This is a genomic window from Undibacterium sp. CY21W, assembly GCF_014284265.1.
In the GTDB taxonomy this organism is placed as follows: Bacteria; Pseudomonadota; Gammaproteobacteria; order Burkholderiales; family Burkholderiaceae_D; genus Undibacterium; species Undibacterium aquatile.
Window position 1 is genome coordinate 115,344 of record NZ_JACOGE010000008.1, and the last position, 41,277, is coordinate 156,620.

The window sequence follows — 41,277 nt, forward strand, 5'->3', positions numbered from 1 at the left end:
TTATTCTACAGTTGCGTGAATCTACGCCGCCGAAAGAAACGGCGCAATCCTGGTATCAGGTGCGTAAGAAGATAGGTGATATCAAAGCCACCTTGCCGCCGGGTGTGCTCGGTCCTTTCTTTAACGATGAATTTGGTGATACTTACGGCTCTATCTTTGCGTTGTCGGGTGACGGCTTCACCTATGAAGAAGTAAAGGAATATGCCGATTTCGTTCGTCAACAGTTTTTGCGCATCCCTTCGGTGTCGAAGGTGGAATTGTTCGGCGTGCAGGATGAAAAACTGAATATCGAATTCTCTCAAAAGAAATTTTCCCAACTGGGTATTTCTTTCGACGCGATTGTTTCTCAGATTGGCTCGCAAAATGGCATCGAAAGTACCGGCGTACTGACAACATCTACGGATAACCTGCAAGTCCGGGTTTCCGGCGCCTTAATGAAGGTGAAGGATCTGGAAAATCTGCAATTGCGGGCAAACGGCACCACTTTCCGCCTTGGAGATTTTGCGACAGTAAAACGTGAGTATAAAAATCCACCGCAAGACAAAATGCGCTTTAACGGCAAGGAAGTGATCGGCCTTGGTATTTCTATGGAAAAAGGCGGCAATATCATTGAGCTGGGCAAGCATTTACAAGCGGATGTCCGTACGATCAAGGCAAAACTTCCGGTGGGCATACAACTGGAGCAGGTGACAAATCAGCCTGACGCGGTGAAAGAATCTGTCGGTGAGTTTTTACATACGTTGATTGAGGCGGTCGTCATTGTGCTGGCAGTCAGTTTTCTGTCGCTTGGCTTGCATACCAAACCTTTCCGTCTCGACATCTGGCCGGGTCTTGTTGTTGGCCTGACGATTCCTCTGGTGTTGGCGATTACCTTCTTATTCATGCGTATCTTTGACATCGATTTGCATAAAATTTCACTTGGCGCTTTGATTATTGCGCTCGGTCTGCTGGTCGATGATGCGATTATTGCGGTAGAAATGATGGTGCGTAAAATGGAGGAGGGCTTCTCTCGCTTTGACGCCGCCACCTTTGCCTATACATCAACGGCGATGCCGATGTTGACCGGAACTTTGATTACGGCCGCAGGCTTTTTGCCTATCGGCCTGGCTAAATCGGCAGCGGGCGAATACACGTTTTCGATGTTCTCCGTGAATGCGCTGGCACTGATTATTTCGTGGCTGGCAGCTGTGTTGTTTACGCCTTATCTTGGTTATCTGCTGTTAAAGGTAAAGCCGCATAACGTCAATGATAACCACCATCATGAGCTGTTTGATTCGCCGTTTTACAACCGTTTCCGCGCGCTGGTGAATTGGTGTGTCGAGTGGCGCAAGCTGACGATAGCCATTACCCTGGGTGTGTTTGGCCTTGGAGTATTTGGCTTTAAATTTATTGAGCAACAGTTTTTCCCGGATTCAAATCGTCCTGAATTGATGGTCGAATTGTGGTTGCCGGAAGGCTCGTCATTTGCGGCAACAGAAGCGCAGACCAAGAAATTTGAAAACTTTGTGCGGCAGCAGGAGGGCGTTTCCAGTGTGACGAGTTATGTGGGAACCGGTAGTCCACGTTTCTATCTGCCGCTGGATCAGATTTTTCCGCAGACAAATGTGGCTCAACTGGTTGTTTTGCCTAAAGATTTAAAATCAAGAGAGGCGCTGCGCTTGAAAATTGTCGATATTTTCAAGAAGGATTTTCCTGAGGTACGCGGTCGCGTGAAATTGCTGCCGAACGGACCACCGGTGCCTTATCCTGTGCAATTCCGCGTGACCGGGCTGGAAGTGGCGAAGGTGCGAGAGATTGCTGATCAGGTAAAGCAGGTCATGATGGCGAATCCGAATGCGATTGGTGTGAACGACAACTGGAATGAGTCGGTGAAAGTGGTGCGTATCGACCTGGATCAGGACAAGTTGCGGGTATTGGGTGTGACCTCGCAAAACGTTATGCGCGCGGCGAATACGATTCTGAGCGGTACAACCGTCGGGCAATTCCGCGATGGCAATAAGTTGATCGACATGGTGGTGCGTCAGCCAGTTGATGAGCGTTCAACCGTGAACGCATTGAACAATGCGAATATCCCTACTGCGAGCGGAAAATCGGTTCCTTTGTCGCAGATCGCGACGATCAAACTGGTCTGGGAGCCAGGCGTGGTCTGGCGCGAGGGGAGGGAGTGGGCTGTTACCGTACAGTCTGACGTGGTTGATGGCATTCAGGGGCCGACCGTATCAAGCCAGATCGCACCGCAGTTGAAGGGTATTCAGGCCGCCTTGCCTCCGGGTTATGCAGTGGAGTTAGCTGGTGCCGCAGCGGATAGCGGCAAGGCGCAAGAATCGATTGCTGCCAATGTACCGTTAGTCGTGTTTATCATTTTTACGCTGCTCATGTTGCAACTGCATAGTTTTTCCCGCGTCATTCTGGTTTTCCTGACCGGGCCGCTGGGATTGGCGGGAGCTGCCCTGGCATTGCTTGTGCTGCAGAGACCGTTTGGTTTTGTTGCGCAACTGGGCGTCATTGCTTTGTTCGGTATGATTATACGTAATTCAGTCATTCTGATTGATCAGATTGAGCAGGATATCCAGGAAGGCTCAGATGTCTGGACTGCGATCGTTGAATCAGCTGTCCGTCGGTTCCGTCCTATCATTCTGACGGCGGCGGCGGCGGTGCTGGCGATGATTCCTTTGTCGCGCTCGGTATTCTGGGGGCCGATGGCCGTCGCAATTATGGGTGGTTTAATCATCGCAACCGGTCTGACTTTGCTGTTTTTACCGGCATTGTATGCGGCATGGTTCCGTGTTAAAAAGCCGACGTAAGCAAAAGGAGAGGGATGTTTCAGGTAAGCGACGCAGAGTTGCCTGAAATGTTTTTTTTGAAGCATTAAAAAAATAAGGCACGGGCTTACAAAATCCAGTAGAATTACGGGTTGGAGTTGTAATGCCACTATTTAATAGTTTTGGGCGACGCTTGATGTTCGGGTCGCCCTTTGCTTTTGTGCCGGACGCGTCGGATGTGCCGGTAAGTAACATAACTCATCCCGCGAGGATGGCGAAATTGGTAGACGCACCAGGTTTAGGTCCTGACGCCAGCAATGGTGTGGGGGTTCGAGTCCCCCTCCTCGCACCACAGAATTTTTACTATTTGGACGATTTTCATGGCAACTGCAGTCGAAACTTTAGATAAATTGGAACGCCGCCTTACAATTTCCTTCCCGATCGCTGATGTGCAATCAGAAGTTGAAAAACGTTTGAAGGTGCGCGCACGCACAGCAAAAGCACCTGGCTTCCGTCCAGGCAAAGTGCCTATGAAGATGGTTGCCGCACAATACGGTTACCAGGTTGAAACAGAAGTGCTGAACGATAAAGTTGGTCAGTCTTTTGCTGCGGCCGTTGGTGAAAGCAATCTGCGTGTTGCTGGTTACCCAAACATTGAGCCAAAAACAGGTGAAGGCGTTGCTGAAGGCACTCTGGCTTTCACTGCGACTTTCGAAGTCTATCCTGAAGTGGTTGTTGGCGATTTGTCTGCTGCTGAAGTTGAGCAGGTTAAATCCGATGTGACTGATGCAGAGATCGATAAAACGATTGATATCCTGCGCAAGCAACGCGTGCATTTCCACGTTAAAGGCGAACAGGGCGCGCATGGTGATGGTGGTGCAGATCAGTCTGCACAAAACGGCGACCGTGTCACCGTTGATTTCGTTGGTAAAATTGACGGCGTAGAATTTGCGGGTGGCAAGGCCGAAGGTTTCACTTTCGTGTTAGGTGAAGGCCGCATGTTGCCAGAGTTTGAGACAGCCACTGTTGGCTTGAAAGTTGGCGAATCTAAAACGTTCCCGCTGGCGTTCCCAGAAGATTATCATGGCAAAGATGTTGCCGGTAAAACTGCAGAATTTACCATCACTTTGACAAAGCTGGAGTGGGCGCATTTGCCTGAAGTTGATGCTGAATTTGCTAAGATGCTTGGCGTTGAAGATGGCGATCTGGTAAAAATGCGCACTGACATCAAAGAAAACCTCGAGCGCGAAGTTAAAGGCCGTGTTAAAGCGAAAACAAAAGAAAGCGTGATGGACGCTTTGGTTAAGGCGGTGACATTTGATGTTCCGACTTCTTTGGTTGCGCAAGACAGTGAGCGTCTGGCTGAAATGACTCGTCAGGATATGGCACAACGTGGCATGAACGTGAAAGACGTTCCATTCCCGATTGAGATGTTCAATGCGCAAGCAGAGCGCCGTGTCCGTCTGGGTCTGATTTTGGCTGAATTGGTCAAGGCTAATAACTTGCAGGCAACTGCAGAGCAGATCAAAGCTCAGGTTGAAGATTTCGCGCAAAGCTACGAAGATCCGCAACAAGTAGTGAAGTACTACTACAGTGATCGTAATCGCCTTGCAGAAGTTGAGGCCCTTGTATTAGAAGAAAACGTCGTTAACTATGTTCTCGGTAAGTCGAAAGTGACTGAAAAAACACTGCCTTTCGATGAGTTGATGGGCAATAACGCACAAGCATAAGTTTTAAAAGGAAAATCACATGACAGGCGTCATCCGTAATTCGGCGTTGGATACAAATATGCTGGGCATGGTGCCTATGGTGGTAGAGCAAAGTGGGCGCGGTGAACGTTCCTATGACATCTATTCCCGCTTATTGAAAGAGCGTGTGATTTTTCTGGTTGGTCCGGTGAATGATCAGACGGCAAATCTGGTCGTCGCGCAGCTGTTGTTTTTGGAGAGTGAAAATCCAGATAAGGATATTTCTTTCTACATTAATTCTCCGGGCGGCTCCGTTTCTGCCGGGATGGCGATCTACGACACCATGCAGTTCATTAAGCCAGATGTGTCGACATTGTGTACCGGTCTGGCTGCATCGATGGGGGCTTTTTTGCTGGCGGCAGGTGCTAAAGGTAAGCGATTCTCTTTACCGAATTCCCGCATTATGATTCATCAACCCTTGGGTGGTGCACAGGGGCAGGCTTCAGATATTGAGATTCAGGCGCGTGAAATTTTGTACTTGCGCGAACGTCTGAATGGCATTCTGGCGGAAAACACAGGCCGCAGCTTAGATCAGATTGCCAAAGACACTGATCGTGATAATTTTATGTCGGCTGATGCCGCTGTCGAATACGGGTTAATTGATAAAGTTTTGACTCATCGCGCTTAAGCTGCTTGAATTAGATAAACGCCCGTTCCCATAAAGGTTCGGGCGTTTTTTATTTATTTTCTAAATTATTCGATTTCTCAGGTACTTCCGGATCTTGTGCATGCAATGACGAAAACTGTTTTTGCAGGTAATATGCTCTTCGTTCCGATTTATATTTATTTTGTTTTTCTCATATTCGTACCATGCCCGATAAAAAATCCTCCAGCGGTGAAAAACTGCTCTACTGCTCATTCTGCGGAAAGAGTCAACATGAGGTTAAGAAGCTGATTGCAGGGCCTTCGGTCTTTATTTGCGATGAGTGCATAGACTTGTGCAATGACATTATTCGCGATGAAGTATCTGAAATTGACAATATAGCGAGCGCGAAAACTGAGCTGCCAACTCCCCAGGAAATTACCGATTTATTGGACCAGTATGTGATTGGTCAGCCAAACGCGAAGCGTATTCTGGCGGTCGCTGTCTACAATCATTACAAGCGTCTGAAGCATCTGGGTAAAAAGGATGATGTAGAGCTCGCCAAGAGTAATATTTTGCTGGTTGGCCCTACCGGGTCAGGTAAAACGTTGCTGGCGCAGACGCTTGCTCGCATGTTGAATGTACCGTTTGTGATCGCAGACGCAACGACCTTGACCGAGGCTGGTTATGTTGGTGAGGACGTTGAAAATATCATTCAAAAATTGCTGCAGAACTGTAATTATGAAGTCGAACGTGCTCAGAAGGGCATCGTCTATATCGATGAGATTGATAAGATTTCCCGTAAATCTGACAATCCCTCGATCACACGTGATGTGTCTGGTGAAGGCGTGCAGCAGGCTCTGCTGAAGCTGATCGAGGGCACGATGGCATCGGTGCCGCCACAAGGTGGTCGCAAGCATCCAAATCAGGACTTCATTCAGATCGATACCACGAATATCATGTTTATTTGTGGCGGTGCTTTTGATGGCCTGGCAAAGATTATTTCAGACAGATCAGAGCGTAGCAGTATTGGTTTTTCAGCCAGCGTTAAAAGTCAGACGGAAAAAAGCGCAAGTCAGATGATGCAGGATGCGGAGCCGCAGGATTTGATTAAGTTCGGTTTGATTCCTGAATTGGTTGGTCGTTTGCCTGTGATTGCAACGCTCAACGAACTCGATGAAGCGGCATTGATTCAGATCCTGGTTGAGCCAAAAAATGCGCTGATTAAGCAATATGCAAAACTGCTGGAAATGGAAGGCACTGAGCTTGAAATACGCCCGGCTGCTTTGCAGGCAATTGCAAAAAAAGCGATTGCCCGTAAAACTGGTGCGCGTGGTTTGAGATCGATACTGGAGCATGCATTGTTGGATATTATGTACGATCTGCCTAGCCATCAAAATGTTGAAAAAGTGGTGATTGATGAGGGGACTATCACTAACGGTGCTAAGCCTTTGCTTATTTATCACGAGCAAGCCAAAGTGTCCGGAGCTTGAGTTTTTGCAAAAAAGGGGAGATATCCCCTTTTTTTTATGGTTATTCACCGCATTTTTTTTAATCGAAGTAGAATGAAGTAGGAAGAAACATGGCTTCAGCCGTAAAGCTACCCGGAGGAGCTCTCTGCGTAGCTTTTTTATTGTTTTTTCTGATAATGGGCTTGTGTTTTAGCCTTGTGCGCCAACATTACCAACTAGTATTTATGAAAGGTGCGCCATGACAACTACTTCAATTACCGAGCAAATTCAACTGCCGCTGCTGCCATTACGTGACGTGGTTGTATTTCCCCATATGGTTATTCCACTGTTTGTGGGGCGCCCAAAGTCCATTAAGGCTTTGGAGGCTGCAATGGAGCAGGGTAAAAGCATTATGCTTGCTGCTCAAAAAGCCGCTGCGAAGGACGAGCCTTCGGCTGACGATATTTATGAAATTGGTTGTATAGCCAATATTTTGCAAATGTTGAAGTTGCCTGATGGCACAGTAAAAGTATTGGTTGAAGGGGCGCAGCGTGCCCGCATTCACCAGATTCATGATTCTGAGTCACACTTCAGTGCTGAAGTGACGCCGGTTGCAGCAGTTGAGGAAGATGATTCCGAAGTTGAAGCGATGCGTCGTGCAATTGTTCAACAGTTTGATCAATACGTAAAACTGAACAAAAAAATCCCGCCTGAAATTCTTGCCTCTCTTTCTGGCATTGACGACGCCGGTCGTCTTGCAGATACCATCGCGGCACACTTGCCTCTGAAATTGGAGCAAAAGCAAGTGATCCTGGAAATTTTCAGTGTAGCCAAAAGGCTTGAGCATCTGCTTGGGCAACTTGAAGGCGAGCTCGATATCTTGCAGGTGGAAAAACGTATCCGTGGTCGCGTTAAGCGTCAGATGGAGAAATCGCAGCGTGAGTACTATCTGAACGAACAAGTGAAAGCGATTCAGAAAGAGCTGGGCGAAGGTGAAGAGGGTGCAGATATCGATGAACTTGAGAAAAAAATCATTGCCGCCAAAATGCCGAAAGAAGCTCGCGACAAGGCTCTTAATGAGTTGAAAAAACTCAAAATGATGTCACCGATGTCTGCAGAGGCAACAGTTGTCAGAAATTATATTGATACTATTGTTGGTTTGCCTTGGAAGAAAAAATCCAAAGTAAATAATGATCTGACGAATGCTGAGAAGGTTCTGGAGGATGAGCATTACGGTTTAGATAAGGTTAAAGAGCGCATTCTTGAGTATCTTGCTGTTCAGCAACGTGTGGATAAGTTAAAAGCTCCGATTCTGTGTCTGGTCGGCCCTCCGGGTGTCGGTAAAACGTCTCTCGGTCAGTCGATTGCCCGGGCAACAAATCGCAAGTTCGTTCGCATGGCGCTTGGTGGTGTGCGTGACGAGGCAGAGATTCGTGGACATCGTCGCACTTACATTGGCTCCATGCCTGGTAAAATTTTGCAGAGCCTGGCCAAGGTCGGTGTTCGCAACCCTCTTTTTTTGTTGGATGAAGTCGATAAAATGGGGGCGGATTTCCGTGGCGATCCTTCGTCCGCATTGCTGGAGGTGCTTGATCCTGAACAAAATCATACGTTTTCGGATCACTACATTGAAGTCGATTTTGATTTGTCTGACGTGATGTTTGTCGCGACGTCTAACTCGTACAATATTCCTCCTGCATTGTTGGACAGGATGGAAGTGATTCGTCTTTCTGGTTACACAGAGGATGAAAAAACCAGCATTGCTCAGCGCTATTTGTTGCAAAAGCAAATTAAAAATAACGGCCTGAAAGAAACGGAAATCACTGTCGCAGAAAGTGCGATCAGAGATATTATCCGCTATTACACAAGGGAGGCTGGTGTTCGTTCGCTGGAGCGCGAAATTTCCAAAATATGTCGTAAAGTCGTCAAAATGCTTTTGCTGAAGAAGAGTGAGAAAAAAGCGACGATTACCTCCAAAAATCTGGATAAATATTTGGGTGTACGCCGATACGATTTTGGCGTTGCGGTCAAGGATAATCAAATTGGTCAGGTAGTTGGTCTGGCATGGACGGAAGTTGGTGGCGATCTCTTGACTATCGAGGCTGTTTCTATGCCCGGTAAAGGTGGCGTTATCCGCACTGGAACCTTAGGTGATGTCATGAAGGAGTCGATCGAAGCTGCCCGCACAGTTGTGCGTAGCCGGGCTCAGCGCTTGGGCATTAAGGCTGATGTCTTTGAGAAGAGTGATATTCACATTCACGTACCTGAAGGGGCGACACCTAAAGACGGTCCTTCTGCTGGTATCGCAATGACGACCGCATTGGTATCTGTGTTCACCGGGATTCCTGTGCGGGCGGACGTTGCGATGACAGGTGAGATCACTTTGCGTGGCGAGGTGTTGCCAATTGGTGGTTTGAAAGAGAAATTACTGGCAGCGCATCGCGGCGGAATTAAAACTGTTTTAATTCCGGAGGAGAACGCAAAGGATCTGGCTGAAATCCCGGACAATGTAAAAAACAAACTGGAAATTATCCCGGTGCGTTGGATAGACAAGGTGTTGGAAATTGCTTTGGAGCGTCAGCCGCAGCCTTTGGTTGACGCGGAAATTCCCGTTGCTGCTGGATCAAGTGAGCCTTCTGCTGATCTTGCTGTTGTGAAGCATTAATGTTGTATGGATAAAAAAACGCCCGAATTTTCGGGCGTTTTTTTTATTTAGATTTTATCTAAGCGTCATTGATAGCAATATATTTTCGTTTGATTTTCTTAGTATCAGATCCAATTTCGCATCAGCCCGACAGCCAGTCCTTCCAGTGAGAAATTTTCCTCGTTTTCATTTACTTTGATAATTGAGTAGTCAGGATTCTCAGGAATTAATTCAACAGAATTTCCGGTTTTTTTATAGCGCTTGACAGTCACATCATCGCCAAGCCTGGCAACAATAATTTGCCCATTTCTTGCAGTATCAGTCTTCTTTACTGCTAACAGATCGCCATCGAGTATGCCTGCGTCACGCATAGACATGCCGCGAACCTTGAGAAGAAAATCTGGCTTGGCAGAAAACAGTGCAGGGTCTACTTGGTAGCTGGTTTCAATGTGTTCTGATGCGAGTATTGGCGATCCGGCCGCAACCCGCCCGATCAGTGGCAGGTTTATCTGAGAAAAAACAGATTGCGATGACGCCAGTTGTTGACCTGTGATATGACTTGATAATTCTGACTCCAGCAGGCGTATGCCGCGCGATGTTCCGGGCGCTATTTCAATCACGCCCTTTCTTGCGAGTGCCTGCAGGTGCTCTTCCGCTGCATTGGTGGAGCGAAAGCCCAGCTCAGCCGCTATTTCAGCGCGGGTCGGCGGGAAGCCTGTATTTTGAATGGCATCTTTGATTAAATTCAGGATCTGCTCTTGTCGGGCTGTCAGCTTAAGCATTTTGTGTGAACGTAGATCATTACGCTGTATATAAAAACAGTCTGTATTTTTATACAGTGCGCTGTGAAGTGCAAGGAAATTTTGTGGCTATGTGCAATCTAGTACCATCGGATTAGCTCTGTACTGAATTGATTGAATAAAACGGAAAAGTGCGTTATGATCGTCGGCTTTCCTCTTCCTGCACTCGTCTTGACGCCGAGGCAGGCTATTTTTATTGTCCACAAGGAGAATATATGCGTCATTATGAAATCGTATTTATTGTACATCCCGATCAAAGCGAGCAAGTTCCTGCAATGATCGAACGTTACAAAGCTAGCGTTGTTGCACGTGGTGGTCAGGTTCACCGCGTTGAAGACTGGGGCCGTCGTCAATTGGCTTACATGATTCAAAAATTGGCTAAAGCACATTATGTTTGCATGAACATTGAGTGCGATGCAGAAACATTGCTTGAGCTGGAAACAGCATTCAAATTCAATGATGCCGTTCTGCGTCACCTGACAGTCAAAATGAAAAAAGCTGAAACAGCACCATCTCCAATGATGAAAGCTGTTCAAAAAGAAGACGCGGCTAAAGCACAGCGCGTTGAAGCACCAGCTGCTTAATTCATTTGATTTGAAAAAGGTCGTATAAAAAACAGTGAATCAACTGACAGTGATGGCTCGTATCATAGAGAAATCAGCGATACGTTACACGCCAGCTGGGATACCAATAGTATCAGCAATATTGATGCACAGTTCGCAGCAGGTGGAAGCCGGAACAGGGCGATTGGTTGAATTTGAAATTTCCGCACAAGCTGCAGGTGAAATTTCAGGAAAATTCTCCGAACTGCCTTTAGATGTTGAGATTGCATTCACGGGTTTTTTAGCACGCAAAAATCGCAACAGCAAAAGTCTGGTATTTCATATCAATGGAATACGGGCAAATTTACTAGATTAGGAGCCACAAATGGCATTCGGTAAAAAATTTGATAAAAGCAAATTGAAGCAAAAGCGTCAACAACAAAACCCTTTGTTCAAACGCAAAAAATTCTGCCGCTTCACAGCAGCACATGTAGAAAAAGTTGATTACAAAGATATCGACACATTGAAAGATTTCGTGCAAGAAAACGGCAAAATTATGCCTGCACGTCTGACTGGTACTAAAGCGCTGTACCAACGTCAAGTTGATACAGCGATCAAGCGCGCACGCTACTTAGCGTTGTTGCCTTACACTGATCTGCACACAGCGTAATTGACGACAGGTATTAGGAGAAAAATATGCAAGTTATTCTGATGGATAAAGTCGTTAATCTCGGCAATCTTGGTGATGTAGTTCGTGTTAAAGATGGTTATGCACGTAACTTTTTGATTCCACAACGCATGGCTCGCCGTGCGACTGCAGCAGCAATCGCTGAATTTGAAGCGAAACGTGCTGAGCTGGAAAAAGCAGCAGCAGCAAAATTGGCTGTAGCTCAGGCTCAAGGCGAGAAGCTGGAAGGTTCTACAGTTCAGATTTCACAAAAATCTGGTGTTGATGGTCGTTTGTTCGGCTCAGTAACTAATTTTGACATCGCTGAAGCGTTGGCTAAAGTTGGTTTCACTGTTGAAAAAGCACAAGTTCGCTTGCCGCAAGGTCCGTTGAAAACGGCAGGTGATCACGCTGTTTCCGTTGCACTGCATACTGACGTTGTAGTTAACGTGAATGTATCAGTTGTTGGCGAGCACGCATAATTAGCTGTTAGCTAGATATAAAAAAAGCCGGGGTTTCCCCGGCTTTTTTTATGGTAAGCGTAAAATTATATAAACAATTTTGTTTATTGATGTTTATTGTTCACACCGTACTTTGTCGCCTTCAGTCGTTATTTGTAATTTGATTTAGCAGGTATAATGCGCGCCATGAAAGCCGCTACTGATCCACAACTTGATGCGATTCGCGTCCCCCCCCATTCCATTGAGGCAGAGCAGTCTGTCCTTGGTGGCCTTTTACTCGATAATGCTGCATGGGATCGTATTGCTGATTTTATCGGTGAGGAAGATTTTTATCGTTATGACCACAGAATTATTTTTCAGTGCATTGTAAAACTGATTAATTCTTCAAGGCCAGCAGACGTCATTACTGTTTACGAGGCCTTGAATGGCATGGGCAAGGCCGAAGACGCAGGTGGTTTGACTTACCTGAATGCGCTGGCACAAAACACGCCTTCGGCTGCAAATATTCGCCGCTACGCTGAAATTGTCCGCGATCGTGGTGTGTTGCGCAAACTGATCACTGTTTCAGATGAAATTGCTGGTAATGCTTTCAATCCTCAGGGTAAAGAAGTCAAGCAAATGCTGGATGAGGCCGAGTCCAAAATCTTTGCGATTGCTGAAGAGGGTGCGCGTGGAGCGCAGGGTTTTCAGGCAATTCAACCTTTGTTGACGCAGGTTGTAGAGCGTATCGATGAGTTATACAACCGTGATAACCAGAACGATATCACCGGTGTTCCAACTGGATTCGTTGATCTGGATAAGATGACTTCTGGTTTGCAGCCGGGTGATCTGATTATCGTTGCTGGTCGTCCATCTATGGGTAAAACGGCGTTTTCACTCAATATCGGCGAAAACGTCGCAATTGACAGCGGCCTGCCGGTGGCGGTGTTTTCAATGGAGATGGGCGGCGCACAGTTAGCGATGCGTATGCTTGGTTCTGTTGGGCGGCTGGATCAGAGCCGTTTGCGCGTGGGTAAGTTGAGCGACGAAGACTGGCCTCGGTTGACGCATGCCATTCAAAAAATGAATGACGCGCAGTTATACATAGATGAAACTCCGGCTCTGAGTTCTATCGAATTGCGTGCGCGTTCGCGACGTTTGGCTCGTCAGTGCGGCAAGCTTGGTTTGATTATCGTCGATTACCTGCAGTTGATGTCGGCGAATTCTGCGGGTGAAAACAGGGCAACCGAAATTTCAGAGATTTCACGAAATCTTAAAGGCCTCGCAAAAGAGTTAAATTGCCCGGTCATTGCACTTTCTCAGTTAAATCGTTCGCTGGAGCAGCGCCCGAATAAGCGGCCTGTGATGTCAGATTTGCGTGAGTCGGGAGCGATTGAACAGGATGCCGACGTGATTATGTTTATTTACCGGGATCAGGTTTACAACCCTGACTCTCCCGATAAAGGCACTGCCGAAATTATTATCGGTAAGCAGCGTAATGGTCCAATTGGCAGCGTGCGACTGACTTTCCTTGGTGAATATACCAAGTTTGATAATTACGTCGGTTCGTTGTCGGTGTATGGCGATAATGAGTAATGCAGAATAATTTTTACCCAGTGAGTACATTTCACTAAATGTCTTTCTTCAGTTTGTTAGGTGTAATCAACTTGTGCCCTGACAAAAATATTCCAATTTGTTTCAAATTTCAGTGAGAAAAAAATGTTTGGACGCCTGATGCCTACGGAAGGCAAATTCTTTGAATTATTTAATCAGCATGCAGATCTGTGTGTTAAAGGATCAAAAGAAATGCTTGCCTTGATGACCAATTTTGATGATCTTGAAAGCAGGGTGCATGCGATCGAGAGCATCGAAAAGCAAGCAGATACAGTGACTCACAATACAATAGAGTTGCTGCATAAAACGTTTATTACGCCACTTGATCGCGATGATATTCATAAGCTGATTACGCGTATGGATGACATACTTGATTTGCAGGAAGACGCTGCGCAGACCATCTCGCTCTACGACATCCGTGAAATTACACCTGAAGCAAAGCGACTGGCTGAGTTGTGCCTGGCCTGTGCGGAAAAGGTTAAAGCGGCCGTTGCCTTGTTACATAACATGAATAATTCACGCGAGATTCTGACGATTTGTGAAGAGATCGATCGTCTGGAATCCGATGCTGATCACGTAATGCGTGCTGCGATGTCGAAGCTGTTCCGCGATGAGCCGGATGTTCGCAATCTGATTAAATTGAAAGCAATTTACGAAATTCTGGAAACTGTTACCGATCGTTGTGAAGATGTCGCGAATATTATCGAAGGCATCATCGTCGAAAACGCTTAACAGCAGATATTGACCCGGCTAGTATTCTGAGCCGGGTCTGTCTACTTCACTCTCTCAAATGAATAACCTGGCTCCCGGAGAATCGGGAGCTGTATAAAGCAGAGTAAATTTCATGCAGACTTTACAAATCAGCATTTATGTTGTCGCAGCTTTGGTTGTGCTGGCATTGCTATTTGATTTTATGAACGGCTTTCACGACGCTGCCAATGCGATCGCGACCGTTGTTTCTACCGGAGTATTAAAGCCTCATCAGGCGGTGGCGATGGCTGCGTTCTTCAATGTTCTGGCGGTGACTGTGTTTCCGTTGACGGTGGCGGCTACGATTGGCAAAGGAACGATACAGCCCTGGGCAATTGATCATTATGTTATTTTTGGCGCACTGGTAGGAGCGGTGTTCTGGAATCTGGTGACCTGGTATTTTGGTATTCCGTCCTCTTCATCGCATGCGTTGATTGGTGGCTTAGTCGGCGCCGCAGTTGCTAAGTCAGGTACGACTGCGTTGGTGTCGGCCGGATTGATTAAAACGATCGCTTTTATCATTGTTTCGCCGTTACTCGGATTCATACTCGGCTCTCTGATGATGTTGCTGGTGTCTTGGCTGTTTGTTCGTTCAACGCCGATGAAAGTCGATAAATGGTTTCGGCGTTTGCAATTGATCTCCGCTTCTATGTATAGCCTTGGGCATGGTGGTAACGATGCACAGAAAACTATGGGCATCATCTGGATGTTGCTGATTGCCGGTGGATATTCAAGCACCCATGATGTTATGCCGCCATGGTGGGTCATTTTGTCCTGTTATACCGCGATCGGTCTTGGCACCTTATTTGGTGGCTGGCGTATTGTAAAAACGATGGGGCAGAAAATTACCAAGCTCAAGCCAGTTGGCGGGTTTTGCGCAGAGACTGGTGGTGCGATTACCTTATTTATTGCGACAGCGCTGGGAATTCCTGTTTCGACGACGCATACAATTACGGGGGCGATTGTCGGTGTTGGTTCCGCGCAAAAAATGTCCGCCGTGCGCTGGGGTGTTGCCGGCAACATCGTATGGGCGTGGGTATTAACTATCCCGGCGTCGGCTTTTGTCGCTTCGGTTGCGTGGTGGGTAGGAACGAAAATCTTATAATGGACGTTGGTATTCAACGATATAAAAAAAGCGCCAGTCAATCTGGCGCTTTTTTATTGATGATGGTGAATCTGCGCAGATTTTTTACATCTGTTTAAATAAGTGGACGAAGCTTCTGCTGACTTCCAGTTTTTCTGTCAAACCTTTGACTTGTACCAGGTGGCGGCCGCGCAAGTCTCTGACTACGCCGGAAATTGCTTTTGCATTGACCAGTGTTGAACGGTGGATTTGCCAGAATAAAGCCGGATCCAGTTCTTCCGATAAATCACGGACGGGTTTACGGATCAGGGCTTCATAATTTGCCGTTTGTACCCGGGTGTATTTTTCGTCTGACTGAAAAAAGAGTATTTCTTCAACCGGAATTAAGCGCAACTCTTGTCCGATGGATGCTTGTATCCATTGCAGGTAGTTGGGTTTCGACATGCCCATCTGTTTCGCCAGTTGCGACAACATATTGCTCATGTCTGCAGGCTGATCATGGGCCTTTAAGCGTGATTTCAGGCGCTCTACGGTTTTACTGAGCCGCTCCACATCTGCTGGCTTCAATACGTAGTCTACCGCGCCATGATCAAAGGCCTGAATCGCGTACTGATCGTAGGCGGTAATGAATACGACGTGAGCTTTGTTGCCGATTTCCTTTGCCGCCTCAAGTCCTGTTTTGATTGGCATTCGTATGTCGAGGAAAATCAGATCAGGCTGGTGTTTTTCAACCAGTTGTATTGCTTCTTCTCCATTTTTTGCTTCGTCCAGAATTTGCAGTTCTGGCCACACTTGTTCAAGGCGTGACCTTAACTGCTCGCGCATCAGTCGTTCATCATCTGCAAGGATTGCGGTTGGCATCATGATTATTAATTGGCTAATTCGTAAGGAATTTCTATGGTAACGCAAACGCCGCTGGGTTGATTCGGTGTAATGATCATTTGTCCTTTTTCTTTGTAAATCAGTTTCAGGCGTTCACGTATATTTTGCAGACCAAGTCCTGTTCCGTTGCTTGGCATCGCACCAAATCCCAGGCCATCATCGGTGACGGAAACGCGCAACTTGTTGTGAGCGACCTCGACTCTGAATTTAATTGTGCCACCTTCGGCTTTACATTCGAGACCATGTTTAATCGCATTTTCTACCAGTGATTGCAGCATCATCGGAGGGAAAGATGCGCTGCGTAAGCCTTCCGGCATAACAAAGTCGACGTTGAGTCTCTCCTCCATCCGCATTTTCAGCAGATCGAGATAAGCTTTGATCATGTCAGCTTCGCGTCCCAGATTCGTCGTGGATGCGTTCTCGCGCATCTGCGGCAAGACAGCGCGCAGATAGCTTATCAGACTGCGTTGCATCGCTGCTGCGCGAGGTGGGTCGGTTTCAATCAAGTGCTCGACAGACGCCAGTGTGTTGAACAGAAAATGTGGCTCTACCTGTGCCTGCATCATTTGCATCTTGGCTTCGCTGACCTGACGCAGTAAGGATTCTCTTTCTGCTGCGAGACCGGCTTCTTCCGCTTTTTCTTCAGCTCTGACTTTGCCGCCCATCAGTATTTTCATGCCGAAAAGCCCGAATACCAGAAGCAGAACAAAATTAACAAACCATTTCGATGATGTTTTTTTGTAGCTGCGCACTTCTTCATCGGCCGCATCTGCCACTGCATTATTGATATCTTCACTGATTTCTTTGGCGACTTCGGGCGGAAGTTTTATGTGTATATCTTCTGTCGTCGGGCTTGTTTTCTCAGTTACAGCAGGTGCTGCCGGTACTGCGGGCGTTGCAGGCGTGGCCGCGTTGGCAGGAACACCGGAAGCCTCGGGCGTCGGTGATGTGTTAGCGCCCGACGTTAAATCGATATCACTTTTTGTGCGGATGCCATTCTCATCAATTTCGATTTGCTTACCTTTGCCATTCGAATTGGCCTTGCGGATGCGGATCCCGGTGTCGTCGATTTCTATGCTGGTATCGTTGTCAATGACCTGGGCTTTCTTGTTTGCTTTTTTTGATGGAACGTTTTTTGTGACGACAACACTTTCTTCCGACGTAAACAGCATGTCTTGCAGTATCGCCCCTGCGAGCATGGTGATAGCGGCGAACAGTAAAAACTTCCACCAGGATAATTTGGTTACCCATGCCGCAGTCTGATCGAAACGCTTACTCAGCCAGTTACTGAATTCGCTGATCAGGTCTTTAATGGTTTGTGTCGTTGTTGGATTCATGGATGATCTCCCTGTCTGTTGCTCTGTGCCGTTGCGCCCCACATGTATGTCAATGCGGATGCGTTTTCTTGTTGATGGTCAGACTTTGACAAAAATGACGCCAACACGCCATCGGTATGCGATAGTCCGTCAGAAACGGGGGGCAGAATGAAAAAAAGACGACACGACTGTGTTGTGTGTCGTCTTTCCTGGTATTTCTATGTGAGTTTGGCGCCAGAATACTCAGTGCGACGGTCTGTTTTCCAGCCATGCGTGAAGATCGCCGCGCGTCAGCGGCTTTGCGTAAAAATAGCCCTGTGCCAGATTGCAGCCGTAAGACAGTAAGGTATCCGCCTGCATCTGATTTTCCACGCCTTCAGCAATGACAGCTAGTCCAAGATTCTGACCGAGCTGAACGATCATTTTTGCGATGCTGCCTTCGCTCGCGTTTTCCTGAATGTCATTGACAAAGGCTCTGTCGATTTTGAGTTTATCGATATCGAGTTTTTGCAAGTGACTTAATGAAGAGAATCCTGTACCGAAATCATCAATTGAAATACTGACGCCAAGTTGCTTAATCTGACGCAGCGTTTTAATCAGCAATTCCGGGTCTTTCATCGCCATCGACTCGGTGATTTCAAGTTCGACGAATTGTGGCGGTGCTTTGGTGTCTTCAAGCGCTTTGTTGAGTGTTTGCAGGAACAGAGGGTGAGAGAACTGTACCTGAGAAACGTTGACTGCCATTTGGAATTCGGTATAGCCCAAGCCGCGCAGGTACACTAGTTCATGGCAGGCGCTGCGCAGCACCCATTCGCCGATATCGACGATCAGGCCAGAATATTCTGCAATCGGGATAAATTGATCGGGTGGGATAAACTTCCCATCATCCGTTCTCCAGCGTAACAAAGCTTCGGCGCCAAGAATTTTGCCGCTTCGTATATCGATCTGCGGTTGATAAACGACAAATAAGCGTTGATGCTCAAATGCGGCGCGCAAAGCATGCATTAAAAGTACGCGTTCACGAATTTCAACGCCCATACTTCTGGTGAAATATTCGTAACCGCCACGCTGATGCGTTTTTGCACGTTTCAGTGCGATGTTGGTGTCTTTTAATGCCTCAGAGCCGTCGCCATCGTATTCGTCAAGTTTAATCAAGCCGATTGTGGCGGAAAGTTGCACTTCCTGATTATCAACGTCAAACGGCTTGGTAAATAGCGCCAGAATATTTTCAGGGCAAACCAGTTTTTGATCGCCGACCAGAGCGAACGTGTCACTGCCGACTCTGGCTAACTTACATTCGCAACCGAAATGATTGCTCAGGCGCTGCGCGACGGAATACAGCAGCAGATCTCCGAAATGATGGCCCAGCGCATCGTTGGTTTCGGCGAAATGATCAATATCAATCAGCGACAGCGTGCTGTGATTTTTGAGTGGCGAGGCAATAATTTCATTGAGTGTCTGGAGTAATTTTAAGCGATTAGACAGACCTGTCAGCACATCATAGAAGGCGTAATTGTGCAGGCGCGACGTTAGTACCACATTGTCCAGTCCTACCGAAACATTACTGCAAAATACTTCCAGCAGGCGCTTATCCATTTCATTCAGACGCAAGCCGTTTTCAAGGTACAGCGTAAAGTCTTTTCTGGCCGGATTATTGAAGCGGAGTACGGTCGCATCATTGCCGTATATGCTTTGTCCTTCCGCGAGCGATTTTGTGATGACGTCGATCGCTTTTGTTTGTCTGATCGCCGAAATCGGTTGTTCCAGCAGGTTAGAAAAAGCTTTTGTGGCGGCGACGATGTGCAGATCATTGGCGTGCTCGTCTTTAACGAGCGGGTTTTGCCGTGCGCAGATAAAACCCTCTGCACTGATGCCCAGCAAATGATTGATCTGCGTGAGTACACCCTCGGCAAAATGCGACAATCCATGCAGTGCCATTAATTCAGTGCTGGCATTGATGACATTCTCAAGTCCATGCCGGCTGGCGTTGATGTCGCAGATCTGCTCGTACGAGCGGATGGCCGATGTCACTGCTGTATAAAGCTTGGTGCGTGTCAGTTCAGACTTGGTTTTGTAATCGTTGATATCGTAATCACGGATCGCATCGATCTCAGGAGCATAGCCAGGTTGCCCGGTTCTCAGAATAATACGGACATCGCTCAGTTTCAGTGATTTGCGGATGTAATTAACGAGTTGCAAGCCGGCATCTTCCTGCTCCATCACAACGTCGAGCAAAATGATGGCGATATCGGATTCTGTCTCCAGTATCGCCCGCGCTTCCGAAGCTGAATAGGCATGGAGAAAACTCAACGGCCTGTGCTGTATTTCTAGGCTGCCAAGCGCGAACGTTGTTGCTGAATGGACGTCAGGATCATCGTCGATGATCATGATCCTCCAGCTGGAGCGCGCCTTAGGTTCTGCCGGGGATGGCTCCTGATCGTGTTCATCAAGGAAAATCAGGTTATCTTCGGCAGGGTGAGTCGGTGAAATCATCGGAAATGCGGCTCCATGCGTTGCATATCTTTATACTCAGATTGCGTGATTTTGTCTTCTGCTCGAACTATGACATTAAAAATCACCTAAGCCAAGCCTCCGGCCTTTTCTTTATCAATAAAAAAGCATTATTGGTGTGGAAAACATCAAATGCCTGCTTTTCAGTGCAAAGCAAGCGCGGATGTGGTGCGTACACGGGCAGCAAGCCCGCATTAAGCTGTTAGAATGATTTAAATTCTGTTTTTAACTTCTCTCGCAAAATATTATGTCTGGCAACACTTTTGGAACGCTGTTTACTGTTACTACATTTGGTGAATCTCATGGTCCTGCGATCGGTTGTGTGATTGACGGATGCCCGCCTGGTATGGATTTATCTGAGGCCGATATTCAGCCTGAACTGGATCGTCGCAAACCCGGAACATCCCGCCACGTTACTCAGCGCCAGGAGCCTGACACGGTAGAGATACTGTCCGGCGTTTATCAGGGGAAAACAACCGGAACACCGATCGCATTGCTGATTCGTAATCAGGATCAACGCAGCAAAGATTATGGCAATATCACTGAAACCTTCCGTCCCGGCCATGCCGATTTCACCTACTGGAGCAAATATGGCATTCGTGATCCGCGTGGTGGCGGCCGTTCGTCGGCACGTCTGACGGCGCCGGTGGTTGGTGCCGCGGCGATTGCAAAAAAGTGGCTGAAGCAAAAATTCGGTACGGAATTTAAAGGCGGCATGAGTCAGCTAGGCGAGATTGCGATTCCTTTTCAGGCCTGGGAACACGCGGCAGAAAATCCTTTTTTCGCGCCGACCGCCGACGCCGCATTGATTGCGCAATTGGAAAACTACATGGATGACCTGCGTAAAGACGGCGACTCCATCGGAGCGAAAATCGATGTGGTGGCGACCAACGTACCGGTGGGACTGGGGGAGCCTATTTACGACAAACTCGATGCCGATATTGCTTTTGCCATGATGGGGATTAATGCGGTGAAAGGGGTGGAAATTGGCGCCGGTTTTCAATCGGTTGCACAGCGTGGTTCTGTGCATGGCGATGAAATCACACCGCAAGGTTTTGTCGGTAACAATGCTGGCGGAATTCTGGGCGGCATCTCTACCGGGCAAGATATTACGGTGTCGATAGCGATTAAGCCGACCTCATCAATTCGTACCCCGCGCCAGTCGATTGATAAAAACGGCAAATCTGTTACGGTGGAAACTTTCGGCCGGCATGACCCCTGTGTTGGTATCCGTGCGACGCCGATTGCCGAAGCGATGCTGGCCTTGGTGCTGATGGATCATGCTTTGCGTCACCGGGCGCAATGTGGAGATGTGGTCAGCCCGGACTTTTTTGAGCGTTAAACCAAGCAGGCATTCTCACAGCCTGCCTTAAAGTCACTGCAAATTTAGTATTTGGGGGAGTATCCGGTCTTTTTGCCTTTATCTCCGCGTAAAGACTGGGTCTCTGGATATACTGGGGGGAGTATATTTGGGCTTCCCACGACTGCTGTGACTCCTGTTTCCATTTCCTTACCGTTTTATTCGTGACGGAATAAATATTGGTTATTCTGTGAAAATTCCTTTTCATGCAGATGAAAATTCGGGAATTTTTTTAAATTTCAGACTTTTCTACTGATTTGGAATTCCATTTTTGGCTTTCAGCGTGGTTTTGCATAGCACAATTGTGGCATAATCAAATGCAAAAAACAGACCCAATGCGGTTTCGCGGTTCAAATTCATCACGACTTCTTCAGGCTTCAGATTATGCTCAAAACGCTTTACGACAAATTGTGGGAATCTCATGTAGTTCACTCCGAAGACGACGGCACAGCCATTCTGTATATCGACCGTCATTTGCTACACGAAGTCACGAGCCCGCAGGCGTTTGAAGGCTTAAAGATCGCCGGACGCCAGCCTTGGCGTAATGCAGCAAATCTGGTGGTCGCCGATCACAATGTGCCGACCACGAATCGCATCAATGGCATTGATGACCCTACGTCCCGTTTGCAAGTCGAAACGCTGGATAAAAATGCGAAACAATATGGTCTGACGTATTTCAGTATGGCGGATAAGCGTCAGGGTATCGTCCACGTTATCGGCCCTGAACAAGGTGCCACCTTGCCAGGCATGACCGTTGTGTGTGGAGATTCACATACTTCGACGCACGGCGCGTTTGCCTGTCTGGCGCACGGTATCGGCACTTCCGAAGTCGAGCATGTACTCGCAACACAAACCCTGATTGCAAAAAAATCCAAAGCCATGCTGGTGCAAGTGGATGGTGCATTGCCTGCCGGCGTGACTGCAAAAGATGTGGTGCTGGCGATTATCGGCAAAATAGGCACCGCTGGTGGTACTGGTTACGCAATTGAATTTGCCGGCTCGACGATACGCAGCTTATCGATGGAAGGCAGGATGACCGTCTGCAATATGGCGATTGAGGCAGGTGCCCGCGCCGGTATGGTGGCCGTCGATCAGACCACGATTGATTATGTGAAAGGTCGTCCATTTTCACCGGTGGGTCCGCATTGGGATCGTGCCGTTGAATACTGGAAAACCCTGCATTCAGATGCTGGCGCAAAGTTTGATCTGGTGGTGACCTTGAATGCGGCAGAAATCAAGCCACAGGTAACCTGGGGTACTTCGCCGGAAATGGTGGTGGCGATTGATAGCCGCGTTCCCGATCCGGATCAGGAAAGAGATGCGGTCAAGCGCGATGCGATTGAAAAAGCGCTGGCATATATGGAATTGAAACCAAATACGGCCATTGCTGACATTCGCATCGATAAAGTCTTTATTGGTTCGTGTACCAATTCGCGGATTGAGGATTTGCGTGCCGCCGCTGCCGTAGTGCGCGGCAAATTCCGCGCCTCAAACGTGAAGCTGGCCCTAGTTGTACCGGGCTCTGGTCTGGTCAAAGAGCAGGCGGAGCGCGAAGGTCTGGATAAAATTTTCCGTGATGCCGGTTTTGAATGGCGTGAACCTGGCTGCTCTATGTGTCTGGCAATGAATGCGGACCGTCTGGAACCGGGTGAGCGCTGCGCATCCACATCCAATCGTAATTTTGAGGGGCGTCAAGGGCAGGGTGGACGCACTCATCTTGTGTCTCCGGCGATGGCTGCTGCTGCAGGAATTGAAGGTCATTTTGTTGACGTACGTCGCTTGTCATAAACATTTGCAAAAGGAATCATCATGAAAAAAATCTTCTTTATTTTGTCTTGTGTGGCTTGTGTATTGACTTTGTCCGCTTGCAATACCGTGCAGGGTATCGGTAAAGATGTCAAAAAAGCCGGTGAGGTTGTTGAAGGCGCAGGGAAAAAATAAGCCGTTATATGGAAAAATTTACTTTACTGGATGGCGTCGTAGCGCCTATGGATCGGGCGAATGTGGATACCGATGCCATCATTCCTAAGCAGTTTCTGAAATCAATACAGCGTACGGGCTTTGGTCCGAACCTGTTTGATGAGTGGCGTTATCTGGATCATGGCGAGCCTGGTATGGATAATAGTGCTCGCCCGCTGAATCCGGATTTCGTGTTGAATCAGGCGCGCTATCAAGGCGCTTCGATCCTGTTGGCACGCAAAAATTTTGGCTGCGGCTCTTCACGGGAGCATGCGCCGTGGGCGTTGGAACAATATGGTTTCCGCGCAATTATCGCCCCGAGTTTTGCCGACATTTTTTTCAATAACTGCTACAAAAATGGGCTGCTGCCTATCGTTTTGAGTGAGATGCAAGTCGATCATTTATTTAACGAGGTTAAAGCTTTTCCAGGTTTCCGTCTGGTGATTGATCTCGAAAAACAAATGGTGACGACATCGAACGGCAGCGTCAGTTATCCGTTTGAAATTGATGCATTTCGCAAATATTGTCTGATCAATGGCTTGGATGATATTGGGCTGACATTGCGTCAGGCAGACAAAATTCGCGCGTTTGAAGAACGCCACATCGCCGCGCAACCGTGGTTGGCGAATACGATTTAATAAAGAACAGAAAAAATGAAGATAGCAATTTTGCCAGGTGATGGCATAGGCCCGGAAATCGTTGAACAGGCAGTACAAGTGCTGAATGCGCTGGGCGAGCAATTCGAAATGGAAACGGCACCAGTTGGCGGTGCAGGTTATGAAGCCTCAGGCCATCCGTTGCCGGATGCGACCTTGAAGTTGGCGCAAGAAGCCGATGCGGTATTGTTTGGTTCTGTCGGTGATTGGAAATACGATACGCTGGAACGCGCTTTGCGTCCCGAGCAAGCGATTTTGGGCTTGCGTAAAAACCTGAAGTTATTTGCTAATTTGCGCCCGGCGATTTTGTATCCTGAGTTGGCGGGCGCTTCAACGCTGAAGCCGGAAGTCGTGTCGGGTCTGGATATTCTGATTATCCGTGAATTGACTGGCGACATTTATTTCGGTCAGCCGCGCGGCGTGCGTGTTTGTCCTGATGGCCCATTCAAAGGTGAGCGCGAGGGCTTCGATACCATGCGTTATGCTGAAACGGAAATCCGTCGCATTGCTCACGTTGCTTTCCAGACTGCACAAAAGCGTGACAAGCGCCTGACCAGTGTTGATAAGGCAAACGTGCTTGAGACTTTTCAGTTCTGGAAAGACATCGTAAGCGATGTGCATAAAGAATATCCTGATGTCGCGCTGGATCACATGTATGTCGATAACGCGGCGATGCAATTAGTGCGTGCGCCTAAGAAGTTCGACGTGATCGTGACCGGCAATATGTTCGGCGATATTTTGTCTGATGCCGCGGCGATGCTGACTGGTTCTATCGGCATGCTGCCATCGGCTTCGCTGGACGCGAATAACAAGGGTTTGTATGAGCCTTCTCACGGTTCTGCGCCGGATATCGCTGGTAAAGGCGTGGCAAATCCGCTGGCGACGATTCTGTCTGCAGCGATGATGCTGCGCTACTCACTGAATAAAGCACAGCAGGCTGATCGTATCGAAAATGCGGTGAAGAAGGTACTGGCTCAGGGCTTGCGCACACCGGATATTTACGAAGCGGGTACAACCAAGGTGGGTACGGTGGAGATGGGGCGCGCTGTGGTGAATGCGTTGGCGAGTTAAGGTTTTTATTGATGGGCAGGGACGTCCTGCAATTTTTAGGGAAAAATGATGAAACTGGTGGGTTTGGTAGGTTGGCGTGGGATGGTGGGATCGGTTCTGATGCAGCGTATGCAGGAAGAAGGCGATTTTGCTCATATAGAACCAGTATTCTTTTCAACATCGAATACAGGCGGTACGGCGCCTGCGATGGCAAAAAATGAGAAGACGCTGAAAGACGCAAATGATATTGACGCATTGAAGAAGTGCGAAATTATTATTACCTGCCAGGGTGGTGATTACACGAACGAAGTTTTCCCGAAATTGCGTGCTGCCGGTTGGAATGGTCATTGGATTGACGCTGCGTCGAGCTTGCGTATGAATGATGATGCCGTGATCGTGCTGGATCCGGTCAATTTGCCAGTGATTAAAGATGCGCTGGCAAAAGGCCAGAAAAACTGGATCGGCGGCAACTGCACCGTTAGTTGCATGTTGATGGGTGTTGGTGCTTTGTATAAAGCGGGTCTGGTTGACTGGATGAGCACTCAGACTTACCAGGCTGCATCTGGCGGTGGTGCTCAGCATATGCGTGAATTGCTGACGCAGTACGGAACCTTGAATGCCGAAGTAAGAGATCTGCTGGATGATCCTAAGAGCGCAATTCTGGAAATTGATCGTAAGGTCATTGCGAAGCAACGTTCCTTGTCTGCTGCTGAGACTGCCAATTTTGGTGTGCCATTGGGCGGTTCCCTGATTCCATGGATCGATAAAGACCTCGGTGACGGTATGTCTAAGGAAGAGTGGAAGGGCATGGCTGAGACGAATAAGATACTTGGTCAGGGCGAAGGTTTCGGCACTGCGGCTGTTCCGGTGGATGGCTTCTGCATCCGTATCGGTGCAATGCGCTGTCATAGTCAGGCGCTGACATTCAAGTTGAAAAAAGATGTTCCAGTTGCGGACATTGAGGCGATGATCGCGGCCGATAACGAATGGGTGAAAGTGGTGCCAAATACACGCGAAGCCAGTGTTCGTGATTTGACGCCAGTTGCTGTAACGGGAACGATGACGATCCCTGTTGGGCGCATTCGTAAGCTCGCGATGGGACCGGAGTATGTTGGAGCATTTACTGTTGGTGATCAGCTTTTATGGGGTGCTGCAGAGCCTCTGCGCCGGATGTTGCGTATTCTGATTGACTGATATCGGTCTGCTGTTGCAAAAGGGGGAGGGCAAATGCCTTCCCTCTTTTTTTGCTTACAAATAATTACAAAATACCCCCCTAAGTTACTTGCATTGTTAAATGACAGCAACGATATTGACAAATCGTGCCCTCATTCTCTTCTTCTTGTATTTACCATGCTTGCAAATCGGGTTAAGCTTGCACCGCTAAGTTGGTAATGTTATCGTGAAACAATATGACGCTTAGCCCGGCAATTTATTAAGCCTATCCCAGCGGACTTTGTTCGCCAAATTCCCAATATGTCTGACAAAATGCATAAACAAAAAAGAACATCTGTGACTTCCCTGGGACGCAAAGTCTTGAGCATTGCGGTAACGTCGAGCTTGCTGTTAATGTCGCAGGCAAATGCGACAGGTATGGGGCGTCTGACAGTGTTGTCTTCTCTGGGGCAACCACTCCGCGCAGAAATTGAACTTACCTCGCCTAGTAAGGATGAAATTGGCTCGCTGGTGCCTAAATTGGCTTCCGCTGAAGCGTTTCGTCAGGCAAATATCGATTTTAATGCGGCACTTCTGTCGTTGCGTTTTGCAGTAGAGCAGCGTGGTTCTGGTTATGTGATCAAGGTGACGTCTTCGCAAGCGATGAATGAGCCGTTTGTTGATATGTTGCTGGAAATGAATTCATCCAACGGGAAGTTGCTTCGCGAGTATACATTCCTGCTTGATCCTGCAGAATTGAGAAACAGTCAGTCACCCCAGTTGGCAAATCCAACGGTTGTCGCAAATAAGCGACAAGCTGGAACGACTTCTGAGGTCGCAACCCGTGTTCCGGCGCAGACGACCGCTGCGGTGAATCCGAAATCATCTGTCCAAGTAAAAGAGAGGGCGGCGCCTGCCCAAGCGCAAACCAAAGCGGGTGATTATGCTGTAAAAAAAGGCGATACCCTGATGAAGGTCGCTTCGGCCTACCGCTCTGAAGGGGTGTCTCTGGATCAGATGTTGGTGAGCCTGTACAAGGCTAATCCACAGGCGTTCGTCGGTCAGAATATGAATCGCCTGAAAGCTGGTCAGATTTTATCGATACCGGATAGCGATGCGATACAGGCGAGTGCCGGAAATGCGTCTGGCGCGCATTCTGTTGTATTGGCTCATGCTGCTGACTTCAATGCGTATCGCAATAAACTTGCGGATCATGTTGATCGCGCTCCTGCAGAAAAAGGACAGGCAGCAAAGCAAACGGCAAGCGGGACTATCACGGCAAAGGTTAAAGAGACTCCCTCAGCTACCAGCGAGTCTGCTGATAAGTTAAAACTGTCAAAATCAGCTAATGCTGCGACCAAAACCAGTGATGGTAAAGGTTTGTCTGAAGAGGATAAGCTGGCAAAAAATAAGGCGGCCGCAGAGGCTGCTGGCCGCTTGAAAGAATTGGAAAAGAATGTCAGCGATCTGCAGCGACTGCTTGATGTAAAGAACAAAGATCTTGCTGCAAAAGAGCTTGAGTTAAATGCAAAGGCAAAAGCTGAGCAGAAATCCGCGCCTGCAAGTGCAACTGTTGCAACGGCAGGGAAAACGGAAGTAGCATCAAATGCGGTGTCGTCATCTGAGCGCGCTGATGTTGCATCAGCTCCGGCATCCGTTGTTGATGCTTCTCCCGCGAGCGCGACTACTGCGGCGAACAAGCCTGCCAAACGTAAGCCTGTTGCACCTCCGCCACCTCCGCCAGAACCGAGCTTCTTTGAAAGTATTTCTGATTTCTTGCTTCCAGGCGGCGCTGTAGCCTTGGCGCTTCTTGCTGGTGCTGGTTTGTGGTTTAACAATAAAAAGAAAAAGGCACAACAGTTTGAAGACAGTATCCTGACTGGTTCCAGCATGAAGGCAAACTCCATGTTTGGTTCGACAGGAGGTCAGAGCGTCGATACAAATAATAGTGTCTTTAATTCAAATTTTGCTCCATCCGCCAGTCAGTTGGATGCGAATGAGGTTGATCCTGTTGCCGAGGCCGATGTCTATATTGCTTACGGACGCGATTCTCAAGCGGAAGAAATTTTAAAAGAAGCGCTGCGAACTCAGCCTGACCGCCATGCTGTCAGGGTTAAATTACTGGAGATTTATTCTTCCAGAAAAGACACTAAGTTGTTTGAGCGACTGGCGAGTGAGCTGTACGGTATGACCGGTGGAGAAGGTGAAGAATGGGCGCAGGCAGCATCAATGGGTATCGCGCTGGAACCAGGTAACCCTTTGTACGCGGGTGGCAAAGCTATTCCAGAAGCTAGTGTGCAAGGTGGTTTGGGGGCGACGACGCAGCCGTTAGAGGATCTTGATCCTGATGCTTTGCTGGCAAATTCATTATCTAGAGATATGCTGGATGCCATCAGTATTATAGACACGGCATCGCATGGGCAGGCTGCAACGTCAGAACCTGGGAAGGATGTTGTGTCGGACGTTGACGCTGATCATGCAGCTAGTCTTGATTTTGACCTGGGTTTAAGCGAGGCTGATGTGCCTCAGATTCCAGAGGCTCAGCCAGTTGCGCCTGTCGCAACTGTTGATGAGCAAGTGCCTGACGTGGACTTTGGTAGTATTGATTTTGATTTTGGCGATAATAAGCCTGTTGTGGAAGAGGTCGCTGCAGTAGCTGAGTCTGGAGCAGATCAAGATATTGCTAGTGATGTAGCTGCTGATCTTGACTTTGCCTCATTGGACTTTGATGTGCCTGCGATTGAGGCTGCTCCGGTTGAGCATGGTTTACTTGATGCGCCGGTCGCTGATGAACATGTGGACCCAGTTGTGGAGGTTGTCGCTGAGACATCTGAGACTGCTGAGCAAGACCATGGGTCTGCATTTGAATTTGATTTATCGGGAATCGATCTTGATTTGCCATCCGACGATGCGCATAAATCTGCAGAGGTTGAATTGGCTCCAGCTGTTGTTGAGGAGCAGATTGAGGAAAATGCTGAAATGTCTACTAAGCTTGATTTGGCGGTTGCCTATCATGAGATTGGAGACAAAGATGGTGCCAGAGAGTTGCTTGATGAAGTGTTGAAAGGTGGTACTGCATCTCAGAAAGAGCGTGCAAGCGCTATGTTGGCTCAAATGGCATAATCTTCTCTTGAGTTTTTTTGCGGGCGCAGCGATTGCTTGCGCCCGTTTTTATTTTGAATGGTGATTTGTTGTGAAACGTCTTGTGTTGGGAGTGCAGTACGACGGAAGTGGTTGGCATGGTTGGCAGACGCAACCGTCTGGTGAGACCATACAGGACGTCTTAGAAGGGGCGTTGTTTCAATTTTGCGGGGTAACGGTTGATACCGTCTGTGCGGGGAGAACGGATGCTGGAGTGCATGGCTTGGAGCAGATTGTGCACTTTGATACGAACCTTGCTCGCGCACCTTATTCCTGGGTCAATGGCGTGAATGCTTTCTTGCCGGAAACGATAGCAATACAGTGGGCGAAAGAGTTGATTTTGGATGAAGGGTCGCAAGATAATTTTCACGCCAGATTCAGTGCCAGAGCCAGAACCTATCACTATGTATTAAGTAATAGTAAAATACGGTCTCCCATGTGGTCTGGACGAGCAGGATGGGTGTTTCGCCCACTTGATGTTACAAGAATGCGCGAGGCGGTTGCCTATTTGCTCGGAGAGCATGACTTTTCTGCTTTTCGTGCATCTGGTTGTCAAGCGAAGACTCCGGTCAAGCAAATGTATGACATCAGGATCAGGCAGCAAGGGGAGTTGATTGTTTTTACTTTGAAAGCAAGTGCTTTTTTGCATCATATGGTGCGCAATATTGTCGGTTCTCTTATTTTTGTTGGAGCCGGTAAGCGTGAGCCTTCCTGGATTGCAGATGTTCTTGCAAGCAAAGATCGAAGCATCGCTGCACCTACGTTTATGCCAGATGGTTTATATCTGGCAAAAATTGATTATGAAGAGAAGTGGGGGTTGCCTCAGATGGCGAGTTCAGATCTTCCCGGTTTCTTATCTCTTTTATAGTATTTAGTCGTGCGCTTTATGTGAATTCTCAGTTACCCATCTTGAAATCCGGTAAAATGGCGGTTTGCAAAACCAGAACTGAAGGCGCTCGCCTGGGGACTGTTGCCCAGACTGGAGCGCTTTTTTTTAGCCCTTTGCCTCACCTCAGTAAATATTAGTAATTTCAATGAACAATATCCGGAATTTTTCTATTATCGCCCATATCGATCACGGCAAGTCCACGCTTGCGGATCGTATTATTCAAATTTGTGGTGGCTTGTCAGATCGCGAAATGGAAGCGCAAGTCCTTGATTCTATGGATATTGAGCGCGAGCGCGGAATTACAATTAAGGCTCAGACTGCAGCGTTGCATTATAAGTCCCGTGACGGTCAGATCTATAACCTGAACTTAATTGATACGCCAGGGCACGTCGATTTTAGCTACGAAGTCAGTCGTTCATTGTCTGCTTGTGAAGGCGCATTGCTGGTGGTGGATGCATCCCAAGGTGTTGAGGCGCAAACCGTTGCAAACTGCTATACCGCGATTGAGTTGGGGGTCGAAGTTGTTCCTGTGTTGAATAAAATTGACCTGCCGTCTGCTGACCCGGATAACGCTTGCGCTGAAATCGAGGAAGTCATTGGTATTGATGCTTCTGATGCAGTCCATTGTTCAGCGAAGACAGGGCTGGGTGTTGTCGACGTGCTGGAGTCTCTGATTTCCAAAGTTCCTCCGCCAAAAGGTGATCCTGCCGCACCATTGCAAGCACTGATCGTCGATTCCTGGTTTGATAATTACGTTGGTGTGGTCATGCTGGTCAGAATCGTCAATGGTACCTTGCGGCCAAAAGACAAAATCCTGTTTATGGCGACGGAAGCGCAGCACTTGGTGGAAAGCGTAGGTGTTTTTACGCCGAAATCATTGTCGCGGGATCAATTGTCGGCGGGGCAGGTGGGCTTCGTTATAGCGGGGATTAAAGAGCTGAAAGCAGCAAAGGTCGGCGATACAATTACGATTGCGAACAAACCGGCAACTGAGCCGTTACCTGGTTTTAAGGAAGTTCAGCCACAAGTTTTTGCCGGTCTGTTCCCTGTCGAGGCAAATCAGTACGACGCGCTACGCGATTCGCTGGAAAAGTTAAAGCTCAATGATGCCGCCTTGATGTATGAGCCTGAAGTGTCACAGGCGCTCGGTTTTGGTTTCCGTTGTGGTTTCCTGGGCTTGTTGCATATGGAGATCGTTCAGGAGCGTCTCGAACGCGAGTTTGATATGGATCTGATCACGACGGCACCAACGGTTGTCTATGAAGTGGTCATGGCTGACGGTTCCATTCTGATGGTTGATAATCCATCCAAAATGCCAGACCCATCCAAGATTGAGGAAATTCGGGAGCCGATTGTCACGGTTAATTTATACATGCCGCAGGAATATGTCGGTGCGGTCATCACCTTGTGTACGCAAAAGCGTGGTGTCCAACTGGATATGAGCTATCACGGTCGTCAGGTTAAATTGACGTACGAAATGCCGATGGCGGAAATCGTCCTAGATTTTTTTGATCGTTTGAAGTCGACGTCGCGGGGATACGCGTCCATGGATTATGAATTCAAAGAAAACCGTGCCGCCGATGTTGTTAAGGTGGATATGTTGATTAACAGCGAAAAAGTGGATGCTTTGGCGATTATCGTTCATCGATCAAACAGTCACTTCCGGGGCCGTGCTGTGGCCGCTAAAATGCGGGAGCTGATTCCAAGGCAAATGTTTGATGTAGCGATTCAGGCTGCTATCGGTTCTAATATTATTTCCCGTGAGAACGTGAAAGCACTGCGCAAAAATGTATTGGCGAAGTGCTATGGTGGTGACATTAGTCGTAAACGAAAATTGCTTGAAAAGCAAAAAGCGGGTAAAAAACGTATGAAACAGGTTGGTTCTGTAGAAATTCCTCAAGAAGCGTTTTTGGCAATTTTACAAGTGGATGAAAAATGAGTTTTCAGTCAATTTTAGGGAATTTTGCCCTGATTCTGTTTGTGTTGACAGTGGGTACTGGAATCGTCTGGTTCCTCGATGTGTTTTTTTTATCCAAGCAAAGGCGCCTTGCTGCAGATAAAGCGCTGGCTGAGTTTGATGCGAGAACAGCAAAGCTGGAAGCAGATGGTATCCGTGTTGAGCAAGGGAAGCGTGCTGAATTAGAAGCGGGCATATTGCGCCAATCGGTATGGATAGAGTATTCCGGTAGTTTCTTTCCTGTGATCGCACTGGTTTTTTTTCTCCGCTCGTTTCTTTACGAACCATTTAAAATTCCATCCAGCTCTATGTTGCCAACCTTATTTGTTGGCGACCTTATCTTGGTAAATAAGTTTGAATATGGTATTCGTTTGCCTATCCTTAATAAGAAAGTTGTTGAAGTAGGCAACCCACAGCGTGGTGATGTTATGGTCTTTAAATACCCCGTAGATCCGACGGTGGACTATATTAAACGTGTGGTTGGCGTACCAGGAGATAAAGTTGTTTATAAAAATAAACGACTTTTGATTAATGGTAAAACGCTTTCTTATCAGGCGATGCCAGATTTCCTCGATGAAGAGCATTTGAATTATTCAAAACAATATACAGAAAATCTGACGGGCGTATCACACCGGATTTTGAATGATGAGCATGCACCTGCTTTTGTCCGGGATCCTTTCAATTTTCCGAAAAGAGAAAATTGTACTTATGATAGCGAAGGATTTTCCTGCGTGGTTCCTGAAGGGCATTATTTCATGATGGGTGACAATCGCGACAATAGTCTCGACAGTCGCTACTGGGGATTTGTTCCTGATCAAAATATTGTTGGTAAGGCATTTTTCATCTGGATGAATTTGGGAAATATCAAGCGCATCGGTAGTTTTAATTAAAATAACTGGATATGTAAAGAAAGAGAAATTATGCAAACAGCTCAACGTTTTTCTTTAAAGTCGCAGCATGGTATTTCTTTGATAGGGCTCATTTTATCTCTGGGTGTGATTGTATTGATTGCGATGCTGGCAATGAAAGTAGTGCCAACCGTGATTGAGTACACGTCGATAAAAAAAGCGATCAGTGTTGCTAAAGCAGGTGGAACGACTGTTAATGAGATTCAGAATGCTTTTGATAAACAGGCAGATGTTGGTTACATTACTTCAATTACAGGCAAGGACCTGGTGATTACCCGGGATAATGGGAATATTGAGGTAAGTTTCTCCTACCAGAAAAAAATCCCTTTGTTTGGCCCAGCGACATTATTGCTGGAATATGAAGGTACAACGGCAAAAAGTGGCATCTCCGCTAAAAAGCCAGAATAAGCAGAACACGTATGAATCTTCAACTATTGCAAAAAAGGCTGGGATACCAGTTTTGTAATCCGGCTTTATTGCAGCAGGCTTTGACGCATCGCAGTCACAGCGTTTTACATAATGAGCGATTGGAATTTCTTGGCGACTCCATTTTGAATTGTGTTGTCGCATCGTTGCTGTTTGAAAGTTTCTCGGATATTGACGAGGGTGACTTATCGCGTGTTCGTGCCAATCTGGTCAAGCAGCAGTCGCTTTATGAAATCGCACAAAGAATAGAGTTATCTCAATTTTTAAGATTGGGTGAGGGCGAACTAAAGTCCGGCGGTTTCCGGCGTCCATCCATTCTTGCGGATGCTTTGGAGGCGTTGTTCGGAGCAATTTTTCTTGATTCTGGTTTTGATGCAGCGAAAGAGGTGATTCGCTCCCTCTATGCACCGGTAATGATTACGATTGATCCGACAACCTTGGGTAAGGATGCTAAGACTTTGCTGCAGGAATTTTTGCAGAGTAAAAAAATTGCTTTGCCTCAGTACAATGTTGTTGCCACTCACGGAGCTGCGCACAATCAAGAGTTTGAGATTGCGTGTCTGGTTCCTAAACTAGATATTCAGGTTTTTGGCACTGGTGGTAGTCGCCGTGCTGGTGAGCAGGCCGCTGCTAAACTTGCCCTTGAGGCGGCAATGTTGGCGTTAGCAAAAACACCTGGCGCGCGTAAATCTAAACCGAGAGCGGCGCAATTGAAACTGGCAGGAATAGCGACGGCGCAACTTGATAGCACACCATTACTTACAGACTTGCCTGAGACTAAACAAGATATATCTGACTCTGCTTCGATGAGCCTGCCTGAGGCAGACGGAGATTCCAATCAACACCCAAAAACAGCATGAGCACTCTATGAATGAATTAATTGATAACCCTGATTTTCGCTGTGGGTATATTGCTATTGTCGGTCGTCCTAATGTAGGTAAATCGACCTTGATGAATGCGTTGATTGGGGCAAAAGTCAGCATTACTTCTCGTAAGGCTCAGACTACCCGTCATCGTATTACCGGAATACAAACCAAAGACAATACGCAGTTTGTGTACGTTGATACACCGGGTTTTCAGACACGTCATTCAAATGCTTTAAACCGCACACTGAACAGAACCGTGACGACAACGCTGACAGCGGCGGACGTCATTTTATTTCTGGTCGAGGCTGGCACTTTTGGCCCTGCCGATCAGCAAGTGATCGATTTATTGCCAAAAAATGTGCCTTGCATTCTGGTGATTAATAAATCTGATCGCATTAAAGATAAAGCGGTCATGATGCCGTTTGCACAGAAGGTTGCCGCATTGTTTCCATTTGCCGCGATTGTTCCGGTTTCTGCGACTTTGCGTTTCCAGCTTGAAAATCTGGAAGGTGAAACAAGAAAATATTTGCCACTGAATCCGCCGATGTTTGCGGAAGATGATATTACTGACCGCAGTGAAAAATTTCTTGCCACGGAAATTGTCCGCGAAAAATTATTCCGTTTTGTCGGCGATGAGTTGCCGTATACAAGCACTGTGCTGATTGAAAAATTTGAGCAGGAAGGAAATTTACGCCGCATTTTTGTCGCCATACTGGTCGATCGTGATGGGCATAAATCGATGGTAATTGGTAACAAAGGTGCGCGTCTGAAGGATATATCCACGCAATCTCGCGTGGATATGGAGAAACTGTTCGGCGGTCCCGTTTATCTCGAAATCTGGGTCAAAGTAAAATCTGGATGGGCGGATAACGAAGCAGGTTTAAGAGCCTACGGTTACGAATAGTTCGTTGCATGACTGATGTTCATACAGTCGTTTTAACTCAGCATGGCGATGCTTTTAATATGGTCGCCACTGCTATTGATCCGGTTCCCGCTCAATCAAAAAAAAAATCCCAGACGATGGCTGGTGGAGTTTTGCCGCGCGAGCGAAAAATACTTCACCAGCCGGGTTTTGTATTGCACTCCTGGCCGTATAAAGAAACCAGCCTGATCGTAGAGATATTCACACGCGATTACGGTCGTATTGCTCTTGTAGCCAAGGGGGCTAAGCGACCGCATTCTCAGTTGCGCAGCGTGTTGCAGACCTTCCAGCCTTTGCAGTTGGGATGGACTGGGAAGTCCGAAATCCCGATACTTACCGGGGCTGACTGGGTCGGTGGTATGCTGCCGCTCGAGCGATCAGCGTTACTGTGCGGGTTTTACCTCAATGAGTTGTTGGTTAAATTTCTGGTGCGTGATGAGCCGCATACTGCACTGTTTGAACAATATATAAGTACACTGAATTTATTGGCTCATGATGAGCCTGCACCGACCGTTTTGCGTCAGTTTGAACTGGCGCTGTTGCGAGAGTCGGGTTTGTTGGGCGATCTGACGTTTTGCACGTTTTCCAGAAGTAAAGTGGATGCAGCGTTGAATTACGTTGTCGATCCTGAGGTCGGCACACGGATTGCGACTACATCAGATCATATTCCCATTGTCAGTGGTAAAACCTTATTGGATATGGCGCAAGCAGATTACGCTGATACGGTCACGCAATTTCAAAGTAAGATGTTGATGCGTTTTTTGCTCGGACACCACTTGCATGGCGCATCTCTAAATACCAGGCAGATTCTGATCGATTTGCAAAATTTATGAACGTTCATTCACATCAACAATCTACCTTGCTTGAAGTCAGTCTTGATCCACTGCTCAGTTTTTTGGACGGCCGCAAAGACAGTCTTCTTGACCCACTTGCATTTGCGATTACTGCAGAGGAAGCTGGTGCAGATGGATTATCTATTTATTTGTCAGCGAAAAATGCAAATGTCCGGCAAGCGTTGATGCAAACCATGTCGCAGCAGTTTACCGGGCGTTTGAAAATCAACGCAACGGCGATTGCGCAAACACTGGATATCGTGTCTGAAATTCGTCCTGCGAATGTATGTCTGGTTGCAGCAGATGGCGGATCAGATGAGCGATTCGCGCCAGTGGATGTTGTTGAGGATTTTTCGCTATTACAGTCGTTTGTCAGTCAGTTGCATCGTAACGGGCATCGCTCATCCCTATTTGTCAGGCCAAAACCAGAACAGATTCAGGCATGTGCTGAATCTGGTGCGAACGCGATAGTGCTCAGTGCTGAGCGCTATGTTCAGGCAGACAATAATGCGATGCGCCAGCAGGCGTTGAGTGAGTTGCAAGCGATGGCTATTGAAAGTATTCGACAAGGCTTATCGGTGCAGCTCAGTGGCAACTTTAACTACCAAAATATTGTGGCTCTTGCCTCATTATCGGACGTTACGCAAATTAATACCGCCGATGCAATTTTTGCCCGGACTCTGTCAGTTGGATGGAATGTCGCGGTGAAAGAGATGAAAGCGATTTTAGTCCGCTCAGGGTTAACGCAGAGGGCTTGAGATGATTTATGGCATCGGCACTGATATCGTTCAACTTACCCGTATTGAACATGCTCTTGTCAGAAGTGGCGAGCGCTTTGCCAGAAAAATTCTGGGTGAAGATGAGCTGCGTATTTTTTTTCAGCGACGAGAGCAAAATTTGCTACGTGGTACGCGCTATCTGGCGACCAGATTTGCCGCGAAGGAGGCATTTTCAAAGGCGATTGGTACGGGTATAGCAGCACCTATGACCTTGCATAACATGCAAACGCTGAACGACGATGACGGAAAGCCTGTTGTGAGGCTGACTGGCACCTTGTATGAATGGATGGCGTTACGTTGCCTGACGTCCCATATTTCCCTTAGCGACGAAGCTGATCACGTTTTGGCCTTTGTGATTGTGGAAAAAAAATCCGGTACGGATATCTGATCTGATGGATACGAATCAATCTTCGGCGAGTGATGTTCGTCAGTCTGTTTTAGATACGGTATCGAAGCTTCCTCATTTGCCCGGGGTGTATCGTTACTTTGATGAGCAGGGGCAGGTTTTGTATGTGGGTAAGGCGCGTGATCTGAAGAAGCGCGTCAACAGTTATTTTCAAAAGACGCTGTCGAGTCCGCGTATTGCTATGATGGTGGCAAAAATAGTCAGGTTGGAAACGACGGTGACACGCAGTGAAGCAGAAGCCCTGATTCTGGAAAATAACCTGATCAAAGCTTTGCGGCCTCGCTACAATATTTTATTCAGGGACGATAAGTCTTATCCTTACCTGAAAATTACTTCAGAAAAGACGCCGCGAATGACCTACTATCGTGGCGCTATCGATAAAAAACACCAGTATTTTGGCCCCTTTCCATCTGGTTGGGCGGTCAAGGAATCGATGCAAATCCTGCAGAAAGTGTTCTTGTTGCGTAGCTGCGAGGATAGTGTATTTGCGAATCGTACCAGGCCTTGTCTATTGCATCAGATTCAGCGTTGCAGTGCTCCTTGTGTTGACTTTATTACGCCTGAAGATTACCTATTGGACGTTAAAAATGCTGCCGATTTTTTACGTGGACGGCAATTAGAAGTCATGCAGACGTTGGAGAAGAAAATGCTGGCTTTTTCCTCCGAACTGAAATTTGAGCAAGCAGCATTCGTTCGTAATCAAATGTCAGCCTTGTCTAAGGTGTTGCATCAGCAAAGCATGGAAACCACTGGCAATGCGGATGTTGATATTGTGGCCGTGATTGTCGAGGGAGGTCGAGCTTGTGTGAACCTGGCGATGGTGCGGGGTGGACGGCATCTTGGCGACCGCGCGTATTTCCCCAGTCATGTGGATGATGTCAGATCGACTGCAGAAGATTCGATTGAGCAGGAAATCGTTGCCGCTTTTCTCGCGCAGCATTATGTTGATCAGTTCATCCCATCAACGATTGTGATGAATGTCGAGTTGGATGAACCAGATCTGTTGCTGGCACTTGCCGAACAGTGTGGACACAAAATTCATTTATCTTTTCAACCTCAGGAACAGCGGCGTATCTGGCTTGAAATGGCAGTGAAGGGTGCCGCTTTGGCATTGACCAGACTACTGTCTGAGCACGGCTCGCAGCAAGCACGGACGCTGGCGCTGGCGGCGGTTCTTGATTTGGATACTGACAATCCGGAGCAGTTGCGAATCGAGTGTTTTGACATCAGCCATACGCAGGGGGAGGCGACTCAGGCTTCATGCGTGGTATTCCATCACCATGCAATGCAAAGTGGAGAATACAGACGCTACAACATCAAAGACATTACGCCGGGCGATGATTACGCGGCTATGCGGCAGGTATTGTTCCGTCGTTATGAAAAAATTGTCAGTGATCAGGACGAAAGCGTGCAGACCTTACCAGATGTTGTTTTGATTGATGGCGGCAAGGGACAGGTGGAGATGGCGCGCCAGGTGTTTGTCGAACTTGGCTTGGATACCAGCAGGATCGTGGGTGTTGCCAAAGGCGAGGGGCGTAAGGTTGGCCTCGAAACTTTGGTTTTTGTTGATGGACGTGAACCAAAAGAATTGGGAAAAGAGTCCGCTGCTTTGATGTTGATTGCGCAGATTCGTGATGAGGCGCATCGCTTTGCTATTACTGGTATGCGGGCAAAGCGCGATAAATCCAGACAGGCATCGCAATTAGAAGAGATTGAGGGAGTGGGGCCAAAGCGCAGACAAAAACTATTGGTGCGCTTTGGTGGCTTGAAGGGAGTCAGTGATGCCAGCGTTGAAGAGCTGGCGAGCGTTGAAGGTATATCCCGGCAGTTGGCAGAAGAAATTTACAAGCGATTGCGTTAGCCCAATATAATTACCGGAAATAATCTGAATAAAAACTTATGCCATTTAATTTTCCTATTTTGTTGACCTGGTTACGTGTCGCTCTGATTCCGTTGGTAGTCGGTGTATTTTATTTGCCTGATACATGGTTGAGTCCTTTTGAAAAAGGGGTTGCATCCAGCCTTGTCTTTATTATCGCAGCGGTGACCGATTGGTTTGATGGTTTTCTCGCGCGTCGCTGGAATCAGACATCTTCGTTCGGCGCCTTCCTTGACCCGGTCGCTGATAAGTTGATGGTTGCCGGTGCATTGCTTGTGTTGGTGGAGTTTGACCGTGTTAACGCCGTTGTCGCGTTCGTCATTATCGGTCGTGAAATTACCATCTCGGCCTTGCGTGAATGGATGGCGCTGATCGGTGCGTCAAAGTCGGTTGCCGTCAGTTCGATTGGTAAAATCAAAACGGCTGCACAAATGATGGCGATACCGCTACTTTTGAGCCCGAATTTTGTTTTATTTAATTATATTGACAGTGGTTTGACCGGATCCTGGTTGTTGCTCATTGCCGCAGTATTGACGGTATGGTCTATGTTTTATTATTTGCGAAAAGCATGGCCTCTGATTAAAGAGTCAACTGAAAAACTCAGTTAGCTCGCTTGACAGAATTCATGGATACTATATAATTCTGGTCTTTCGTTGATGCGGGAATAGCTCAGTTGGTAGAGCGCAACCTTGCCAAGGTTGAGGTCGAGAGTTCGAGACTCTTTTCCCGCTCCAAGTTTTTTCAGCGAAAAAAATAGTAGTACAAATGCGGGAATAGCTCAGTTGGTAGAGCGCAACCTTGCCAAGGTTGAGGTCGAGAGTTCGAGACTCTTTTCCCGCTCCAGTTTTTATTAGTACATGATGTATTTGTAGTGCAAATGCGGGAATAGCTCAGTTGGTAGAGCGCAACCTTGCCAAGGTTGAGGTCGAGAGTTCGAGACTCTTTTCCCGCTCCAGATTCTGAAGGGAAGCAAAGCTTCCCTTTTTTCTTAAAGTTGTTTTGCCGCGTTTCAGTTTTTATGATTGAAACAGCACCCTTGGCGGGGTAGCAAAGTGGTTATGCAGCGGCCTGCAAAGCCGTAGACGCCGGTTCGATCCCGACCCCCGCCTCCAGTTTTAAGAAAGCGCTGTTAAGCGCTTTTTTTTCAGAGCAAGCAGCTTCGGCTGCATGTTGTAGTGATGGGCCCGAGTGGTGAAATAGGTAGACACATCGGACTTAAAATCCGCCGCTTCGTTAATAGCGGGCGTGCCGGTTCGATTCCGGCCTCGGGCACCAATCACACGTTTAAAGAAGTACAAAGATGTCCAATAACCCGCCTTCTTCCTAGAGAGAATGCGGGTTTTTTGTTTTATATTGTCTTGATACGTCCATTGCCATCCAAGGTTTTTGCATCCATACTTTTATCCATGGATGCAAATCTCAAAATCACTTGGATGCAAAATACCAAAACTCGCTAAACCACTCACTGACACGCAAGTCAGAACTGCTAAACCCAGAGACGGAAAAACATATACCTTAGCCGATGGAGGAGGTATGTACCTCGAAGTGTCAGCTGCTGGTACAAAAATCTGGCGCATGTCCTATCGTCAGGAAAATGGTAAGCAGAATCGCCTCACGTTGTACCGCTTTCGATCCAAGCCTTAGAAATCCTAAAGTCAGTCCATCCGATGTCGGGACACAGAAAGTATGTTTTCCCAAGCATTCGAACAAGTGAACGCTGCATGAGTGAAAACACGATTAACGCCGCTCTGCGATCTTTGGGATACACGAAGGGATGATGACTGCACATGGCTTCAGAGCCATGGCGCGCACTATCATGGATGAAGTACTTGGCGAGCGCGTTGATTTTATCGAACATCAGTTAGCACATGCGGTAAAAGATCCGAATGGCCGGGCTTATAACCGTACTGCACACTTACCGGCACGCAGAGAGATGATGCAGCGCTGGGCGGACTATCTTGATAAGTTGCGCGATGGATCATCTACGTTATCGCTTGGTGCGTAAAAGTTTCATGTATTCGATTTATTTAAATACATGTAGTTATTGTTCAGGATTGGAATATTTTCTCTTTAGTATTTTATGCAATGGTCAATTAAAGAGTGAAGAACGCAACTGATAATATTGGTACTGCTTGTGTGTCCCGTTATCCGTTTTAATAAACCACTCCCTGCCGGACTTCAACAGAGTCAGCAGAAGACTCTCAACCAAAAGACATGGTGTCGTCGCCATCACAACACTCAGCAACGACAACGTTCTCCCGCTTTTAAATCGAGCAAGATCCATCAGCGGCGATACATCT

Annotated in this window: 36 protein-coding genes, 6 tRNA genes and 1 pseudogene (1 of these 43 cut by a window edge); 38 read left to right on the plus strand and 5 right to left on the minus strand. The window is 47.5% G+C overall.

The features are described 5' to 3' along the window. From H8K29_RS16705 to lon, 6 genes are all read left to right on the plus strand, one after another. On the plus strand, window positions 1-2,804 hold the 3' portion of the coding sequence (locus H8K29_RS16705) for an efflux RND transporter permease subunit (protein ID WP_186898493.1). The gene continues 292 nt to the left of window position 1, outside the view; 2,804 of the gene's 3,096 nt are visible here — the last part of the coding sequence; its start codon lies off the left edge, out of view; its stop codon occupies window positions 2,802-2,804. 223 nt (window positions 2,805-3,027) lie between these two features. Then, window positions 3,028-3,114, plus strand: a tRNA-Leu gene (locus H8K29_RS16710). Between the two features lie 28 nt (window positions 3,115-3,142). Next, window positions 3,143-4,492 (plus strand): trigger factor, encoded by a 1,350-nt coding sequence (gene tig, locus H8K29_RS16715; RefSeq protein WP_186898494.1) that lies wholly within the window; start codon window positions 3,143-3,145, stop codon window positions 4,490-4,492. 19 nt (window positions 4,493-4,511) lie between these two features. After that, window positions 4,512-5,138: an ATP-dependent Clp endopeptidase proteolytic subunit ClpP gene (gene clpP, locus H8K29_RS16720; protein WP_304941603.1), complete on the plus strand. Its 627-nt coding sequence runs from the start codon at window positions 4,512-4,514 to the stop codon at window positions 5,136-5,138. Between the two features lie 182 nt (window positions 5,139-5,320). Then, window positions 5,321-6,586: an ATP-dependent Clp protease ATP-binding subunit ClpX gene (gene clpX / locus H8K29_RS16725; protein ID WP_186898495.1), complete on the plus strand. Its 1,266-nt coding sequence runs from the start codon at window positions 5,321-5,323 to the stop codon at window positions 6,584-6,586. A gap of 217 nt (window positions 6,587-6,803) precedes the next feature. Beyond that, entirely contained in the window at window positions 6,804-9,209 is a 2,406-nt protein-coding gene (lon, locus tag H8K29_RS16730; RefSeq protein ID WP_186883682.1) for an endopeptidase La, read from the plus strand. Window positions 9,210-9,313: 104 nt separating this feature from the next. Here the strand turns inward: lon and lexA are convergent, their stop codons facing one another. Next, the gene (gene lexA, locus H8K29_RS16735; protein ID WP_186898496.1) at window positions 9,314-9,970 is read right to left on the minus strand and encodes a transcriptional repressor LexA; all 657 of its coding nucleotides are present in this window, start codon (window positions 9,968-9,970) and stop codon (window positions 9,314-9,316) included. Window positions 9,971-10,203: 233 nt separating this feature from the next. Between lexA and rpsF the strand changes: the two genes are divergently transcribed. The 7 genes from rpsF to H8K29_RS16770 all read left to right on the plus strand — a co-directional run bounded on the left by rpsF (window position 10,204) and on the right by H8K29_RS16770 (window position 15,106). Continuing rightward, window positions 10,204-10,572: a 30S ribosomal protein S6 gene (rpsF, locus tag H8K29_RS16740; RefSeq protein ID WP_186883681.1), complete on the plus strand. Its 369-nt coding sequence runs from the start codon at window positions 10,204-10,206 to the stop codon at window positions 10,570-10,572. A 34-nt stretch (window positions 10,573-10,606) separates the two neighbouring features. Beyond that, window positions 10,607-10,906, plus strand: coding sequence for a primosomal replication protein N (gene priB / locus H8K29_RS16745; RefSeq protein WP_186898497.1), 300 nt, complete (start codon window positions 10,607-10,609; stop codon window positions 10,904-10,906). Window positions 10,907-10,915: 9 nt separating this feature from the next. Next, window positions 10,916-11,200: a 30S ribosomal protein S18 gene (rpsR, locus tag H8K29_RS16750; RefSeq protein ID WP_110252960.1), complete on the plus strand. Its 285-nt coding sequence runs from the start codon at window positions 10,916-10,918 to the stop codon at window positions 11,198-11,200. Window positions 11,201-11,226: 26 nt separating this feature from the next. Next, window positions 11,227-11,679 carry a 50S ribosomal protein L9 gene (rplI, locus tag H8K29_RS16755; protein WP_186883679.1) on the plus strand — a complete coding sequence of 151 codons (453 nt, stop codon included), beginning with the start codon at window positions 11,227-11,229 and terminating at the stop codon, window positions 11,677-11,679. Window positions 11,680-11,844: 165 nt separating this feature from the next. Further along, window positions 11,845-13,233: a replicative DNA helicase gene (locus H8K29_RS16760; protein ID WP_370527217.1), complete on the plus strand. Its 1,389-nt coding sequence runs from the start codon at window positions 11,845-11,847 to the stop codon at window positions 13,231-13,233. Window positions 13,234-13,356: 123 nt separating this feature from the next. After that, entirely contained in the window at window positions 13,357-13,983 is a 627-nt protein-coding gene (locus tag H8K29_RS16765; protein WP_186883677.1) for a DUF47 domain-containing protein, read from the plus strand. Between the two features lie 112 nt (window positions 13,984-14,095). Further along, window positions 14,096-15,106 (plus strand): inorganic phosphate transporter, encoded by a 1,011-nt coding sequence (locus tag H8K29_RS16770; RefSeq protein WP_186898498.1) that lies wholly within the window; start codon window positions 14,096-14,098, stop codon window positions 15,104-15,106. 84 nt (window positions 15,107-15,190) lie between these two features. Here the strand turns inward: H8K29_RS16770 and H8K29_RS16775 are convergent, their stop codons facing one another. The 3 genes from H8K29_RS16775 to H8K29_RS16785 form a co-directional block, all read right to left on the minus strand. After that, a complete protein-coding gene (locus H8K29_RS16775) occupies window positions 15,191-15,946 on the minus strand; it encodes a LytTR family DNA-binding domain-containing protein (protein WP_186898521.1) in 756 nt (251 codons plus the stop codon). An 8-nt stretch (window positions 15,947-15,954) separates the two neighbouring features. Further along, entirely contained in the window at window positions 15,955-17,304 is a 1,350-nt protein-coding gene (locus H8K29_RS16780; RefSeq protein WP_186898499.1) for a sensor histidine kinase, read from the minus strand. Window positions 17,305-17,526: 222 nt separating this feature from the next. Next, window positions 17,527-19,776, minus strand: a complete 2,250-nt coding sequence (locus tag H8K29_RS16785; RefSeq protein ID WP_255423426.1) for an EAL domain-containing protein — start codon at window positions 19,774-19,776, stop codon at window positions 17,527-17,529. A gap of 265 nt (window positions 19,777-20,041) precedes the next feature. Here H8K29_RS16785 and aroC point away from each other — a divergent pair, with 265 nt between their 5' ends. From aroC to H8K29_RS16905, 25 genes and pseudogenes are all read left to right on the plus strand, one after another. Next, window positions 20,042-21,136 (plus strand): chorismate synthase, encoded by a 1,095-nt coding sequence (gene aroC, locus H8K29_RS16790; RefSeq protein WP_186898500.1) that lies wholly within the window; start codon window positions 20,042-20,044, stop codon window positions 21,134-21,136. Between the two features lie 402 nt (window positions 21,137-21,538). Then, complete coding sequence (gene leuC / locus H8K29_RS16795; RefSeq protein ID WP_186883673.1) at window positions 21,539-22,942, plus strand: 3-isopropylmalate dehydratase large subunit; 1,404 nt, start codon at window positions 21,539-21,541, stop codon at window positions 22,940-22,942. A gap of 21 nt (window positions 22,943-22,963) precedes the next feature. Next, complete coding sequence (locus tag H8K29_RS16800; RefSeq protein WP_186883672.1) at window positions 22,964-23,095, plus strand: entericidin A/B family lipoprotein; 132 nt, start codon at window positions 22,964-22,966, stop codon at window positions 23,093-23,095. Window positions 23,096-23,103: 8 nt separating this feature from the next. Further along, a complete protein-coding gene (leuD, locus tag H8K29_RS16805) occupies window positions 23,104-23,751 on the plus strand; it encodes a 3-isopropylmalate dehydratase small subunit (protein WP_186898501.1) in 648 nt (215 codons plus the stop codon). A gap of 15 nt (window positions 23,752-23,766) precedes the next feature. Next, window positions 23,767-24,840 (plus strand): 3-isopropylmalate dehydrogenase, encoded by a 1,074-nt coding sequence (gene leuB / locus H8K29_RS16810; RefSeq protein ID WP_186898502.1) that lies wholly within the window; start codon window positions 23,767-23,769, stop codon window positions 24,838-24,840. A 45-nt stretch (window positions 24,841-24,885) separates the two neighbouring features. Then, window positions 24,886-26,013 (plus strand): aspartate-semialdehyde dehydrogenase, encoded by a 1,128-nt coding sequence (asd, locus tag H8K29_RS16815; RefSeq protein WP_186883669.1) that lies wholly within the window; start codon window positions 24,886-24,888, stop codon window positions 26,011-26,013. A gap of 315 nt (window positions 26,014-26,328) precedes the next feature. Then, window positions 26,329-29,094: a FimV/HubP family polar landmark protein gene (locus H8K29_RS16820; RefSeq protein WP_370527215.1), complete on the plus strand. Its 2,766-nt coding sequence runs from the start codon at window positions 26,329-26,331 to the stop codon at window positions 29,092-29,094. Between the two features lie 70 nt (window positions 29,095-29,164). Then, entirely contained in the window at window positions 29,165-29,980 is an 816-nt protein-coding gene (gene truA, locus H8K29_RS16825) for a tRNA pseudouridine(38-40) synthase TruA (RefSeq protein WP_186898504.1), read from the plus strand. Window positions 29,981-30,146: 166 nt separating this feature from the next. Then, window positions 30,147-31,940 carry a translation elongation factor 4 gene (gene lepA, locus H8K29_RS16830; RefSeq protein ID WP_186883666.1) on the plus strand — a complete coding sequence of 598 codons (1,794 nt, stop codon included), beginning with the start codon at window positions 30,147-30,149 and terminating at the stop codon, window positions 31,938-31,940. Beyond that, entirely contained in the window at window positions 31,937-32,848 is a 912-nt protein-coding gene (lepB, locus tag H8K29_RS16835) for a signal peptidase I (protein WP_186898505.1), read from the plus strand. The genes lepA and lepB overlap by 4 nt, the downstream gene beginning before the upstream one ends. A gap of 30 nt (window positions 32,849-32,878) precedes the next feature. Further along, window positions 32,879-33,274 (plus strand): DUF4845 domain-containing protein, encoded by a 396-nt coding sequence (locus H8K29_RS16840; protein WP_186883664.1) that lies wholly within the window; start codon window positions 32,879-32,881, stop codon window positions 33,272-33,274. A gap of 11 nt (window positions 33,275-33,285) precedes the next feature. Beyond that, on the plus strand, window positions 33,286-34,152 hold the full coding sequence (rnc, locus tag H8K29_RS16845; protein ID WP_186898506.1) for a ribonuclease III: 867 nt from the start codon (window positions 33,286-33,288) through the stop codon (window positions 34,150-34,152). A 7-nt stretch (window positions 34,153-34,159) separates the two neighbouring features. Further along, window positions 34,160-35,062, plus strand: coding sequence for a GTPase Era (era, locus tag H8K29_RS16850; RefSeq protein WP_186883662.1), 903 nt, complete (start codon window positions 34,160-34,162; stop codon window positions 35,060-35,062). 8 nt (window positions 35,063-35,070) lie between these two features. Beyond that, window positions 35,071-35,913: a DNA repair protein RecO gene (gene recO / locus H8K29_RS16855; RefSeq protein ID WP_186898507.1), complete on the plus strand. Its 843-nt coding sequence runs from the start codon at window positions 35,071-35,073 to the stop codon at window positions 35,911-35,913. Next, the gene (locus H8K29_RS16860) at window positions 35,910-36,671 is read left to right on the plus strand and encodes a pyridoxine 5'-phosphate synthase (RefSeq protein WP_186898508.1); all 762 of its coding nucleotides are present in this window, start codon (window positions 35,910-35,912) and stop codon (window positions 36,669-36,671) included. The genes recO and H8K29_RS16860 overlap by 4 nt, the downstream gene beginning before the upstream one ends. A 1-nt stretch (window position 36,672) precedes the next feature. Beyond that, window positions 36,673-37,080, plus strand: coding sequence for a holo-ACP synthase (gene acpS, locus H8K29_RS16865; RefSeq protein ID WP_186898509.1), 408 nt, complete (start codon window positions 36,673-36,675; stop codon window positions 37,078-37,080). A gap of 4 nt (window positions 37,081-37,084) precedes the next feature. Beyond that, window positions 37,085-38,959, plus strand: a complete 1,875-nt coding sequence (gene uvrC / locus H8K29_RS16870; protein ID WP_186898510.1) for an excinuclease ABC subunit UvrC — start codon at window positions 37,085-37,087, stop codon at window positions 38,957-38,959. Between the two features lie 38 nt (window positions 38,960-38,997). Then, complete coding sequence (gene pgsA / locus H8K29_RS16875) at window positions 38,998-39,585, plus strand: CDP-diacylglycerol--glycerol-3-phosphate 3-phosphatidyltransferase (RefSeq protein WP_186883657.1); 588 nt, start codon at window positions 38,998-39,000, stop codon at window positions 39,583-39,585. Window positions 39,586-39,635: 50 nt separating this feature from the next. Then, window positions 39,636-39,711, plus strand: a tRNA-Gly gene (locus H8K29_RS16880). Window positions 39,712-39,744: 33 nt separating this feature from the next. Then, a tRNA-Gly gene (locus H8K29_RS16885) sits at window positions 39,745-39,820 on the plus strand. A gap of 36 nt (window positions 39,821-39,856) precedes the next feature. Then, window positions 39,857-39,932, plus strand: a tRNA-Gly gene (locus H8K29_RS16890). Window positions 39,933-40,015: 83 nt separating this feature from the next. Beyond that, window positions 40,016-40,089: transfer RNA gene (locus tag H8K29_RS16895), tRNA-Cys, on the plus strand. 70 nt (window positions 40,090-40,159) lie between these two features. Continuing rightward, window positions 40,160-40,252: transfer RNA gene (locus H8K29_RS16900), tRNA-Leu, on the plus strand. A gap of 135 nt (window positions 40,253-40,387) precedes the next feature. Continuing rightward, a complete protein-coding gene (locus tag H8K29_RS18230) occupies window positions 40,388-40,621 on the plus strand; it encodes an Arm DNA-binding domain-containing protein (RefSeq protein WP_370527216.1) in 234 nt (77 codons plus the stop codon). Then, a pseudogene (locus H8K29_RS16905) lies at window positions 40,591-40,982 on the plus strand (tyrosine-type recombinase/integrase); the annotation flags it as partial. The gene H8K29_RS18230 and the pseudogene H8K29_RS16905, both read left to right, overlap by 31 nt. An 84-nt stretch (window positions 40,983-41,066) precedes the next feature. Here H8K29_RS16905 and H8K29_RS17795 read toward each other — a convergent pair. Continuing rightward, the coding region (locus H8K29_RS17795; RefSeq protein ID WP_222611515.1) for a hypothetical protein at window positions 41,067-41,277 on the minus strand (211 nt) is incomplete at its 5' end.

Coding starts and splice junctions, on each gene's coding strand:
- tig (WP_186898494.1), top strand. CDS start 3,143: ATGGCAACTGCAGTCGAAACTTTAGATAAATTGGAACGCCGCCTTACA.
- clpP (WP_304941603.1), top strand. CDS start 4,512: ATGACAGGCGTCATCCGTAATTCGGCGTTGGATACAAATATGCTGGGC.
- clpX (WP_186898495.1), top strand. CDS start 5,321: ATGCCCGATAAAAAATCCTCCAGCGGTGAAAAACTGCTCTACTGCTCA.
- lon (WP_186883682.1), top strand. CDS start 6,804: ATGACAACTACTTCAATTACCGAGCAAATTCAACTGCCGCTGCTGCCA.
- lexA (WP_186898496.1), bottom strand. CDS start 9,970: ATGCTTAAGCTGACAGCCCGACAAGAGCAGATCCTGAATTTAATCAAA.
- rpsF (WP_186883681.1), top strand. CDS start 10,204: ATGCGTCATTATGAAATCGTATTTATTGTACATCCCGATCAAAGCGAG.
- rpsR (WP_110252960.1), top strand. CDS start 10,916: ATGGCATTCGGTAAAAAATTTGATAAAAGCAAATTGAAGCAAAAGCGT.
- rplI (WP_186883679.1), top strand. CDS start 11,227: ATGCAAGTTATTCTGATGGATAAAGTCGTTAATCTCGGCAATCTTGGT.
- H8K29_RS16760 (WP_370527217.1), top strand. CDS start 11,845: ATGAAAGCCGCTACTGATCCACAACTTGATGCGATTCGCGTCCCCCCC.
- H8K29_RS16765 (WP_186883677.1), top strand. CDS start 13,357: ATGTTTGGACGCCTGATGCCTACGGAAGGCAAATTCTTTGAATTATTT.
- H8K29_RS16770 (WP_186898498.1), top strand. CDS start 14,096: ATGCAGACTTTACAAATCAGCATTTATGTTGTCGCAGCTTTGGTTGTG.
- H8K29_RS16775 (WP_186898521.1), bottom strand. CDS start 15,946: ATGCCAACCGCAATCCTTGCAGATGATGAACGACTGATGCGCGAGCAG.
- H8K29_RS16780 (WP_186898499.1), bottom strand. CDS start 17,304: ATGAATCCAACAACGACACAAACCATTAAAGACCTGATCAGCGAATTC.
- H8K29_RS16785 (WP_255423426.1), bottom strand. CDS start 19,776: ATGATTTCACCGACTCACCCTGCCGAAGATAACCTGATTTTCCTTGAT.
- aroC (WP_186898500.1), top strand. CDS start 20,042: ATGTCTGGCAACACTTTTGGAACGCTGTTTACTGTTACTACATTTGGT.
- leuC (WP_186883673.1), top strand. CDS start 21,539: ATGCTCAAAACGCTTTACGACAAATTGTGGGAATCTCATGTAGTTCAC.
- H8K29_RS16800 (WP_186883672.1), top strand. CDS start 22,964: ATGAAAAAAATCTTCTTTATTTTGTCTTGTGTGGCTTGTGTATTGACT.
- leuD (WP_186898501.1), top strand. CDS start 23,104: ATGGAAAAATTTACTTTACTGGATGGCGTCGTAGCGCCTATGGATCGG.
- leuB (WP_186898502.1), top strand. CDS start 23,767: ATGAAGATAGCAATTTTGCCAGGTGATGGCATAGGCCCGGAAATCGTT.
- asd (WP_186883669.1), top strand. CDS start 24,886: ATGATGAAACTGGTGGGTTTGGTAGGTTGGCGTGGGATGGTGGGATCG.
- lepA (WP_186883666.1), top strand. CDS start 30,147: ATGAACAATATCCGGAATTTTTCTATTATCGCCCATATCGATCACGGC.
- lepB (WP_186898505.1), top strand. CDS start 31,937: ATGAGTTTTCAGTCAATTTTAGGGAATTTTGCCCTGATTCTGTTTGTG.
- H8K29_RS16840 (WP_186883664.1), top strand. CDS start 32,879: ATGCAAACAGCTCAACGTTTTTCTTTAAAGTCGCAGCATGGTATTTCT.
- rnc (WP_186898506.1), top strand. CDS start 33,286: ATGAATCTTCAACTATTGCAAAAAAGGCTGGGATACCAGTTTTGTAAT.
- era (WP_186883662.1), top strand. CDS start 34,160: ATGAATGAATTAATTGATAACCCTGATTTTCGCTGTGGGTATATTGCT.
- recO (WP_186898507.1), top strand. CDS start 35,071: ATGACTGATGTTCATACAGTCGTTTTAACTCAGCATGGCGATGCTTTT.
- H8K29_RS16860 (WP_186898508.1), top strand. CDS start 35,910: ATGAACGTTCATTCACATCAACAATCTACCTTGCTTGAAGTCAGTCTT.
- acpS (WP_186898509.1), top strand. CDS start 36,673: ATGATTTATGGCATCGGCACTGATATCGTTCAACTTACCCGTATTGAA.
- uvrC (WP_186898510.1), top strand. CDS start 37,085: ATGGATACGAATCAATCTTCGGCGAGTGATGTTCGTCAGTCTGTTTTA.
- pgsA (WP_186883657.1), top strand. CDS start 38,998: ATGCCATTTAATTTTCCTATTTTGTTGACCTGGTTACGTGTCGCTCTG.
- H8K29_RS18230 (WP_370527216.1), top strand. CDS start 40,388: ATGCAAATCTCAAAATCACTTGGATGCAAAATACCAAAACTCGCTAAA.